Origin of the sequence: Mucilaginibacter sp. AK015 (assembly GCF_014200785.1) — a bacterium.
Lineage (GTDB): Bacteria > Bacteroidota > Bacteroidia > Sphingobacteriales > Sphingobacteriaceae > Mucilaginibacter.
The window spans coordinates 863,830-921,500 of record NZ_JACHCV010000001.1 but is presented as its reverse complement, the minus strand read 5'-3'; the positions used below and the strand labels follow the sequence as shown (position 1 = coordinate 921,500).

Genomic DNA, 57,671 nt, shown 5'->3' with positions numbered 1-57,671 from the left:
ACGCGCTCGAAATAACACTGTTTGCACCAGTTAAGTAATTGAATATTTTTATTATACAAAAGCCCGCCGTTAATACGCGGGCTTTTTTGTTATCGCTTATGTGTTTTACGGTATTTAGAGGGCGATATACCGATAAGCTTTGAAAATAACCTCGAAAAATAATAAGGATCATCAAAACCAATATCAGCACAGATCTCTTTTATACTTCGATCGGTAAAGTACAAGTACTGGCAAGACGTCTGGATTTTTAGCAAATTGAAATAATTAATAGGCGAGGTGCCGGTTTTTTGTTTAAACAACCGCAGATAATGTGATGCTGATATACCTTGCTGCCTGGCTAACTGCTCAACCTCTACTTTTGTGCTCAAGTGCTTTTTCATATACGCGATGGAGTTACTCACAAAATCGTTGTCATAATCAACCGGGTTAGTTTGTTTATAATAAACTAACGACGAAATAAAGTGCAGCAAGTTGATATTTACGATCTCCATTTCCTTTTCGTGGTAACTATGTTCAAGCACCGTGTAAATCTGTTCGTATAATTTTATGCGGCTGGCATCATAAGGCACCGGCTGAACAACCGGCAAATTGTTCTCTAACGATCGGTTGTAGATAAGGCCGGCATTCGGGCCGCTAAAGTGTACCCAATAAATACTCCATGGGTTTGTTTCAGAACTTTTGTAACGGTGCGCCACATTACGGGGAATAATAAAAAAGGTGTTGGGCTTAAGGTTATGTTCATATCCGTTTAAATAAACATGCCCTTCACCATCAATGCAATAAAGTAAAATATACTCGTTACTGCCATTGCGCCGTTCGCGGTCGTGATAGGCGGCTTTAGGGTAATAACCTATAGCCGTAAGGTAAAAATCCTTTATTAAAGCGTTGCTTGTTATTGCCCGTTTTATATTTGGTGGCAAAACAATCATTCTTTGGCCAATAAAGCCTTCTTTTATACGCTTTTTAGGTTCGGCAAGAGTACTCATAAGCGAACGGTTTACGGTTGCTAAGTTATTAATTAAAAGAGAGCGGAATAATATTTTTGATATTTGTTAAATGATAATATTATCCATCAAAATTTAAAGTTTATCCATTTTTTTTAACGGCAATTCATGGTAGGTTTACCAAAACCAATAGCGGGGAATACCAAACCCGATCTGCCTGCTTACACGCTGAGATGATAACATGGTTGTTTAATTGTTAAGTATTGAAAACACTACGGATATATTATGGCTGTTAAAATTTCGTCCCGCCTGTGGGGTCAGCTTAATAATGTCCCTGTATTTTTATATCGGTTACAGAACAACAATGGGGCGTATGTAGAACTAACCAATTATGGCGCCACCCTGGTATCTGTTGTAGTGCCCGACAGGCAGCAGATTTTGGGGCATGTAGTGGTAGGCTTCCCCAGCCTGGAAGGCTATCTTAGCGATACCTGTTACATAGGTTCAACTATCGGGCGTTACGCTAACCGAATTAGCGGAGCGAAGTTTAGTATTAATGGTCATATTTATCATTTGGATAATAATGATGGTGAAAATTGTAACCATGGCGGTAAAAGTGGATTAAATTGCCGGGTGTTCGAATCATCGGTTACGGATAATGGCGTTCAAATGGCTATTACCAGCCCCGATGGCGATGGCGGTTTTCCCGGTAACCTTGCCTTAACGGTTACTTACACCTGGAACGACAATAACGAGTTGCTGGTAAATTACCAGGCAACTACAGATAAAGATACCATAGCGAACTTTACCAATCATGCATATTTTAATCTTTCGGAATTTAAGCGTGATATACAGGATCATAAGCTTACCATAAATAGTGGGCTGGTGTTGCACGCGTGGCCCGACCATTCCGTTAGTGGCGCAGTTATTCCGGCCGGGCCAAGGGCTTTTAATAATAACAGGCTGTGCGATAAATTCCAGGTTAGCGATGCCGGCATAAAAGGCTTAAACCTGTTCTACGTTGCCGATGAAAATGAAAGTGCCGGAACCATGGCGCCCACTGCCAGGTTAATTGACGGTGCGTCAGGCCGTACATTAGAGGTTTACACCGATTATCCGGGTATATTTTTGTATACCGGTGATTTTTTAACCAGCACCGCACCAACACATACCGGCGAGCCGGCAAAACCATTTGGTGCACTTTGCCTGGAATGCCAGCACTACCCTGATAGTATCAATCACTGCAATTTTCCACAAGCGGTATTAGGGCCCAACCAAATTTATAATCAAAACATCCGGTTCAAGTTCGGCTTATTATGAAGAGATCCATCATACCGTTTTTAATTTTTTCTGCATTGATTAGCCGCGCTTTTGCACAACATTCTACCGTAACATCACCCGATAATAACCTGAGAATGGATTTACAGGTGAACGACAGTATAACGTATTCAGTTACTTATAAGGGTACTGCTGCGGTATTGCCCTCCGCTATTTCCATGAAACTTGATACCCATGTGTTGGGTACCGCAGCAAAAGTTTCCGGCATCAAAAAAGCGACCGTAAGAAGGCTGATACACCCGATAAATGGCAAGCAGACTACCCTTAATGATAACTATAACGAGTTAACCGTAACCTTTAACGGCGATTATCAACTGGTACTCCGGGCTTACAACGAAGGGGTGGCTTATAGGTTTGTAACAAATTTTGCCCACCCGGTAACGGTGATAAATGAGCAGGCCGATTTTAATATTAGCCCCGCCGCTGCCGCGATAATGGCCGAAACAGACAACTATACCGCCTGGGAATTGCCTTATGTTCAATATAAGGCTATCAGCCAGATCAAAGATGGGAGAAGGGCCATTACGCCGGCATTATTCGCTTATCCAACCGGGGTGAAAGTAGTAGTAGCCGAAGCAGATCTGTTTGATTATCCGGGCATGTATATTCAAAAAAAGAATGGCAGTCTGCAAGGCGAATGGGCCGCTTATCCCGAGTTTGCCAAAATGGGCAGTTGGGGCGATTTTGTATCGGTAGTGCAAGCTCGTAAGAACTTTATAGCAAAAACAAATGGTAAGCGAAATTACCCCTGGCGGGTAGTTATTGCTACTGAAGATGACAAGGCCCTGTTAACCAATCAGCTGATCTATAAACTTTCGCGGCCCTCAGCTTTGCACAATACCGATTGGATAAAGCCTGGCAAAGCGGCCTGGGAGTGGTGGCATGATGCCCTGTTGCCAGACGCGCCGATCCCATCGGGTATGAACCATCGCAGTACAGAATTATATAACTATTATGTTGATTTCGCTGCCAAGAACAAGCTGGAATATTTACTGATAGATGCGGGTTGGTCTGATAACTATGATGTCCGGAAACCCACGGGCCGGTCGGATATCAGGGATATTATACAGCATGCGAAGCAGAAAAAAGTAGGTGTTTTTGTGTGGTGTGTGGCATCGTCGATCCTGAAGGACCTGGATGCCAGTTTAAATTACATTATGGGTATTGGCGCCGCGGGTTTTAAGGTTGATTTTTTTGACCGCGACGATCAGCAGGCAGTAGGCTGGTACGAATTGATTGCAAAAAAGGCAGCGGAAAGGCACCTGATGGTTGATTTTCATGGCTGCAGCAAGCCAACCGGATTGGAACGTACTTATCCTAATATTGTAAACTACGAGGCCGTGCGCGGGCAAGAATGTTCTAAGTGGGATTATACTACCAATCCTGAACACCATACCCTTATCCCTTTTATCAGGATGTTGGCCGGTCCGATGGATTATACCCCGGGATCGATGCGTAATAGATCGAAAAGTAACTTTAAGCCAATTGCCCAAGGGCTGCCCTCCACACAAGGTACCCGCTGCCACGAGCTGGCGATGTTTGTAATTTTTGATCAGCCGTTGGGTGTGCTATGCGATTCGCCAACCGAGTATGAAAAATACCCTGATATTATGAGTTATCTCTCGGCGGTGCCCACCACCTTTGACGAAACACGTGTGCTGGATGCCCGGGTTGGCGAATATATCGCGATAGCAAAAAAGAAAGGTGATAGCTGGTATTTAGGCGCCATGACCAACTGGGATGCAAGGGATATTAACCTCGACCTGTCCTTTTTGCCCGCCAATACCAATTATATTGCCGATATATATACTGATGCTGCGGATGCCGATAAGGACGCGTCAAAATACGAACACAAAACCATAACCATTAACCGCCAAAATAAACTCAACCTGAAACTGATGCAAGGTGGCGGAGCAGTTGTTTATCTGCATACTAAATAATTAATTTTAAGGAGCATGACATTAACATCAGGTAAAGCCATTACATTCAATAGCCGCTACATTATCGGCATTTCTTTTATTTCGGCGTTAGGGGGGTATCTTTTTGGGTTTGATTTTGCCGTGATATCCGGCGCGCTGCCATTTTTGCGAACCCAATTTGCGCTTACCCCGATTTGGGAAGGTTTTTTAACAGGCTCGCTGGCGTTGGGCTGTATAGTAGGCTGCCTGCTTGCAGGTAACATTGCCGATCGGTACGGCCGTAAACCGGGGCTCATGATAGCCGCATTTATCTTCGCGGTATCATCCATCGGCATAGCGTTTTCGCCAACATTAACTTACTTCCTGGTACTGCGGTTTGCGGCCGGTATCGGGGTAGGCATGGCATCCATGCTTTGCCCGATGTACATAGCAGAGATATCGCCTGCTGCTGTAAGGGGAAGGAATGTTGCCATTAACCAACTTACTGTGGTTATCGGCATTTTGGTGACTAACCTGGTTAACTACTTTTTAGCAGATCAGGGCGCCGATTCGTGGCGGTGGATGTTTGGATTGGGTGTAGTGCCCTCGGCTATATTTTTAATAGGTGTTACCTGGCTGCCCGAAAGCCCAAGGTGGCTAATAAAATCAGGCCAGCCTGAAAAGGCGAAGATCATACTCAACAAAATTGGTTCGGCCGGTTTTGCCGAAACCACTTTTAACGCGGTCGAAAGGTCGTTAGCTGGCATCACCAAACAATCGTACGCAATGGTGTTCGAAAAAACCGTTCGGCCGGCGGTTGTAGTAGGTATCACACTGGCTGTTTTCCAGCAATTTTGCGGTATCAATGTAGTGTTTAATTATACCTCAACCATATTTGAATCGGTAGGTGCCAGTTTAAACCGCCAGTTGTTTGAAACGGTAGCCATTGGTATAGTAAACCTGGTATTTACCCTGCTGGCTATGTGGCAGGTTGATAAACTTGGGCGCCGCCCGTTAATGCTGTATGGGTCCGTTGGTTTATCGGTATTATATATCATACTGGCCTTTCTGCTGCAAAACCATTTCCCGGCGGGTCTGGTATCCATATTTGTTTTGCTGGCCATTAGCACGTACGCCATATCGTTAGCACCTGTAACGTGGGTGCTCATCTCAGAGATATTCCCCAACAAAATTCGCGGTGTTGCCTCGTCGGTGGCCATTGTATCGTTATGGGGAGCATACTTTATACTGGTATTTACGTTTCCGATACTGGCGAAAATATTGGGCGCTTACGGTCCATTTTACCTTTATGCGGCAATATGTTTCGCAGGGTTTTTGTTCGTAAAAATCAAAGTGAAGGAAACCAAAGGGCAAACGCTCGAAGAACTTGAAGAAAATTTAATAAGGCATTAATATAACATTATATACATGAACAATTTGTATGTGAACGTTTGGGAAGAGAAGGTGATTATACCTACATATGGTATTGGCAAACCGGATAAGAACCCAATGTTTTTTGAAAAAAGGGTTTACCAGGGCAGCAGCGGTAAAGTATATCCGAACCCGGTTATCGAAAAAATTTACGACGAGAAAGAGGATAAGGAATATATTGGCCTCTACCTGGAAAATAAATACCTGAAGGTGCTGATACTACCTGAATTGGGCGGACGTATCCAAATGGCATACGATAAAATAAAACAGAGGCATTTTGTATATTATAACCAGGTAATAAAGCCGGCATTAGTGGGCCTTACCGGGCCGTGGATATCAGGCGGGATAGAATTTAACTGGCCGCAGCACCACCGCCCCAGCACATTTGAGCCGGTTGACTACAAGATCGAAGAAAATGCTGATGGCAGTAAAACGGTATTGGTTAACGAAGTGGAACGAATGTTTCATACCAAGGGGATGGCAGGATACACCTTACATCCGGATAAGGCATACATCGAAATAAAGGCGAAATTGTATAACCGCTCTGCACTGCCGCAAACTTTTTTGTGGTGGGCAAACCCCGCGGTTAAGGTTAACGACCATTACCAGTCGGTTTTCCCGCCGGATGTGAACGCTGTTTTTGACCACGGTAAGCGTGATGTTTCCACCTTCCCGATTGCTACGGGCACCTATTATAAAGTTGATTACTCACCGGGTACGGATATATCGCGGTACAAAAATATCCCGGTGCCAACCTCGTATATGGCCATCAATTCTAATTACGATTTTGTGGGCGGTTATGAGCACGATACGCAAGCAGGCTTATTGCACGTGGCTAATCATCACGTATCACCCGGGAAAAAGCAGTGGACATGGGGCCACAGCGATTTTGGCCTGGCCTGGGACAGGAACCTGACTGACGAGGACGGACCTTATATTGAGCTGATGACGGGCATGTTTACAGATAACCAGCCCGATTTTACCTGGCTGATGCCAAATGAGGAAAAGCATTTTACTCAATACTTTATGCCTTATCGCGAGCTGGGGGTTATAAAAAATGCCAGTAAGGATTTGTTAATAGCACTTGATGTTTTGGACGATGTAATAGATGTTAAGGTGTATACCACAGGTATACAAAATAATATCAGCATTAAATTAAATTATAAAAGTACGCTGTTGCTTGACGAGGTAACGAGCATTACCCCCGAAAAGGTTTACAAGAAACAAGTTTATGCCGGTGGTGTAGATGAACGGCAGGTAGCCGTTGAAATATATTCTGATAAGGGTACAATGCTGATAGCGTACAATCCCGCAGATAATGAGTTGAGTGAGGTGCCACAGCCGGCCAAACCAGCGCAGCAACCGGCCGATATTGAAAATAATGAACAGTTGTTTTTAACCGGCCAGCATTTGGAACAGTACCGTCATGCCACTTACAGCGCCGTGCCTTATTACGAAGAAGCATTGCGCCGCGATCCTAAGGATATCCGCAGTAATAACGCTTTGGGGCTATGGTATTTGCGCCGGGGGCAATTTGCTAAAAGCGAGGCTTATTTTCGTACGGCGATAGACACCAGCACACAGCGGAATCCCAATCCATATGATGGCGAATGCTACTACAACCTTGGCTTGGCACTTAAATTTATGGGGCGGTTAAATGAAGCGTATAAAGCTTTTTATAAAGCCACCTGGAGCAACGCCTGGAAAGACAGCGGTTATTTTTCGGTAGCACAGATAGACCTTATCAATAACGATTACCAACTGGCACTTGATCATACTATAGCCTCAATTGACCGAAACGCAAATAATAGTAAAGCTTACGTTTTAAGGTCAGCGGCGTATCGTAAATTACAGCAATTTGAAGAAGCCATTACCACATCGGCAGCCGCTCTTAAGCGCGATCCGTTTAATCTGGGCGCTTTGTTTGAACAAGCCTGCAGTTACGCAGAAACGGGCAGAGAGGAGCAAAGGGACCTTATCTTAAAACAATTGATAAAGCTTTCCAGAGGGTATGATCAAAACTTTATTGAATATGCGCTTGATTATGCTGCTGCAGGTTTATTTGGTGAGGCGACTGAATTATTGAAAAATGCGGTAAATGGGGAAAACACTAACCCCATGGTTTACTATTACCTGGGCTATTTTCAATATAAGTTGAGTAATATCAGCCAGGCAATGGCTTATTTTAAACAAGCTTCAGCTGCAAACTCTTACTTGTGTTTCCCGGACCGATTAGAGGATATAACGGTGCTTAAATTAGCGTCGCAAGTGAACCCGGCGGATGCCCGGGCGCCGTACTATTTGGGTAACCTGCTTTACGATAAGTTGCAATATGACGACGCTATTGCCGCGTGGGAAACTTCTGCAGTCCTTGATGATAAGTTTCCGACAGTGTTTCGTAACCTGGGTATAGCATACTATAACAAGCGTAATAACGCAGTTAAAGCGCTTACTTGTTTTGAAAAGGCGTTTAGTTTGGATACCACGGATGCACGCGTACTTATGGAACTCGATCAGCTTTATAAAAAGCTGAATCGCGCGCCAAAAACACGGCTCGACTTTTTAGAAGCGAACCTACAGTTGGTAGAGCAGCGGGACGACCTGTATCTGGAACGGGTAACTTTATACAATTTTTGTGGTTGGCACCAACAGGCTTACGATTTGATCATGCAACGGCAGTTTCACCCCTGGGAGGGAGGGGAAGGTAAGGTATCTGGCCAATATGTATTAGCGTTGGTAGAGATCGCTAAAAGTAAAATCAAAAAAGGGGATTACAGCGATGCTATACAAAATCTTACCGAAGCACAAACTTATCCGCATAATCTGGGAGAAGGGAAATTGTATGGCGCGCGCGAAAATGATATTTTGTATTGGTTGGGCTGCGCTTATGAACAATTACAGCAAAAGCAGCGGGCTAACATATGTTTTGAAAAAGCAGCTGTAGGATCAGAAGAAGCAACAGCCGCCATATTTTATAATGATCAACAGCCCGATAAATTGTTTTATCAGGCGTTAGCCAAAAAAAGCCTTGCAGACACAGAAGGGGCAAACCGGATATTTAAAAAGCTGATAAGCTATGGCGAAGCGCATATGAATGATGATGTGAAGATCGATTACTTTGCCGTATCATTACCAAACTTGCTGATATTTGAGGACGACCTTAACATGCGTAATCGTGTGCATTGCCACTTTTTACAAGGTTTGGGTTATTTGGGTATACAACAATACAATCTGGCGCAAACGTGCTTTGCACAAGTGCTTGACCTTGAAGCCGGGCACTTGGGCGCTAAAATACATAACAACATGATCCCCCACGTAACCGAAGTATCCGGATGACAAGCGTTTTCAAGCAGGTTTGTAAAATACCCCCGCTTGAAAACTTGCTGCTTGTATTATAACTGAGGTACGCCAGGTGTATTACTCTGCGCCTGGGCAGATAATGTTAGCGTTTCGTTTGTTTCAGGTTGTGGTTGCATTCGCTTTAAAGTGCTAATAGTAATATGCGGCCAAATGATAGGTGTTACAGTACCTGTGGATGGGAATACCAGGTTGATGGTCTGCGAATATTGTAATATTTCAGGTTCGCTGCCACCGGAAATATTTTCTATCCAAAATGTGGCATCCATTGAAGTAGCTGTCACATTAGATTGTATGAAAGGTATATTGAGGATACCGCCTGTTGCATCGGGGTGGCTGGTAGACATGCTCAAGACGGTCATATCTGTAACAGAACCGCTGCCAACAATGGTATCTAAAGTAGATTTCAGAAATGTGTTGGGGTGCACCTGTTGAAATTCGGCAAATTGCGGTATGCCGCTTATTTGGTCATTGTATCCAAGCATGGCAGGTATGCTGCCATCCAGGTTTACGCCCAAGGCAGATATTACTTCAAAAAAATCGGTTCCCGGGTTGTTTGCTTGCGCCGATTTCCCGAGCGCCAGAATGGCGTTACCATGGGGGATAGTACCCAACCGCGCGATATTATAACCACCATTTATATTGCTTACATAAAGCAGAAGGCCGGTTTCGGCGTGTATAACGGTATCTTTTCCAAAGCCCCTGCTGTTGCAAAAGTCGGTATCGCACATACTCACTATTTGCTGTTCATAAAACAAACCGAATATTTCCTGATCAAACTGCGTTCCGTTTAGTACAGGTCCCCGGTTACCGGCATGCACCGCTACGGTAGAAAACTTTAGGTTTTCTTTATAAGGGATAACCTCGAAGGTAAATTTAGGCACACCGGGTACCGAAATAACATTCCATCCGCTTGCAAGCGGTTTAGATACACCTTTTTCATCAGTTTGCGTTAATATAACGCTCTCCCATTCGCCTACCAGTTGTTTTAAAGGCCCAAGGTCTATTTCATTTAAGGTTTCGGCAGGTACAAAGCTTGCGCCCATGCCAAACCGGTTAAGTTTTTCAGTCATTTATTGTTCAGTTTAAGGTTAAAAAATTGTGAGCAGAACAACTAATGGTATAGCGACACCAACAGCCGGCAACAGTAATTGTGAAGGCATGCCATAGTATTAGGTTCCTAAATCTACTTAAGTAAATTGTTATTGTGTTTAAATGATTGAAAAAAAGGTGTTTATAGCCATATTGCCAGGGCGATTTAACCCTTCAGGTAATGGTTCTATTTAATGACTGTTGCTCAGTGAACATTATGCTAATATTTTTAGTATTTTAGTAAAAGTTATTACATTTGTAATATGAACGCCTGGATCAAACGGAAAAACGGACCTGATGAAGTGATAAAAGTTATTCAGGATATTAAATGCACTGATGCATCGTTGGTTTATAACTTATTCACGGCCTTTGACGACATCTCTCTGGGCCGCATTTTATTTGATCAGGATGGTTATTGGATATATGACGGTGAGCAGTTAGCCGTTATCGAACAGGAACAATTGGGTAAATTTATTGTGCATAATATGGAGGTGTTATGGAGCAGTTAAGTTTTTTTACTTATGGCGGCCAAAGTAAGGGTTTGCCCAAAGAATTACTGGAATACCAGCCGTGCCTGATTGACCGTAAAACAAGCGACCATTTATTGGGAAAATTTATAAAGGAAACGCCCTGGAAGCAAACTACGCAAAAACTTTGGGACAAAGAATACCTTACACCCCGTTTAACCTGCTGGTATGGCGATACCCAACGTATCCCGGGCACATTGCCCTGGACGCCGGACCTGCAAGCAATCCGTGAAATGGTTGAACCCCTGGCGGGCATAAAATTTAATACCGTGCTGCTTAATTATTACAGGGATGGGAATGATTCAGTTGCCTGGCATAGTGATAAAGAAAGTATTATGGGCAGTCAACCTGTTATTGCATCTGTAAGTTTTGGCCAGGTACGTAGTTTCGACATCCGTAGAAAGGCAGATCATAAGGAACATTATTCGGTTAGGCTGGAGCACGGGTCGTTCCTGTTGATGAAAGCAGGATTGCAGGAGGAGTGGGAGCACCGTATAGCCAAATCCGCCAAACCAATGAGGCCACGTATCAATTTAACGTTTAGGCTTGTTATCTAACCATGCGATGCTTTGCCTGCAAAAACAAAAACGCAGGTTAACAGTTATTTGTGTGAGGATTGAACTATGGAGAATTATCCGATCACAATCAGTAAGGACAAGCAAATTCATCATTTTGAAGTAGGCGAATACCTGCACCATGATGAGATGAGCTGTAAATTCAAAATTTTTGAAGCCGGCAAATTTGTAGCCAGTTTTGAACCTGACGCGCAGCAATGCCTTCACATTTGCCAAAACCCAGGAAACCTGGACGAAGAGATATTGCACTTACTTGCTGATCAGATTGAAGCTCATCATCCTCATCAGCGTTATCACTAAATTTTTTTAGATTATGAGATCGATCTGGACAGGCTCTATTGGCTTTGGGCTCGTAAGCATACCCGTCAAATTATTTTCTGCAGTGCAAACTGCTTCGCTGGACCTGGATATGCTGGACAGCCGAGACCACGCACACATCAAATTTCAGCGGGTAAACGAAAATACAAAGAAAGAAGTCCCTTATGATAAAATAGTTAAGGGATATAAATATGATGATGACTATGTAATTGTAGAGGCCGCTGATTTTGAGGCCGCTGCACCTGAAAAAAGTAAGGTTATAGAAATTGAAAACTTTGTAGATCTGACCTCGGTTAATCCTATGTATTACGAAACTTCGTACTATACCGAACCGGCTACAAAAAACAACAAGGCCTACGCGTTGCTTTTAGAGGCCCTGAAAAAATCAGGTAAAGCCGGATTAGCCAGATTTGTACTGCGCAGCACAGAAAGTTTATGTATTGTACACCCTGTTGAAAAGGATATTGTTGTTACCCGTATTCGCTTCCAGCAGCAGATACGCGACCAAAGCGACTTAAACCTGGATAGCAAGATCACGGTTAGTAAAAAAGAACTGGATATGGGGCTGGCCCTGATAAACCAATACGCCGAACCGCTCGATCTTTCAAAATATAAGGATGAATACCATAACGAGCTGTTGAAGATCATTGAAGCTAAGGCGAAAGGTAAACGCCCAACTATAAAGAAACTTAAACCAAAAGCTACAAAAAGCAATGACCTGTACGATCAATTAATGAGCAGCTTGCAAGTAAAAAAAGGAGCTTAGCATTATTCAACCGAACGCGGCCGCTAAAAAAAAGATTGAACGAATCAGCTGTTTAGCCATTTTATAGGGTTATTACACACACCAATTTGTATCGCGGTAAACTATAAAAACCGATTCTTGTTTAAGCCGCTCCTTAAGCACCACGGCCAGCGATTCCAGCGTTTGTTTCACCTCTTTATTTTTGCGGCTAATGCCCTCCGTTGAAGAAAGCTCGCCGGTAAATATCGCCGTGGGCGATACGGTAACCATACCATTCGCGGTATCTTTGGCAGGAAAAAACAATGTACCCGTTTGTAAAAGACCGCTAACCACCGGCTGTTTATCAGTTAATCGGTCTGTCATCCATTCCTTAATTATCCGTGCGGCAAAATTGATCCGGTGGACCTTTGCGCCCGGTTTGTAGCCCTCCTGCAAACTAAAGGTTATCTTGTAACTTTTTTTCTTCATTGGCTATAAGTTTGGCAACAGGTAGTATAACAGCAGCAAACTGCCACCGATAACGGCCAGTGTAAGTGCAAGCAACAAACCCGACTCCGGATGAAACGCCTGGTTGAGCAACTGTTTTTCAACCCGGCGGTAGCGCAGGTAACCAATAACGGCCGCTACGGCCCCTATAGCCACAAGGCAAACCCCTATAACGCCCGAAAAGCCTTTAACCGGCGTAATATTGTGGCCGGTAACCACCAATGAAAGCTGCCGCACAAAAAGCGAGAATTTGACCACTACGAACCCAAATCCCATTAACGCTATGCTTGTGCGGATCCACGCAAGAAAGGTGCGCTCGTTAGCCAGATGATCGCCAACACCGCCTTTTTGTTTGTTATTTTCAACTATCATGCCTTGCCTTTATTGTCCCAGTGATCTTTAATAATTAAGCCATCGGCGGTAGTTAATAGTCGCCTGGCAAATCGTTCCCCTTTTATTTTGCCACCGGGTTCTCTTCTGCCAATATACAAAAGAATTGGCCTGCCTTGCTCATCAGTTTTAAACGCAATATCATACCGCTGAAACGTAGTCTCAATCATGCTCGAAGGTTTATACACCTTGGCTAATAATGCTAATAATTGTGCTCCAAGTTTCATTTCCTAATCCAATAAACGTAATGCCTCCTGCTCAAGCCCGCCACTCGTGCAACAATGAACTATTAATGTTGTTCGGGTCACTGGTCCTCACTCAAGCCTATAGGTTTTGGTAAACTCAACAACCTATACAGGCAAGGGCCGGGTAATTAAACCCGGCCCTTGCCATTTAAAAGCCGGTTAATACTGGCATAACTTACTGACAAAATTTATTTTTTGGGAGCGTTGTAGTTGCTCCATTCCGAAACACCCTCAGGTTCGCTGTTTTTAACTTCAGTACTTCGCATCTCGCTCATTTCCTTATCCAGCTTTTGGGCTTGCTTCAGCTCTTTATCAAGTGTTTTATCCGTTGCGGTTATACCTTGTGTGTCCTGCACATAAGCCAGCGGATCAGCAATATAGTTCCATTCTTTCCCCATGTCAGGCATTTCTCCTTCGTTCCATGGGCCGCGTACAGTGGCGCCGTTAGACAAATTGAAATATTGCTGCGTAAAGCGGGGGTCAGATGCCAATACACCGGGTGGGAAGTTTGGCTGAATATCATTAAGCGCGGCCTCAAACATCTTGTAATGCGCCACTTCCCTGGTCATCAAAAACGATAAACTTTCGTGCACATAAGGGTCGTCGGTAAACTTCATCAGGTGTTCGTAAACCAGTTTAGCACGCGACTCTGAAGCCAGGTTGCTGCGCAGGTCCACTGTCAAATCGCCGTTGGAGTGGATGTAGCTTGCGCACCACGGAATACCCTGGCTATTGCGCGGCGTTACCCCACCACCGGTGATGATGCCGAATTGCGGGTTTGCCGATAGTGCCTGGTGTATAATGTTCTCTTTAGCGGCCTTACCGTCCATAACCTGCATGATCTCTGATTGATCAGCGGCGTCTTTTAATTCGCCGTTTACGCCTTTTAGCAGCATCTGAATTGTTGCGCCAACAATTTCCAGGTGGCTAAACTCTTCGGTAGCTATATCCATCAGCATATCATATTTATCCGGATGTGGCATTTTAGCGCCAAAAGCCTGGGTAAAATATTGCATTGCCGCAGCCAACTCGCCATTTTCGCCGCCAAATTGTTCTAATAACAGGTTGGCGAAATACGGGTCGGGGCGCGACACCCGTGCATTAAATTGTAGGTCTTTTACGTGGTGAAACATAGTTTTTCATTTTAAATGGTGTATATGTACAACTTATAAGAAAGCCTATATGTTTCATATTTTTGAAAATAGTTAATTAAAAATTAATCATCTTTCGGATTTGTCTTCAACGATCATACCTGTATCTAACAACATGCCATTTTTAATGTTGCCCGGGGCTCTATACCCTGACAGCTTATCTAAGAAAATTATTAAGCTAATGGAAATATTACGAAATTTGCACACATGACTGATCTGAATGAGTATGAGTGCGAAATGCTGGACACACTGCTGGAAGCTTTTGGCGTACCGGATAGCCTTACACGCGATCAGGTGATGTTACTTTTTGATCAGGACGAGTCGGCGGCATTTGCTATGATACAGATATTGATACGCGAAGGGCTTGTGAAAGGCACTGGTGAACACGGGCCCTATGATTTGCCGCAAAAGCTGGTACTAAAACCAAAAGGCGAAAAATTTTTGAAAAGCGGTGGCTTTCTACGACGTTATCATCAGGAGCAGCAAAAACCGGTAGAAGTTGGCGGCACCCTTGCCAAACTTCAGCAACAAAACATGCGCCTGCAAAACCTTAGGCTGTCAAACGAAGCGCTGATAGCAGACCTTAAGAAAAGGTTATCCAAACTTGAAACATTGCAATATTTATGGTGGGGGTTAATAGTTGTGGCACTTATTATCGGCTATATTTTAGGGTAGTTGAAGTAGGGAAGTACATGCCCGTTAGCTGTGACATAAGTAGGTAGCCTGTACCGTGCAACCTAAATTTTAGGAAGTTCGAAAAATATAGTGGTTCCTTTATTTTCTGTGCTATTTACCCATAACGTACCATTATGCCAATCAATAATGTTTTTAATAACATACATTCCCAATCCAATAGTAGGTTCCCCTTGCAGTCCTTTTCTACTTGCGTCGGTAAATTTATCAAATAAAATATCCCTATATTTTTCGGGGATACCTATGCCATCATCCTTTACCGAAAATTGCACAACGTCGCCTTTATCTATTACGCTTACGGTTATTACGCCGTTATCGCTTGTAAACTTTAATGCGTTTGTGGTTAAGTTGTTTAATATCTGAAAGAACTTTGGTTCGTCTACATTTATGAAAATATTTTCCGCCGAGGTGAAAAAGTTAAATGTCCGCTTAATATCGGTAATCGACTTTTGATATTCTTCTACATATTCCCGCACTTTCTGCGCGATATTGACCCGTTTTTTTGCCAACGTGATGTCGGCTGTTTCTAAAAATTCACGCGCCGTGAATTCTCTTATCAAGGCGATCGCCTGTGTATTAATTTTGATTATATTATCTATCTGGGTGATGTCGGCCGGATCGTGGATCGATGACCTGAGAGACGAACCTAACATATTGATGACACTTAACGGGCCGGCCAAATCGTGCGCAAGTATGTTTAATATGGCATCTTTTTTATTCGCATATTTTTCAAAGCCGAGCTGGTTTTGCAGCTCCGAGGTTATGTCTGCCACATTGCCGTAAAGCAACATGTCACCGGTTTTGTCTTTGTCCTGTGAGGCGGTTATCCTTACCCATTTTATCTCTTTATTTACTAATATCCGCAACTGAACGTAGTTTGCTAACGTGTGGCCAAGCACATCAGCAAGCGCTTTTTGTGCGTAGACACGATCTTCCGGATGAATAATTTCTGAAAGGTGATTGGGGGTTAGTTCATCGTAATTGGCTCCCACTAAGGACGCAAAAGCCGGGTTGGCGTAAATAAACTTCCCGGTATTTATGTTAAATACAAAGCTCGCAACAGATGACTTTTCTGTTAGATCATGAAAAACAGTCGACTCCATCTATCAGTAACACATTGTATAGCATAGGGTTTTATTTTAGCACCGATCATTTCTTCACGTTAAATTCTGTCGAATATAACCGCCCAATCTTTCATTTTTCTGATTGGTATATTATCGAAGGAGTCGGCTGTTAACTTCCAGGCCCAGTTAACCCCTGTGCCGGCGGGAGTATTCATCCTCGCGTCTTCGGGCAGGTTAAGCCAATCTTGCATGGGTATAATGGCAGTATCACAAACCGATGAAAACGCAGCCCTGATCAGGGTTTTACAGATGTTTTTTTTGTTGACTTTTATCCCCATGTATTTTTTTAAGTTTTTAAAGGTGATTTTATCTGCATCATTTTGTAACCATCCCAAAGTAGTATTATTATCGTGTGTGCCGGTATAAACAAAATTGTTTGGTGCGTGATGGTGTGGTGCATAGCCCGACTTTGCGATGTCGTGGCCAAAAGCAAATTGTAAAACCTTCATCCCCGGTAGGCAAAATTGGTCTTTAAGCGCGTATACAGGTTCATCTATCTCACCAAGATCCTCCGCAACAAAAGGCAGATCAGTAAACGTTTTTTTAATCGTACTAAAAAAATCCGAACCGGGTCCGTCCAACCATTTGCCGTTGATAGCTGTTTCTTCATCAGCCGGTACATCCCAATAAGCCGAGAAGGCCCTGAAATGATCCAGCCGCAGCGTATCGTACCATTGCAGGTTCTTAGCTATGCGATCTATCCACCATTTGTATCCTTGTTCTTTCAGCTTCTGCCAGTTGTACACAGGGGTGCCCCAGCGCTGGCCGTTTTGGTTAAAATAGTCGGGTGGCACGCCGGACACGCTTACCATTTTCAGGTTCTCATCCAGGTTAAAAATCCCTGGGTTTGCCCATACATCGGCGGAATCGTAACTAACATAAAAGGGGAGGTCGCCCAATATTTTAATATCCAGCTTATTACAGTATTCTCTGAGCTTAAGCCATTGCCGGGTGAATATAAACTGCAGCCATTTTACTTTTTCAATTTTAACAGCCTCGTCTTTAATTATTTTAGTCAGCGCAGCGTTGTCCCGGTATCTATAATGATCGGGCCAGGTGTGCCAGGGGGCCTGGTTATACAGTTCCTTAAGTACGCTGTAAAGCGCAAAGTCGTCCAACCAGTAATTTTCATTCTTGCAGAACGATCTAAACCCATTTTCTAATAGTTCAGGCGGATGGGCACGGTAAACCTCCCAGGCCATATCGAGTAACTGATCTTTAGCTTGTTGCACTCTTTCAAACTCTACTAAATCTATGTCCTGCTGAGCATGTTGTCTCAGATCGTTTGCTGTTAATAAGCCGTCTTCTGCCAGCACTTCAGGGCTGATCAGTAACACGTTACCCGCCTGGCTTGACGTTGAACTATAAGGCGAATAAGCATCGGCGGCGCTTACAGCATTAAGCGGTAATATTTGCCAGTAGCGCTGGCAGCCCTTTTTTAGTATATGGGCAAATTCCTTTGCCGCCGGGCCAAAATCGCCAAGCCCGAATTTAGAAGGAAGCGAGGTAATATGCAGCAAAACCCCAGCGCTGCGCTTATTTGTTGATTTGCCCAAATACAGCACTGCGACCGGCAACTCATCTAAAACATTTTGTATCTGCGTTTTGCCGCTTAGTACACTTGTTTTGCCTGTAAGGATGTTTTTGGCCGATACCGGTGCCTCGTAAGGTATATGAATATAAGTATGGCTCCAGTCTGTTTGGGGGCGGATAGGGACAATAGTAACCACCCACTCCTCATCATAAGTTCTGGCAAAGGCAATGGCGCCTTCGGCATGCTTACCGCTAACAGTCAGTGGCAGGTAATCGCCTTTTTCAAAAAGCTGCGGAAGCGCTGACCGTAATTTTAAGAGCTTTTGTAACAGCCAGCTTTTGCTCTGCCCGTCTACCTCTTTTTCCTGAAAATTCTTGAAATTTTTTAAGTTTTTTCCGAGAAATTGCAGTCGTTTTTTATAGTCTACAGGCCTGCGGTTATCGGGGTCTACCATGCTTAGGTCCCAAAGTTCACAACCCTGATAAATATCGGGTACGCCGGGGCAGGTTAATTTAAGGGTTACCTGACCGAGTGAATTGATAACCCCGAGTTCGCTCACTTTTTGGTGAAAACAGGCAAAGCTTTTCCAAAAGGAGCGGCTGGTGTCGAGCAAACTACTAACGAAGGCTTTTACACCATTTTCGTACTCTTCATTTGGTTCGGCCCAGTTTGAATGCCTTTTTGCTTCGCGGAGCGTTTTTTCCAAATATTCTTGCAGCCGGGTCGTAAAGTCGCCGTTATTCTCTCCCGGCATCGGGTAAGTGCCAATAAGGGTTTGGTAAATAAAGTATTCATCATTTTTATCAGGAGCGCCCTTTTGTTTGATATCCGCATTTAAGCCTTGCCACTCTGTGATTTTGGAAAGCCATTCGTCGCTAAGGGCGGTGAGTACGTTAAGCCGTGCCCTTACATCTTCGCCGCGTTTGGTATCGTGTGTAGAGGTTGCATTTAACGCCAGGGGCCATTGCAGTTGACGTTGCAGCATCAGGGTGTGAAATTCGTCTACCGGCAACCCGAATACATCCGGCGAATCACCCACTTCGTTATGGTCGATGAAGCGATTGTAGGTGTACATCAGGGTATCCTCTACACCCTTGGCCATTAGCGGGCCGCTAAACTGCATACAGCGCTGGTAAAACTTTAATGCCCTTTGATTATAGTCATCGCCCACATCCTGCTTAAAAAGTTGTACGGGGTTGCTTGTCGCTTCCTGTAATATTTGGTCTACTTGTTCCATTTCGCCCCGGGACAGGGGCCAGCCATTGCCGTAAAAGCGATAAACCGGAAAGTTAATGAGTAATTGTGCAATGGCCTGTTTAACTGCTTCACGGTCTTGCTGTTCACCTAAGTTCAACGTTAAATAAAATTTGGTCAGGTTTTCCAGTTCGCCGTTCATGTGAGTGGTAAGTATCAGCTTCTTCTTTTCCCTGATCTGCTCATGCACGGATTTGTTCTTGCCGGTTAGGTCCTGGTAAAAGCGCGTGAACGCTTTTTCGCTTTTACGGTTGGTAAACAGGTTATTTACCTGCGCCAGAAAATCGTACCCCGTAGTTCCCTGTATGGGCCATGCGGGCAACTGCTCTCCGGGCTCTAATATTTTTTCTACAACGATGTAAGTTTCATCACCGGCCAGTTTACGCAGGCGCTGCAAATATTGTTCAGGATCATATAAGCCGTCAATATGGTCAATGCGAAGGCCTTGTATGATATCATCTTTCAGCAACGTTGCTATCAACCTGTGGAAATGGTCAAATACCTCGGGGTGCTGTATATTAATGCAAATAAGGCCATTAACTGTAAAAAAGCGCCTGAAATTGATAGTTTGGTCCGTTTCTTTCCAGCTGCATAGCCTGTAGTACTGCTGGTCGGCAATGGCTTTAATTTTATCGGTAGTTAGTTTTTCCAGGTCGGTAACTGCAAGCCCGGCAGATGACGCTGCATTAAGCGGCCACTTTTGATCCGCATAACTAAAATACATACTCTTTTCTTCGGCGATCAGCTTTAATTGTCCGTTTGTAATCACCGTGTCCAGGTCATCCCCTAAAAAGGGTACCATGATGGGGCCTTCAAAAAAGCTTCCATCTGCCAGGCTTTGGTCAAAGTAGTTGCGGTAAGGTGAAGATGGCCCGTTTTTTAGCAAGTCCATCAGCCATTTGTTGTGGTGATGAAACGCCATATGGTTCGGCACTATATCCTGCAGCCAGCTGATACCCAACTGCTTTAATTTAACGCTGATCGCTCTTAATTGTTCAAGTGTACCTATCTCGGGGTTTATGGTAAGCGGGTCTACACCATCATAACCGTGGGTACTACCCGGCACCGCGCTGAATATGGGTGAGGCATAAATTGTTTTTATACCCAATTCGGCTAAATAGGGAAGTATCTCCTCCAGATGTATAAACGTAAAGTCTTTATGGAATTGAATACGATATGTTGAAACCGGGTTAAACATGGTTATTGGTATAAATTATTATCGACTCTGGTTGAAGCATGTTTCGGGCCTGGTCATCACCGTGGGAATTCAGAGCAACCGTCAGATCGGTGGCGGGCATATCAAACGGTTGCTCGTGCTTTGAGAAGTTCAGGAAGCAATAAACATGATTATTGCCCTCCCACCGGTGCAATTGCAACGTTTGTTGTTCTTCGTTAAAGCTTACGGATAAGTTATCGCGGTTAAGGCTGCGCAATGCGGCAAGCCCCTTACGAAGCTTTATAAGTTTTTTATAGTAATGAAGCATGGCTTGCTGTTGCGTGTTGCCCTGGCTTTGCCAATTTAGCTTCGATCTTTCAAATGTATCAACCGCCTGCGGATCTGGCGTTTCCCCTTCCGAATGGAACGATTTAAATTCGTCCCGCCGCCCTTGTCTTACCGCTTCAACAAGCTGCTCATCAGTATGGCTTACAAAATATAAAAACGGGTTTTTCTCGCCATATTCCTCGCCCATAAAAAGCATTGGCAAGTAAGGGCTTACCATTACTGCCGCCGCCATTAGTTTTTGCATTTGGAAACTGAACAGAATGCTACTGCGTTCGCCGAGCATGCGGTTGCCTACATGATCGTGGTTTTGAGAAAATACCACAAATTGTACGCCTGGGTTATCTGTTTTAACGCCAAATGTTTTTTGGCGGCCGGGGGAATAAATGCCATCATAAACATACGCGTCGCGGTAGGCTTTAGCCAGGTGCTTTACACCTTCAAAATCTGAGTAATAGCCATTTCGTTCTTCGCCGGCTGTTACGCGCAGGGCGTGGTGAAATTCGTCTATCCACTGCGCATCCATACCATACCCATTTTTATTTACCGGGTTGATGAACCGATTATCATTAAGGTCGAACTCGATGATAAGGTAATGCGTACGTCCCGTTTCGGCCATGAGCGCGTCTGCCGCCTCGCGGATCTCCTGCAATATATGTTTCGGACCAAAGTCTTTTATGGCATGCACAGCATCCAAACGCAAGGCATCAATTCTAAAATCCCGGAACCACATTAACGCGTTCTGCACAAAATACCGCCGCACTTCATCGCTTCCGGCATCGTCAAAATTGATCGCATCGCCCCAGGGGGTGTTGTACTTGCCCGTAAAATAGGGGCCAAACTCGTTAAAGTAATTTCCTTCGGGGCCAATGTGGTTATACACTACATCTAAAATAACGGCAAGCCCATGCTTATGGCAGGCGTCCACCAGCTTCATTAAACCTTCGGCACCCCCATACGAATTTTGCACCGCGTAAGGGAACGCACCGTCATAACCCCAGTTGCGTTCGCCGGGAAACTGGGCAACCGGCATGATCTCGATAGCGGTTACCCCCAGTTCTTTTAAATATTCCAGTTTGGTTTCAATGCCGTCAAATGTGCCGGCGGCACTAAAAGTGCCCGTATGCAATTCATAAATAATGTACTCTTTTAGCGGGACAGCAGGCCACTGGCTGGCCTGCCATTCAAAGCCATTAAGATCGATAGCCTGCGATGGCCCATGAACACCATCGGGTTGCGATTTGGAGGCAGGATCGGGCAGTAACTTTTCGCCGTCTAACCGAACCTGGTAACGGCCTTGTGGTTTTAGCCGATCAGTGATTATCGTCCAATAACCTTTTTCTTGTTTTGTTAAATCAAACTCGCTGCCATCTTCTAAAAGGATAGCGGCGCTTTGGGCTTTTGGCGCCCAAAGCCAGAAAGCCGCCCTGCCATCCGTTAAGAAGCTGACACCCGGCATTAGCTCCGGTTTATCTACGTTATTCATTAAAAAGTTTGTTACACAATACCACCACTGATCTCCCTTCAACACTTATCTTTTCATCCTTGTTTAGGGTTTGCTCCAACACTTCGTCATTGTTCGTGTCCAAAACTACTTGCCAGGTTTTATGGGCCAATACCCCTGGCAAGGTGTACTCTATGGCTTCGTGATGGGCGTTAAACATGATATAAAAATTATCATCTTTAATATGTTCGCCATTGGCATCCACCGTATGCAGGCCTAGTCCGTTCAAATAAATGCCAAGCGAGCGGGCAAAGTCGTGATCCCAGTTATGATCTTCCATTTCGCCGCCCTCGGGCAAAAACCAGGCAATATCTTTGGGGCCTTTGCCTTTAACGGGTTTACCCCTAAACCATTGTCGCCGTCTGAACACGGGGTGACCTTTACGCAGCGCTATCAGCCTTTGCGTAAACGCCAGCAGGCTTTCGTCGGCTTCTGCCCAGTTAAGCCACGAAATCTCGTTATCCTGGCAATAAGCATTATTATTTCCGTGTTGGGTACGGCCAAGCTCATCGCCGGCAACCAGCATAGGCACCCCCTGCGATAAAAATAAGGTGGTAAGCAAGTTGCGTTTTTGGCGGTTGCGCAGTCTGATAACTTCCTGGTCATCTGTGGGCCCTTCGGCACCGCAGTTCCACGATCGGTTATGGCTTTCGCCATCGTTGTTGTCCTCGCCGTTTGCCTCGTTATGTTTTTCGTTGTACGATACCAGGTCATTCAGTGTAAAACCATCGTGTGCCGTCACAAAATTGATGCTTGCCGTAGGCTTACGGTAATCGTCCTGGTAAAGATCGGGGCTGCCGGTAAAGCGCTGGCCAAACTCGCCCAGCATGCTATGGGCACCTATCCAGTAATCGCGGATGCAATCACGGAATTTGCCGTTCCACTCGCCCCAACCCGCCGGAAAGTTGCCCACCTGGTAACCGCCTTCGCCAATATCCCAGGGTTCTGCTATTAATTTTACCTGCGAAATGATCGGGTCCTGGTAAATGATATCAAAAAAGCCGCTCAGCCGGTTTACATCATGCAGTTCGCGGGCAAGTGTTGCGGCCAGGTCAAACCTAAAGCCGTCTACATGCATTTCAGTGATCCAATAACGCAGGCTATCCATAATATAGCGCAGCACATTGGGCAGCATTGCATTTAAGGTATTGCCTGTGCCTGTGTAATCTTTATAATAGCGTTTATCATCATCAACCAGGCGGTAGTAAGATGAATTATCTATGCCCTTTAAAGATAGTGTAGGGCCCATATGGTTACCTTCGCCGGTGTGGTTGTACACAACATCCAGTATAACCTCAATACCGGCTTTATGCAGCTCCTTTACCATCTGTTTAAATTCCTGCACCTGCAGTCCGTTTTCTACTTTGCCCGCATAGCGTATATCGGGCGCAAAAAAACCTACAGTGTTATAGCCCCAATAATTGGTTAGTCCTTTTTCAACCAGGTGCCTGTCGGCTACAAAGTGATGCACCGGCATCAGCTCAATGGCTGTAACTCCCAGTTGGGTTAAGTATTTTATGCAAGCCGGGTGGCCTATCGCGGCATAGGTGCCCCTGATCTCGTCAGGAATGTCGGGGTGTTGCTGTGTAAACCCTTTTACGTGCGTTTCGTATATAATGGATTGATGGTAAGGTGTGCGCGGCGGCTGGTCGTCGCCCCAGTCGAACGCCTGGTCGACCACAACTGCTTTAGGTATAAAGGGTGCACTGTCTGATGTGCTAAAACTCAGATCTTCGGCCTCATGGCCAAGTTCGTATCCAAAAAGCGAGTCGTGCCAGTTTATGGTACCTGATATGGCTTTGGCATACGGGTCTATAAGCACTTTATTCGGGTTAAACCTGTGCCCGTTCTGTGGCTCGTACGGGCCATGTACCCGGTACCCGTAAAGTTGCCCGGGGGCTATATCAGGCAGGTAACAATGCCAAACCTGGTGCGTACGCTCGGTAAGCGTTATACGCACTTCGGGGTCTTTCCCTTCGTCATTTGCATCAAACAGGCAAAGTTCAACACCAGTGGCGTTATCGGCATACAGCGCAAAATTTACGCCTTTGCCATTATATGTTGCGCCAAGTGGGTATGGCTTTCCGGGATAAATCTTTTTCATGCATCTAGGAATTAAAATACCGTTAAAATGTTTTAGTAATTTAAAATTATCGTTATATGAAAATTATAAAACCAGTGCGCTATTTAAATGTTATGTAATAAACCACGCTTTATGACCACCGATATTCTTTTAGTGAGCAATGATGCCTTTACAATAAATTTGTTTAAGGATTGCTGTTTTCAACTGGCTGTAAAGGGTGTAACACGGCAATCATCACAAGGTTTGTTAAATACGCTTTATAAGCATACGCCCGACTTGGTAATTATTGATTTTATATTGGAGGACGGTAACGGCGGAAGCGCATGCCATCAAATTAAATGTGATAAATATTTACATAACCTGCCGGTAGCGCTACTAACAGAATATGATAATTTACAACGTTTTGCACCAAAATTTGGCTGTACACATCTTTTAAACAAACCCCTAAGTTTAAATGATATGACTTTATTAATTGCTATGCTATCAGAAACAGCAAATGCAGAATAATTTCAGGTTTTGTTAACAATTACAAATTATAGTTGTTGGTATGTTAGTTTAAATTGATTAATGGAAAAACATACTTATAAAACCGGCATAATTGGCAATTGTGCATTTTTAGCTCATATTAATACAGATACCAACATCGAATGGATGTGCTGGCCCCGTTTTGACAGCCCCTTTATCTTCGGAGGTTTGCTTGACGAGCATAAGGGCGGCGAATTTTCTGTTAAGCCTTTGGGCGACTTTACATCAAGGCAATATTACCTGGAAAACACCAACGTTTTGTGTACAGAAATTACCTGCGCCAACGGCAAATACAGGGTAACGGATTTTGCACCGAGGTTCCGGAAGAACGAACGGTACTACAAACCGCTGATATTGGTGCGGAAGATAGAAGTGCTGGAGGGCAACCCCAGGGTGCGCGTAAAATGCGAACCGGTTTGCGATTATGGCCGTAACAAATGGGACCAACTGCTTGGCAGCGACTCGATAGAATTTACCGGTTGCGATGAACGCATGACGCTTACTTCGAACATCCCGCTTACCTACCTTGCCGAGGCATCGTACTTTTCGCTTAACGAAACCAAATACCTGCTGTTGAACTATGGGGCCGAGATAGATGAATCGCTTTCGGGCATTGCAGAAAAATACTTGCGGCAAACGGTTGAGTATTGGCGCTTATGGATCAAGCATTCTTCTATAGCTGGGTTTTACCAGCCTTACGTTATCCGCGCTGCCCTTGCCCTTAAAATACACCAGTACGAGGATACGGGCGCTGTAATTGCGGCAAGCACCAGCAGTTTGCCGGAGTCGCCGGGAAGCGGGCGCAATTGGGATTACCGGTACTGCTGGCTGCGCGATACCTACTATGTGCTTACATCGCTAAACCATATAGGGCATTTTGAAGAAATGGAGCGTTACTTTAGTTATATAACCGATATTTCTTTCGGAGAAAAGGACAGCTTCAGGTATCAGCCGCTATACGGTATTGCAGGCAATAAGGACCTCACCGAAACCATAATGGAACATCTGGATGGTTATATGGGGAATAAACCGGTGCGCATTGGCAACCAGGCATCAGAGCATATTCAGAACGACATTTACGGCCAGGTGCTGGTTTCGCTTTTGCCGCTTTACACCGATCACCGTTTTGTTTTTAGTGAGCGTAAAGACTCTGATAAATGGATCTTATTCATCCTGAATAAAATAGAACGTACCATAGATGAAAAAGACGCTGGTATATGGGAATTCAGGAATATAGCGCATATACATTGCTACAGCAACCTTTTTCAATGGGCGGGATGTTGTGCGGCCGAAAAAATAGCGCTGACCATCAATAATGATGAACTGGTAGAAAAAGCGCGGCGATTAAAAGACAAGGCCGCGGCGCATATAGAAAGCTGTTATGACGAAGAACGGAAGGTTTACACACACGCTGTGGGCAGCCCTTACCTTGACGCAAGTACCCTGCAGCTGATCATGATGAATTACCTTGATCCGGCATCGCAACGGGCTAAAGATCATTTGATAGCCCTGGAAAAGGAGCTTAAGACCGAGGGAGGTCTTTTTTACCGGTATATACACAGCGACGACTTTGGCAAGCCCAAAACTACTTTCCTGATCTGTGCTTTCTGGTATGTAGAAGCGCTTGCCTGTGTAGGCAGGATTGATGATGCGATCAAAGAATTTGAAAAATTGATGAAATATTGCAACCATTTGCTGTTGTTTAGCGAAGATGTTGACGAGGCTACAGGAAGCCAGTGGGGTAACTTCCCGCAAGCCTACAGCCACGTGGGGCTCATGAACGCGGCTTACAGGATTGCAATGAAACTTGACCGACCGATATTTTTATAATGGAAAAACAAATAAATATATGGGCAAAACAACTTCCGCCGTGGTTATGGAACCTGGCGATCATTGCTTTTGTGCTGCTTATTGGTTTTATAATCAAGGTATTTATTAAACTGCTGTTAAATTATTACAAGAATAAAAAGGAAGCGGAGTACTCTTTCTTCAGGTCGTTGGTCACGCATTTAAGCCGGCCTTTGAACCACTTTATACCGCTTTTTGTAGCAAATATCCTGTTACCCTTTGTCGCGTTAAAAGACGCTTACGATAATGATGTAAGGCGGTGGCTCGGCATAGCGCTGCTCGTATCCTTTGCAAGTATTTTGATGAACGCTATTAAGGTACTTGAAGATTATGTGTACTATAAGTACGATTTTAACAAAACGGATAACCTTAGGGAGCGTAAGGTACGCACCCAGCTGCAATTTATCAGAAAGGTGTCTACGGTACTTATCATTGTAATAACACTGTCGCTCATTCTGCTAAGTTTTGACGGTGTGCGAAAGCTTGGGGCCGGGCTGCTCACCGGGGTAGGTATAGGCGGTATTATTATAGGTTTTGCCGCCCAGAAATCATTAGGCAACCTTTTGGCGGGTTTCCAGATAGCGTTTACGCAGCCTATACGTATTGACGATGTGCTGGTAGTTGAGGGCGAATGGGGCAGGGTAGAGGAGATAACACTTACTTACGTGGTATTAAATATCTGGGATCAGCGCAGGCTTATACTGCCTATAAATTACTTCATCGAAAAGCCGTTTCAGAACTGGACGCGAACGACCTCTGAACTGTTAGGTACAGTTTTTTTATACGTTGATTACAATGTCCCTGCCGAACCGCTCAGGGCAGAGTTAACCCGGTTGCTTAATGAAACGCCGCTGTGGGATAAACGCCTGGGCATATTACAAGTAACAGATGTAAAGGAAACAACTGTTGAAGTGCGGATGTTGGTAAGCGCGCACAATTCATCGAAAGCGTTCGATCTGAGATGTTATATTCGCGAAAACATGCTGAAATATCTGCAGGAAAACTATCCTTCCAGCTTACCGAGGATACGGGTTACCACCGAAAATAACAATGGGCAGGATGATTTCCCGCCCGTTAAATTACAAGAATAACTGAGGACCGATCTGATGAACGCACACTTAGTGCTTCATAGTGTCCGGGCGCTGCGGCTGGGGTGCACCGTTAACAGTATCCTGCGGCGTAGCAGTGGAGTCGCCAACGGTACCCGCACCTGCAGCACCTGTTCCTGAACCAGGCGCGCCGGTTCCGTCGTTTAAACCCGTGGTAGTGTCAGACATTGTAGAGGTCGTATCGGTACTGGTACTTCCGTTCCCTTTACAAGCGCTTAAAACTGTACAAACAGATAGTACAGCTATCACAAATAATTTTTTCATAATTTTGTTTTAATATTAGTGTGCAGGTATGTCTGCATAAAATTTAATTATTACCCGGCGTCCGAATCATCCTCCAGCTCGTCGGTACGAACTGTGGCTTCTTCGCCGCCATCAAGTTTTACCGTAGCATCATTGCCCAATATTTCAACTATGTAACCTTCGCCCCGTGGGGTGATTACTTTTTGGCCTTTTACAAATGTTGAACCGTTGTCCATAATGTGATCAGTATATCTGCATAACCGCGTGACTCATGAATATTTTTTTAAATAAGTAAAAAAATTATTTAAAAGTTAAACATTCCCGCTCCGGATTTGTAATATAAATATCTACTTTCCGATACGCTAACGATAACACCGATTTAGCAAGAACTTTTATGAAAACTTTAAATAGAAAAAGAATTCCTTTATGGGTCTTTTTCACTGCCTGGGCAGCCTTCATGATATTAATATTCGTACTTTGCTGGTACTGCTTTAAAAGTTAATAAGCAGCCGTTATGGGTGGCTGCTTTGCTGCCCGTCGAAAGCGGCGGGTTTGGCGCCATTATTTTTTCCTTCAGGCGTTTCCAGCGCCGAGCGGGCGGCCTGGGTTTGCTCAAAAGTGTTGATGTTATTGTTAATATCGTTTTGCGATAGGCGGTTCTTATCCTCACCTTCAGCATCGTCTGGCGATGCCCCCTGGCTGTTTTCAGACGGATTATTTTTGGCTTCTTCTTTCATCGCATCCAACTGATCTTCCTGGCGTGCGCCGTTGATTATTTCCTGTCCTGATTGGGTTTCGCGTTGCGTGTCGCCATTTTCATCAGGGAAATTCTGCTGGCCCGGGGCCGCGTTTTCTTCTGGTACCATATGTTTGTTTTTTATATTTATTTAGAGGCCGTTACAAGGGACTACAAGCATTTGTTATAATCGCCGGTGTCGTAAAAGTCCGGCTCAGTATGAACAACTTACTGGGAGCGGTTTTTTCTTCAAATTCAAGGTCCTGATATCACTTCTGTTATCCAGCTATTTTTTCATAAGGCCGTCTATATAACCAATCGCGAAAAATATTGTTTCTTTCTTTTTAATTAATATATTTTCAAACCAAGTTGCTTTCGCGATGTTCTTCTATCAGGAAAACACCACTTAATTAAAATATATGTTAGCAATGAATTACCGAGGGCCCTATAGGGTCCGGGCCGAACAGCGGCCAATGCCGGAGATACAGCACCCTGAGGATGCTATTGTGAGGGTAACCCGTACCTGCATCTGCGGTTCAGATCTGCACCTTTATCATGGTATGGTACCCGACACCCGCGTTGGGTCTACTTTTGGCCACGAGTTTACCGGGATAGTAGAAGAGGTTGGGCCAATGGTACGGAACTTGAAAGTTGGCGACCAGGTGCTTGTGCCTTTTAATATTGCCTGCGGCAAATGTAACTTTTGCAAACAAGGGCTGTATGGCAACTGTCACGAATCTAACCCGATGGCAACCGCGGTAGGTGGGATATTTGGCTATTCGCACACCGCGGGCGGCTTTGACGGTGGGCAGGCCGAGTATGTACGCGTACCTTATGCAGATGTAGGCCCCACTGTTATACCGGCTGATATGGACCCCGACGATGCCGTTTTACTAACCGATGTGGTACCGACCGGGTACCAGGCTGCAGAGATGGGTGGTATAAAACCCGGCGATACGGTTGTGGTATTTGGTGCCGGCCCAATAGGTATTATGGCCGCACGATGTGCCTGGTTTTTTGGCCCGTCGCGTGTTATTGTTATAGACCATATTGATTACCGCCTGGAGTTTGCTAAAAACTATGCGAAATGCGAGGTTTATAATTTTAAATCACTGGAAGACCCGGTATTGTTCCTGAAGAAAACCACCGACTGGTACGGGGCCGACGTGTGTATAGATTGCGTGGGCTGCGAAGCAGAAGGTAATACCCTGCAAACCTTTAGTGGCCGCGTAAGTTTAATGCAGGCAGGTGCGGGTACTGCGTTACAATGGGCTATCAACTCGGTAAAAAAAGGCGGGATAGTTTCTGTTGTGGGTGTGTATGGCCCGCCGTTTAACCTTATCCCGATAGGGAATGTTGTAAATAAAGGTATCACGCTTAGGGCTAACCAGGCGTCGGTAAAGCGGTTGCTGCCAAAACTTATAGATCATGTACAATCAGGAAGGCTTAACCCCAAAGAGCTGATCACACACCGCATCCCGTTAGAAGAGGTGGCCGATGCTTACAGGCTCTTTTCTTCGAAACTGGATAATTGTATAAAAACGGTATTGATACCATCTGCTAAATCTTAAAACCATGACAACTAATAAAATAGATGTAACTACAATTCCCGGGTATGGTATGGATGCCGACCCGGAAAACGAGCCGACTTACCCCATGAAACATTATACCGGCGATGATCATAACCGCATTAATTATGAACGTTCGGTACAGCAGCCCCAAACGGTGGAGATATTGCAGTCGACCGAACGACCGGCCATTACCACTGTTTTTGGTACCAGCGTACCACCATCGGGCCTAAGCGGCGCCATCAGGCGTTACGCTTTTAAACACAGCGAAGACCGGTACCGGCATTGGCTGCCGTTAATATTTGCCGACCGTATAAACGTTTTTGAGGGCGTAATTGAGGACTTGCGAAAAGGCCATGTACCCAATGTATTTGCGGAAAGAGGGTGGAAGGTTGAAATGAAGCACAACGCGGTAGGCTTCCTGTCCAAACTCGCTATAACGGCCCTGGTAACAGCGGCCATAGTAACAACCGTTACCCGAAAAAAATAAAATATAAGCAATTGCCGTAAAACAAAATTTACGGCAATTGCTTTTTTTATGTACATTATTTACAGCCATGAACCAAGCAGCAAAAACCGCACTTTCAGCCATTGGAGGCACCAGCGTGATGACTCTTAGCAGCCACCTGATGTCGGAGATATTCGGAGAAAATTTTCGCGAACCGCAGCACCTGGCCACCATGATAGGCAGGCTGGCCCCGGCGTTGTCAAAAAATGCAAAACAGATAGCCGGATGGGGCGCCCATTTTGCTATGGGTTTTGTGTTTGCAGCCGTTTATGTGGAGTTGTGGGAAACGCGCAAAATAAAACACACCATCCTAAACGGAGTAATACTCGGCCTTGTTAGCGGCGTGTTAGGTTTTCTAATCTGGAAGGGCACTTTTAAGGCACACCCGCTGCCGCCGCTTATGCGGTTCGATCATTATTACCTGCAGCGCATACCGGCGCATGTGGTTTTTGCTGTGTTTGCAACTATTACTTACCGGCTCATCAAATCAAATGAAGAATCATCGTCAGTGACAGATGAACCGGCTGTGTAATTGTTTACGCATTAAATGATTTGCAAGTGAGGCTTTATTTTTATTTCGGCTACATCACAGCGCATTGGCCGGGTTAATGCAAACAGAACGGCGTCCCCAATGTCTTCCGCTTCCATCATTTCCATTCGTGCCAGGCCTTCCCGTTGTTCTTCAACCTCTGCCGGCTGCATGTTCGACATCACCGCGCCGGGCTCTACCAACGATACTTTTATTCCTTTTTCGTTTACTTCCTTTCGCAGGGTTTCAGTAAATCCTTGTATCCCCGATTTAGTGGCTACATAAATAGAACTACCCTTTTCGCGCACGTCCGAACTCATCGACCCTATATTAATTATATGGCCTCTGCCTGTGGGCGTCATGCGGTCTAAGGCGTAACGGGTACAGGCAATGTAGCTGAGCAGGTTTGTTTTTATTACCCGTTCCCAATCGCTGTATTCGCCGTCATAAACATCCTGATGGCAAGCGCGGCGTTATTAACTAACACGTCCAGCTTACCTAAATGTTCGTCCGCGCTCTTAAAAAGTTCTTTTATGCCGTCTTCCGTGGATAGGTCGGTCGTTTTTCCTTTAACCTTTCCCCGCACCTGTTTATCTTCAATGTGCTGTAAAGTTTCCCTCAGGTGATCCTCGTTGGTACCGCACAGAAAAACATTTGCCCCTTCTTTAGCCAGCACCGCGGCTATGGCGCGGCCTATACCGGTGGTTCCGCCGGTTACAATTATACCTGCCCCGGCAATTTGCAGTTTACTATCGTGACTAATGTTATTTTCCATTCTGTTAATATTAATTGGCTAAACAGTCAGCGCGACAAACACGGCGCCGGTTTCTTCTTTGTTTCTTGCGGTTTCAAATGCTTCGTTGATCTTATCAAGCGGAAAATTATGAGTAATGAGTTTTTTGGCATTTAACTTGCCATTTGCCACCAGGTCAAGCGATATCTGCATTTCAGGATAGATATCCCAGAACGAGTAACTCGCGCTCGGGATCAATTTGATCTCCGACATTTGAATTCGCGACCAATCCATTTCAATTAGCTTCTGGTCTTTTTCAAAACCACCTACTATAACCACCTTGCCATTTACCCTGCTATAGGTTACTGCCTGGGGCAAGGTTATGGGCATTGCCGAGCCGCCCGCGCATTCAAATACAATGTCGGCGCCACGGTTCCCGGTAAACTGCATTACTTTTTCGTGGGCATTTTCACTTTCAGAGTTTACAACTTCGTTTGCCCCAAGTTCTTTTGCCAGCTTAAGAGCCGAATCAACCTTATCTATGATCAATACATCGGCACCGCTTATTTTGGCTAATTGCAATTGTCCAAGCCCGATGCAACCCGCGCCTATTATCACCACCTTATCGTTTAACTTGATACCGCTTAGTTGTATGGCGTGCATACAAACCGAAAAAGTGTCAAGTAAAGTAGCTTCTTCAAAGCTTACATGATCCGGCAGCTTATAAAATTTCTTTTGCGGCCCGGCCACGTATTGGGCAAACGCCTGCGAAAGCGTTTTCATCCTTACCGGATACAAATTAGGGCACAAATTATAACGTTGAATATTGCACCACTCACAGGTATCGTCGCCAAGGAGGGTTTCAATAACCACCCGGTCGCCGGGCTTTACGTTGGTAACAGCGGGGCCAACCTCAACCACCTCGCCGGCAAGTTCGTGGCCCATTATTTTGCATTCCAGTTCGGGCTCCTTTATCTTCCAGTGCCGCAGGTCGGTACCGCATATACCGGCCACCTTCACCCGGGCCAAAACCCAATCGGGATGTTTAATTTCGGGTGTTTTAACCTGGCTTAGTTCAAAATCTCCTTCAAGCGTTTTTAACGCAGCTTTCATTTTATCATCCTCCATAGTAGTCATATTAATCGTTCCACTTTATAATAATGGTCTGCTCGCCATGTATTTCAAATTCATTTGGCAGCTTTTTAGCACTTAACTTATCCAACTGCTGCTGGTCTTGTTCATTGCCGGCTACAATGCTTATTTTTGGAAGGTTTCCATCGTATGTATTAATAATACATACGCGGCATGTAAGTTCTTTGCTGCCCAGTACATTTATTGTTATGGTATTATTTTTTACAATCTTATTGCCCGTAGGGTAATCCATATATATCATAAACGGTTGCCCGGGTATACGTATGTAATGGCGTGGTACGATACCAAAGCATAGACCGGCGCCATATACCTCTTGCCCAACGGCACCCGCTTTTTCCCAGCCATCGTAAATATCCTCAAGCGCTATCCAAAGTTTAGGGTCTATCTCGCCGGTTTTAGTTTCGCCGGCCAGCATTTCTCTTGGCAGCATAGGCGGGAAATAATAAACTGCACGATGTATCATATATTTAACATATTCGGCAAGCAATAAACGGGCGCTTGGTAAAAAATCGGTTCCTTCAGCCAACACCAACAACTCGTGCATTGATGCGAAGCTTTCCTGCTCTTCGTAAACAGCCAGGTATGGGGCATCATTTAACGGGAACAAACCAAAAAACATTGGGAAGTTTACGCCGTAACCATAGTTACACTCCCAGATGGCCATGTTTTTAAACAGGTTTGCTATATGCAGGTAGCAGAGATCAAGGTACTGCTGCTTTTTAGTTTCTTTATAAAGGCGCAGCATGGCCTTAGCAGAAAATGTTGTGTTATTGGCCTGGTAAAATATATCGAACCCAAATTGCACAAGTGATTGCGCTGCTTTTTCGGCCTCTTCTAAAAAGCGCTTTTTGCCGGTTATATCATACGCCAGCAACATTACCTGGGCGTAAACGCCGGCCACATCCTTTTCGCCTCCCATGCCGGGCTGCGTTTCTTCCTTAAGCGTTTCAAGCGATTGCATATCATAGAACACCGGCCATTTGTAATGGAAATGGTGGGCAACCTTTATCGCAAAGTCAACCGAATTTAAAAATAGCTCCTTGCCAACGTTGTCGCCTTTTAAGGCCATGCGGCCAAGGTTTAGCAATGGGTGATGCAAGTACCAGGAATCCATGGTGTTGGGCACCTTTTGTTCTTCCGATTCGTCCAGCTGATCTTCGGCTGCGGGTAGCCAGCGCTTTATTGTTTTTAATTCATCGCTGTAAAAAGTACGTAGGTTATCGTATAACTGGTTTGAGAATGGCAGCTTTTCGCCGCTCCAATCCATATAATCCCACACCGGCAGCAGCACGGCAAGCTGTACCATAATTTCGGGCGGCGTGGTATAATCGCATACATAGGCGTTCAGGTAAGAGCATCCGCTATGCTGGCACCAGCAGCCCTTATTATGTTCAAGGTCGTGGATAGCTCTTTTTATAAAGTCCGGGTAATCCTGGTATTTGGTATCCGGGCGTGGTAATAACAAATAAATTGCTGCTAAATGATCTAGGTATTGCCTTGCTATCTCAAACTGATCTTTTGGCGTTTTGGTGCTAAAGGATACAAACGCGTCGGCAATGGTTAGTTTTTTACCCGCAGGCATTGGTTTCTCTTTGGTGAGCGGCAGCGAAAACCCGAACTCCGGCCATTCACCGCCTACGGTTTCAGAAACAGACGTTTCGGTAAGCTTGCAATAATCATTCAAGGCCGTAAGGTTTTGGAAATAAAGCAGCGACCCTTCTGCAGGTTGTTTAAACGCTGCGTATACCACCCCTGTGCGGATGCCCCTCTGCCTGATATGCACGTCACCAGCCGGTACCTGGGTGCCCTTATTTCCTAACATCAATACGTCCTTAGGCCAAAAGGGAATATACAGGTTATTGCTTGCCTTAAAGGTTACGGTGTAGTGTAAAACCGTCTTTTGCGCATCGGGGAAGGTGATATCAACATCAAACTCGCCAATTGTTGAACTTAAGTTTACTTGCGCACCGTCATCGCTTTTGGTAAGCTGTTTTACTTTTAAACCGTCTGGAGAGTATGCGGTACGGAACGCCGCCCGGTCTTTATTTCTCCATTTTACAATTACCCATAAAGTATCGTGCAGCAGGTGTACATTAAAAGTGAATTCGTTAGCGTTGCGCTGCAGAAGGGGGTTTTCAGACAGGTTTGTTAGTTGTTCGGCGGCTGTAACCGCCCAAATTGTTAATTCAGGTTTCATATTATGGTTGCGTAATATTATACTAAATACCCGTAAAAGGTGCCGGCTGTATCATCAACAATTGTAAGTGTCTTACAAATGCCGGCGGGTAATAGTGAGTGGGAAATGAATAAAGAACGAGCGTTCGGAATACTTCTATAAAAAAAAAGATGTGGTGGGTTGCCTGTTTTTATAGGTCCAGATTGTTTTAAATGGATGTCGTATTTATTCATAGCTGTATAATCACAGTTTAACTTGATAAATCAATATTCTATCCGGCAAGTACTTAAATGGTATCTGAAAGGTATGTATACAACCAGCGTGTGTATTAAAAGGTTTTAACCTGTAATTCATTTTTTAATACTGATGCGCGCTATAAAGAAACGTGCCGGCCGCATGCCTTTGCATTAAGATCACTAGATTATAATTTGTAGTTAATCTTTTTTCGCTTGATAAAACTTTCGGGCCCGGATATGGTTATTTGATTAGAGGTTGTTTTTAACCTGCATGCTGCTGCCTTACCGGAAATATTTCCGCCATATACTATCCGATCGGTTAAAACACAACTGAAATTACGCGCGTACTGTATCAACTATAATTTTTAACACACGCTGTAACGCTGCTTAACGGGTTAACAGCACTAATTACTTATATTATGAAGCCTTTAATTTCTCTGAAAGCGCATGGCATATTAGATTATGTGGGCGGCTTGCTTATTACCTTCTCTCCCTGGATTTTCGGATTTGCCAAGTTGGGCGGCGCGCCGCTGTACCTGCCTTTGTGTATGGGCTCCATGCAACTGGTGATGGCCATATTCAGCACCCATCCATACGGGATCTTCAAAGCATTCCCGATGCAGTTGCATCTTGTTATAGATATGATAGTAGGTATTATATTAATTGCTGCCCCGTGGATATATGGCTTTTATCATTTCGTATTCCTGCCTCATCTGCTGCTTGGATTGGTGTCGTTTTTTGCGGGATTATTAACGCAACACTCTCCGCTCTATCGATTAGAATTATTTGACGAAAGAGGATACCGATAAATAACAAACAAATACGTAAAAAAAAGCAACTTTTAGCGGCAGCCATTTGCCAATAGGCTACGGTATGCCGAGCTTTCAAGAAATAACACACTGTACGACTGCAATAAACACAACAACGGCCGGCTAACAACCGGCCAATTTGTTTCTAATAGCTTCTTTCATGAACCATCGGTGGATAACCGATATCAATTTGTTTAACCGGTACGAAATATTTTTTTATCTTTAGGCAACCCTATGATAACTGCCAATTGCTAAATCATATATGCCTTTCAAACGTGCTTTATTAATTATTTTTTGTTGCTGTTATTTGATCAGCGGCGTATGCGCAACACCTAAGCAAGACAGTCTTTTACATATTCTGCAAATTACCGATCCGGACCTGAAGGAAAAAAAACTGGTACTCAATATTCGCTACTACTTCAATGACGTACCGGTAAAAAAACTGGAGACCACCAAATCGGAGCTACTAAATATACTGCAAACGCACCACGTTCAAAATCAGGAAGCGTTAGGATACTTTGTTGAAACCATGTATCAGATGGGGATTAAACAGTACAAGGAGGCCGAAAAGACATTAACCAAAGCTACTGAACTGGCTCATAAAAACAAGGCGCACTACCTGCTGTATGCCTGCTTTACGCATATGGCTTTTCTGCAAACAATTAAAGGCAACACCATCGAGGCTATATCTAACTTTCGGTTGGCCAGGAAGGAGGCCTTAACCCTTAACGATGCCTATATACAGGCGATGGTTGATATCAACATCTCCGATATTTATTACAAAAACAACCTGTACAGCCAGTCGTTGCTTTACTTGCAGGAGGCCCAGGGAATTGTAGATCAGAGAAAATTTGCAGATAACATCCTGCAAGTGATGATCTGGTCTAACAAGGCAGAAAACTATTTTTGCCTGGGTAAGGCAGACTCTGTGGCGCTGTACAGTAAATTATTAAATAGTGCTCCAAACACATCGGGCCGGCTGTATACAATTCATAAAAGAATGGCCTATTACCTTGCTTTACTTCAGCAAAAGTATCAGCAGGCTGTCGCCCTGATCCGCGCAGCAAAGGATGACCCAAAATTTGTATTTGAAGCTTATGACGAATTAAACCTTGCAGATGCTTACTTCAAAGCCGGGGAATTAGATTCGGCTCAGAATATTGCATTGCAGGTATTGGCCGGCAGGGAATATCAAAACCACCCCGAGATACAGGTGCGATTATATGAAATATTGGGTGGCGTGGCCTTAAACAGGAGCGATAAAGATGAAGCGGTTTTACAATATCAGCTGGCACTGGGGCAGGCAAAAAAACAAATTGAACGTTTAACCCAGGTAGGTATCATTTCTTCGCAGATAAAGGTAGATGAAATAGAGGGCGCTTACATACGCAAAGAAGAAAGTTTTAAAAGAACGCGCCTGTGGTTAGTGTTTACGGCTATAAGCGCAATACTTATTATTGGCATAGGTACGATGTTATATCGAAACATCAGGCAAAAAAGACATTACGAACAGTTGTTCTTTAAATTTAAAAAGGATGAGCTCGCGTTTATCAATTCGCACGAGGTACGCAGGCACCTTTCTAATATTTTAGGGATAGTTACGGTTATTGAAAACAGCGATAATAAGGAAGATGCCTTCCATGAATCGCGAAACCACCTGGTAAATGCCGCGGTGCAGCTCGACGATGCTATCAAGAATATATCAGCAAAATTAGACGAGCCATCTGCCGGGAATTAAATGCGGCGTTAAATCGCAACCTCCACGGCTAGCCTTACGGCTCATGCAGTATGCATGTGATTCTAAGGTGTACTAAAGCTGCTTAAGGTAATCAAGCGTATTAATTTAGCGTGCAGTTTGGCGCGATCACACCGCTAAGTTGTCGTTTTTACCACCGCCTTTTTTGTTCCTTAACACGCACATTTGTATATGAATATTGAACAAGCAAATATCGAAACAGCACAAACCTTTGATGAACTGCTGGCCGGGCTATCATCTATAACCGATGAGCAGGCGAACACCGTACCGTTTGCAGGAAGCTGGACAGCGGCGCAGGTTGCGCAGCATGTAATTTTATCGGCGGGCAGCTTTGTGGAATTACTGAACGGACCAGTGACTGACACTAACCGCGACCCGGAAGCAGGGGTGGAACAACTTAAGTCGATTTTCCTTGATTTTGATACAAAGCTTAAATCCCCGGACTTTATTATACCGGAGGATAAGATCTATCAAAAACAACAATTGATTGAAAAGCTGCAACTGATAAAAACAAACTTGCTGCAAGCCATTGATACGCTTGACGTGACCAAAACATGTAAAGCATTTGAGATGCCGGTGATGGGCTATATTACCCGTGCAGAAGCTATAACCTTTACAATAGTACATACAAAACGGCACGTACATCAAATAAAACGTATCGCCGCCGCATTAGCGGGACACTAATTTACACCGCTATTTTTACTTCTTCCAGGTAGGGCAATACAAAAAGGGTATGTTCAAAGGCGCGGAATTTAACAATCAGGTGCGAGCGATCGTCAAAGAAAACTTCTATATAAAAATTGTCGAGGTTATAAAGCTTAACATAAAAGTGGTCAGTAAGCCGGTCAGCCAAAAAGGTGCCTGTCAAAACAGCTTCTGTTTTTTCGTGGTACCCTAGTTTGTTAAATTCGTCCGAGCTCATTACCAGTAACTTGCAAATTGCGTGCCCAAAAAATCGGGTGTTAATAAATAACTGTCACTACCAAAAGGTATAAGGTTATTCAGGTGGCGGGGGGGCATCAATGGGCCCGGGACCGACGATTTTTTCAAATGAATATTTGTCCTTCACAAAAAAGCGCAGGTATCGGCCCTTTACCCGCGACGCCTTTAGGTCTTTATAAACAGTTTCGGGCACAGAATGATAAACATACGTATGCCCTGAAACGTAAACAATGGTAAGCTTTTTAGTTTCTGCATCGTAACCAATATGGGCAATTACCGTTGAGGGCATTATTGTTTTTTTGCTTCTTCTTCCTTTTTGAAATGCGCTCGTGCCTGCTTCAGGCCGGTGGCAATAGCTTCACCTTCGTTACCGGTTGTTTTTAATACCTCGTTAGCTATCTCTGTAGCTTTATCCCTAATCTTTTTTGGCTGATTTTTGTACGATGGCGGATAATCTCCGTTATACCAGGGCATAATTCCTCCTTTTTTTAAGTATAACAAAACAGTGAGGTTTTTGATTGCAAAACGGTGTTCAAACGCCATATTTGCAGCATCTTATTCAAAGTATTATATTTAACGGCACTCCTTTAAGGAATATGCCGGCCGCCTTATGAAACTTAAGTTAAACAGTAACCTGCAGTTAGGCTTTGGATCAGCCCTGTTGATCCTGATCCTTGTTGGTATTATCTCTTATGCCACCCTTCAGAAGTTGTTGATGAGTAACCACGCGGTGGCACACAGTAACTTAGTCATAGAAAAGCTGGAGCGTACCCTATCGGTAATGAAAGATGCCGAAACCGGGCAGCGGGGCTACTTGCTCAGCGGCGATCGCCGCTTCCTGGAACCTTATAATGGCGCTTACCGGCACGCACTCGGCCTTATTGCCGAAGCGAAAGTGCTTACCAAAGACGATATTGGCCAGCAGATAAATATGGCTTCGCTTAAGGCGATATTAGAACACCGACTTGACATCCTCCGGGCGCTCATCGAAAAAAAACAACGTAACGAAACCATAACACCGGCCGATCTAAGCAGTGGAAAAATGGCCATGGATGCCTTACGTGTTGCAATTAATAAGGCCGAAACGGCCGAACGGCAATTGCTGTCTGAACGCACGGCGAGCCTTAACAGGTATGTTGCCCTTACGCCTTTTGCTATCTTGTTTGCCATTGGTTTAGCAATAATTATCTCACTTTTCTTTTATTACACCGTAATGTGTGATATAAAAGAAAAGGAGCGTTTGCAAAAAGAGCTATACGATAAAGAACGCGAAACCGCGGCCTTTAATGAAGAATTAACCGCTGCCAACGAAGAGATAGCCGCAACTAACGAAGAGTTAATGACGATAAACGAGGAGCTGGCCGAAGCACAGCAGAACCTGGCTGAACTTAACCGGTCGCTCGAGGATAAAGTTGAGCAGCGTACTAAGGCATTGATGGATAGCGAAGAAGAAACGCAGGCGCTTAATGAAGAATTAACCGCTATTAATGAGGAACTCGCCGCAGCTAACGAAGAAATGCTGGCTACAAATGAAGAGTTGGCCATGAGCCGCCAGGAACTTCAAAAAAGCGAGGCGCTGTTTAGATCCATCGCCGTGAATATCCCGAAGTCGCTTATTATTTTGGTTGACACCGACCAGCGTTTTGTAGCCGTGGAGGGGGACCTGATGCACCAATTGGCTTATGATAACCCTGACTATATAGGCCGGCGCGCAAATGAAGTGATACCGGTTGACCGTTACAACGATGTTAAGCCGTTATTTGAACGCGCCCTTTCCGGAGAACATATTACCGAAGAGCGTAAAGGCGCCGATGGTACCGATCTGAGAGTTGACTTTGTACCACTTAGGGACGATAAGCAGGCTATTTATGCGTTACTTGTTATAGCGCTGGATATTTCTGATATTAAACAAGCAGAAGAGCGCAGCGCTAAACTCGCAGCTATAGTAGAATCTTCAGATGATGCTATTATAAGCAAAACGCTTGACGGCGTTATCACCAGTTGGAATCGTTCTGCTGAGCGGTTATTTGGATACACCGAGTCAGAAGCTATAGGGCAGCATATCTTGAAACTGGTGCCCGCGGACAGGCATGAAGAGGAGCCGCGTATTATCGAACGTTTAAAAAAGGGAGAGCGGATTGAGCATTTTGAAACCCTGCGCGTAACAAAAGATGGTAAATTGATTGACGTTTCTTTAACTATTTCACCGGTAAAAGATACGAAAGGTAATATCATTGGTGCCTCTAAGATAGCCCGCGACATTTCTGAAAGGAAGCGCGATGAAACCCGTAAGAACGACTTTATCGGAATGGTAAGTCATGAACTGAAGACACCGTTAACTTCACTTACAGCGCTGATACAGGCGGTCAACGTTAAGCTTCGGAAAAGTGAAGATCCGTTTTTAGCCAACGCCATGGACAAGGCAACCATGCAAACACGTAAAATGGCCACCATTATCAATGGCTTTTTAAACATTTCCAGATTAGAATCGAGCCAGATACACATAAATCCTGAGCGATTTGACCTGGAAGAACTACTTGAAAGTGCAGTGCACGAGGCTGCACTTTCTGCAACCAGCCACAAGATAATATTTGACCCATCTATGCCTGTGATTGTTGAAGCCGACCCGGATAAAATAGGATCGGTAATTTCCAACTTGTTAAACAACGCTGTTAAGTACTCGGCGAAAGGGACCCGTATAACTATAAATTGTGTAGCAACTGCAGGTGGGGCCCAGGTGAGCGTAAAGGATCAGGGTATAGGAATAAGGGATACGGATAAGGAAAGGTTGTTTGAGCGTTTTTACCGGGTAGAGGGCGAGCACACCTGGCATATTTCGGGTTTCGGCATCGGTTTGTACCTAAGTGCCGAGATCATACAAAGGCATGGCGGAAAAATATGGGTAGAGAGTGAGTTTGGCGTAGGCTCAACCTTTTATTTTACCTTGCCGGTTAAATAGATTTATATGCCCAATCTCTTATTGCAGGCATAATTTTTTTAAACCTTGTTTATGGCCGGTTGTTTATCTATATACGATATAAACCAAATAATATGGCCGAAAACAAGATCACACAATGTGCCAGCCTGATGGCGGCCAAACACTTAACAATTGCTTTCGCCGAAAGCGCTACCGCAGGGTGGCTCTGCTCTGAATTTGCGCTCACGCCTCATTCTGGCGCGGTACTTAAAGGTGGTATAACATGTTACGATGCTTCGTTGAAGGTAGATCTGTTAAAAGTACCACAACATCTTATTGATACCTACACACCGGAGTCGATGGAGGTTACCCGCGAGATGGCTTATTGCCTGGCGCGGCTTATCCCTTCAGATATACAGGTTACTGTAACAGGCCTAACCAGCCCCGGCGGCAGCGAAACCCCTGAAAAGCCTGTAGGTACCATGTTCGTTTTTGCTCTTATCAATGGGCAGCCGGCAAGTTTCCGTGAAGTTTTTAAAGGGAGTTGCGAAGAAGTTATTCACCAAACCGTTGCAGCAACGGCCGAATTATTGATAAATGAATTACAGAAGTAAAGCCTATGGAGATCTTTATTAAAATTTTTGGCGAGGGGAAAGATCTCAACGTCATTCAAATGAGCAGCCGGGGTGTTGTAGTTTTCTTTATAGCCCTGTTGCTCATCCGTGTATCCGGCAGGCGCTCTTTCGGCGTTAAAAACCCGCTTGATAATATTATTACCATTTCATTAGGTGCAGTATTGAGCCGCGCAATAGTCGGCGTTTCTCCTTTTATACCGGTAGTGGTGTGCTGCTTTGTAATTGTGCTGCTTCACCGCCTTTTCGGATGGCTTGTAGCCACAAACAACCGTTTTGTGAGGGTTATGGAAGGCGATAAGATATTGCTGTTTGATAAAGATAGATTTCTGCGAGATCAAATGAAGCGCGCACTGGTTTGTGAAGAGGATCTTATGCAGGGGGTACGTAAATCGGCGCTTACCGAAGATATGGATAAGATAGAAAAAGTGTACATGGAACGCAACGGCGATATCAGCGCCATAAAAAAACAAGGTTAGCCAGGATCCGACCTGCCATTTTGGTTACGTTAACCACATAAAAAAGGCCCTGTAACTTACAGGGCCTTTTGATAAGCAGTTAATACAATTATTCGGCAACTGCCTGCTCGTTCACAAGGCTTTCGGCACAGGTGGTAAGCGCTTCATCAGTTGCTTTTTCGTTATCCAGCGTTTGCTGCAGCAATTCGGCTACATCATCGCGTCCCATGGTAGCTGCCAGCGTGCGTAAGCCGCCATACGTAGCTATCTCATAATGCTCTATCTTTTGCGCGGCTAATATAAGGCCGGCATCACGTATCATTGTACCGCTATCGGTATCTTCAATAATACCATTGCCTTCTTCAAGTAAACCGGCCATTGCATCGCATTTTTTTGCCGCAGGTTTTTCCTCCAACAGCTCAAATACTTGTTCCAGCGTAGCAATATGCGTCTCGGTTTCTGCAGTGTGTTTATCAATGGCGGCGGCCAGTTCGGGGCTGGTTGCTGCTTTTTTCATTTTTGGTAAAGCCTTTACAAGGTGCTTTTCTGCCCAGTAAATATCCTTTAACTCGTCAACAAAAAATTCATGAAACTCTGAATTTTCCATTTTTCCTTTTTTGGTTGTTTTTGTTTTAGTTGCCATGTTTTCTTAGGTTAAATGTATGTTGTTACAACACGTGATACTTTGTTATTGTTTGAAAAAAAATAACTTATAACGATAATTTAAAATCTTAAGGTTGCCCTGCGCCGCCAGATGAACCGTAGATCTGCCCGGTGGCAAAACTTGCGCCGGGATCCGCCAGTTGAACATATATCGAGGCCAGCTCGGCGGGCTGCCCCGGGCGCTTAAATGGCGTTTGCCCTCCAAAGTTTTTCAGTTTTTCCATACTGGCGCCGCCACTAACTTGTAATGGTGTCCAAACAGGGCCAGGCGCTACACCATTAACGCGTATGCCTTTTGGTGCCAGCTGCTTAGCCAGCGATTTTACATAGTTCATGGTAGCAGCTTTGGTTTGTGCATAATCATAAAGGTCCGGAGTAGGGTCGTATGCCTGTTCTGATGTGGTGCCAATGATAACAGATCCGGGCTGCAAATGCGGCAGCGCCGCCTTAATGATCCAAAACGGCGCGTAAATGTTTGTCTTCATTGTCCAGTCGAACTGTTCGGTGGTGATATCCAAAATCGAGTCGTGGCTTTGCTGCCTGCCGGCGTTGTTTACTAAAATATCCAGTCCGCCAAGTTTGCTAACACACTCATCCACCAGTTTCTTGCAAAAGGCTTCATCGCGCAGGTCGCCGGGTATTGCTATCGCTTTTCTGCCTTCGGCCTTTATCAGCGCAATTACTTCCTGCGCATCTGGTTCTTCCGTTGGAAAATAATTTATGGCGACATCCGCACCCTCGCGGGCGTAGGCTATAGCAGCAGCGCGGCCTATGCCGCTATCGCCGCCTGTTATCAATGCCCTGCGGCCTGCTAGCCTGCCAAATCCTTTATAACTTTTCTCGCCATGATCGGGGCGGGGCGTCATTTTAACGGCCAGCCCGGGCCAGGGTTGCGATTGCGCCTCAAAAGGCGGTTTGGGATATTTGTTGATCGGGTCTTCTAAAGGTAATGCTTCCATAATTTTATCATTGTTAGTTGCAGCCAAAACCGGCGCTGCTGCAACAGCTGCAAGTGTGGTGCCAATACTGCCAATTACTTTACGGCGGCTGATTTTGTTATTGTCGTCCATGTTAATTCGCATTTGATGGTTTAAGATTATACAAAGGAGAAAAGCAGGTGTTTGAGTATTTGTAAGAAATAAATTTTATTATACGTTAAAACCTTGCTTTAAAAAATCTGTTGAAAATAATATGATCAACTGTGTCGGTAACGACTAATGCATATAGTTATCTATTGAATTAATATGGCAAAAGCAGGAAAAAAACCAAAGAAACAAGATAAACAGCCCGGCATAGAGGCAGAAATGAACCCGGCACCAGAGTACATAAAGGCCGGCTATAAAGCTGCAGGAAAGCTTTTAGATAAAGTAGCTTTGATAACCGGAGGGGATAGCGGCATTGGACGGGCTGTGAGTGTGCATTTTGCTAAAGAAGGGGCAGATGTAGCCATTGTTTACCTGGATGAAGATATAGATGCTGAGGAAACAAAAAAACTGGTTGAAGCTGCCGGGCGGAAATGCCTGCTGATAAAGGGCGATGTAAAAGACGATAGCTTTTGTAAAAAGGTGGTTAAAGAGACAGTAAAAAAACTGGGCAAACTAAACGTTTTGGTAAATAACGCCGGAATGCAGTTTCCGCAGAAAGATGCGCAGAACATCAGCAAAGAGCAATTGGAGATCACTTTCCGTACTAACATCTTTGCTTATTTTTATTTTGCCGAAGCCGCGCTTGATTATTTGCAGGCAGGCGATTGCATCATCAATACAACCTCTGTTACCGCTTACAGGTCATCGCCCGCGCTTATCGACTATTCGTCAACTAAGGGCGCTATAACAACTTTTACAAGGTCGCTTGCAACCAATCTCACCGAAAAAAACATAAGAGTAAACGCAGTTGCCCCGGGGCCTGTGTGGACACCGCTTATCGTATCAACATTTGACACCGAAAAGATCGAAAAATTTGGCAGCGAAACGGCCATGAAAAGGGCTGGCCAGCCGTCAGAACTTGGCCCGGCCTATGTGTTCCTGGCTTCAGACGATGCCTCATATATTACCGGCCAGGTTATTCATATTAACGGCGGAGAGGTGGTTAACGGTTAAAATTTTCATTTATTAACAACTACTACTATGGAAAATAATAAAAAAACAGCGTTAATTACCGGTGCGACACAAGGTATTGGCAAAGAACTGGCTAAGCTATTTGCAGCAGACGGTTATAACTTAATTATCGTAGCACGCGACGAGGCGGAACTGGCGAACACAGCGGCTGAACTTAAGCAAAGCGGTATTGAAGTAAGTACCATCTCAAAAGACTTGTCGGATATGGAGCAGGTAAAAGCGCTGTGTACAGAGGTTACACAACAGGTTGATATATTGGTAAACGATGCAGGGCAAGGTGTATATGGTTTATTTATTGATAACGACCTGGAGCGTGAGCTGGACATTATTCATCTTAATATTTGCGCTACTGTTATTCTTACCAAGCATTTTGTAAGGCAAATGGCCGCCCGCGGCGAAGGAAAAGTGCTTAACCTTGGTTCGATTGCCGGAAAAATGCCCGGGCCATGGCAGGCGGTATATCATGCTACCAAAGCATTTGTACTTTCGTTTACAACGGCCATCCGCGAAGAATTGAAGGATAGCGGCATAACTTTTACCGCGCTGTTGCCCGGCCCGACAGATACTGATTTCTTTAACAAGGCAGATATGAACCAAAGCAAGATTGTACAGGATAAGGAAGCCATGTCTGACCCTGCTGATGTAGCGAAAGATGGTTACGAGGCGCTGATGGCCGGTACCGACAGGGTAATATCTGGCTTTAAAAATAAAATGCAGGTTGGCATGGGTAATATGATGCCCGATAGTGCGGTAGCCCACACCATGGCTGAGCAGCAAAAGCCGGTGGAGTAACAAAAGCAGCCTGGCATAAATACTCTCATATAACGTTATCACCAATAAGCCGCTTATTTAGCGGCTTATTTATTGAGATGGGTATCATGTGCGCCATAAATTGACAGATGTGTTGTACAAAACTTTGTAATTGTTAAATTAGCCATCTATACTAAAAACTATGTTACGACGCAATTTTATAAAACTATCGGCCGCAGGGGTTGCCTCGGTTATGTACAGCAGGTTAACTTATGCTACGGTTACCGGCGGTTCGCTTATTAGCCAGCCTGACGAGGCATGGGCGCAGGTTGCCGGTCAATGGATCAAACTTACCGGTAAAGGCGGGTCGGTATTTACCCATCAGGATATAAGGGTCGAAATCAAGTCGGGCGCCAACTCACGGCCGGTGTATGTGCACGCGCCCCTTACCGAATTGCAGGCAGTAAAACTCAACTGGAAATATCAAACTGAAAAATATTCGAAAATATTGGGCGACCATTGGGAGCGCAGCTATGGCGACCTGGCATGGCGAGCCCCTGATGCCAATGTAAAAAATCCGTGGTACGCATTGTTGTACGATGGTAAACAAACCGCTTGCTTCGGCGTTAAAACCGGCGCCAACACTATTTGTTATTGGCAGGTAAAACCGGGCAGCATTGAACTTACCATGGATACCCAATCGGGCGGCGTAGGTGTTAAACTTGGTGAACGTACCTTGCATGCGGCCGATATTGTAACAGGTATCAGCAAACTGCACGAAAGCCCCTACAGCGCTTTAACAAATTTTTGTAAGGTGATGTGCACAAATCCGCGTTTACCAAAACAGCCGGTTTATGGCATTAACGACTGGTATGTGGTGTATGGTAAAAACTCTTTTCAAACCATCAAAGATCAAACCGCTGCAATGGCCGAAATGGTTACCAGCACGGTTAATCGCCCGTTCTCGGTAATTGATGATGGCTGGCAGCAACCTGACGATTTTTCGCTGGTGAATGATAAATTTAAGGATATGCATAAAACGGCCGACGAAATAAAAAGCCATGGTATGCGCCCGGGATTGTGGACACGCCCTTTGATAGCCCGGCGAGATGATAGTAAAACGCTGCTTGCCCCTAAAATACCAGGGCGCGGCCAGGATGACGAATTAATACTCGATCCTACTATCCCCGAAAATATAGCCCGTGTAAAACGCAATATATCTTTGTACAAGCAATGGGGTTACCACATGGTTAAGCACGATTACAGCAGCTGGGATATTTTTGGTAAATGGGGCATGCAAATGAATGATAACTTTACAGCACCCGGGTGGAAGTTTCACGACCAGACCAAAACCAATGCCGAGATCATTAATAATCTGTATGGCGCTATCCGCGAGTCGGCTGGCGACATGTATCTTATAGGCTGCAATACATTTAGCCATTTATCGGCAGGCGTGTTTGAGCTTAACCGTATTGGCGACGACACAAGCGGCAGGGAGTGGGCACGCACCCAGAAAATGGGCGTAAATACGCTTGGTTTCCGCTTGCCGCAAAACAACACTTTTTACGCTGCCGACGGCGACTGCGTAGGCTTAACCAAGTATATTCCGTGGGCAAAGAACAGGCAATGGATGCAATTGCTGGCAGAAAGCGGTTCGCCGCTATTTATATCAGCTGAATTAGATATATTAGATAATGAAAAAAAAGCCGCTATAAAGCAGGCTTTTACTGATGCCGCAAGGGTGCAACCAAATGGCGAGCCGCTAGATTGGTTAACTAACCAGTTCCCGGCGAGGTGGAAACTGAATAACAGGGAAGTGAATTTTAACTGGGATATATAATTATATTAACTTTATTATGTAATAAATAGATAACATTAAAAGCCATGGCAGCAAATAAAACCACCGAAAACACCGCAAGCGTGGACGATTTTATAAACAAGATCACGGACGAAACCAAACGGCATGACGGGCATCATCTGGCTGAAATCATGAAGGAGGAATCGGGGTTTGAAGCTAAAATGTGGGGTAACGCGATAGTGGGTTTTGGAAGTTATCATTACAAATACGAAAGCGGGCGAGAAGGTGATGCACCGTTGGTTGCTTTTTCGCCACGAGCAAATGACTTTTCGTTGTATATATCACCGGGTGATGCTAAAACAGGATTGTTGCAAAAGCTTGGAAAGCATAGGATGTCTGGCAGTTGCATTCATGTAAAAAGACTGGCCGACATCAACGAGGATATTTTGCGGGAACTAGTAAGGCAGGGCGTCAAGAATATGCAGGAGAAACACCCGCAAGTGTAATGTTTAATTCATAAAAAAACCCGGTACGTTTTTAATGTACCGGGTTTTTTGTGTGTAAAAAGTTCATCAATCAAATCCACCATGGCGGTTTGCTTTAACAGGCTCGGGCCATTTGGCAGGCTGCCCGTTACGTCCGGCGGGGAGGTTGTTTGATTTATCGCGCGGGAACTTTTCCGGATCCTCGCTTGCCATGTAAACCAGTATAGCGGTCAATATGGCATTGCTGCGCAAATCATCAAAAACTATCTTATCATAAGTATCGCGGTTAGTGTGCCAGGTGTAATTACCGTACGACCAGCTGTTTGAACCCAGTGAAAACCCGGGGGCACCCACGGCTACAAAAGAGGCAAAATCAGATCCGCCGCCGCCCGGTGCACCCGGAAAATTGGTTTTTATCTGGTGGCGGATGGTGTCGGGTACAGCCTCGAGCCACCGCGTTATAAAGTCGCCTGCTTTCTCGAAACCCTGGCCGCTAATGTTTACCACACGGCCGGTACCATTATCCTGGTTAAACAGGGCCTGTAGGTTTGCAACAATCTCCGGATGATCCTCAACAAAAGCGCGCGAACCATTAAGTCCTTGCTCTTCACTGCTCCAATGGCCAACCAATATGGTACGTTTTGGGTGTGGATAAACTTTCTTTAGTATACGCATAGCTTCCATCATGGTTAAAGTGCCTGTACCGTTATCAGTTGCGCCGGTACCGCCGTCCCATGAGTCAAAGTGCGCAGAAAGCATTACGTATTCGTTTGGCTTTTCGGTGCCTTTTATTTCGCCAACAACGTTAAAAGTTGGTACTGTACCGCGCTCTTTTGATTCGGTCTGGATAGTGATACGTGGTTTTTCATTGTTTTCGGTAAGGCGGTAAAGCAAGCCGTAATCCTCAAGGGCTATATCAACCGTAGGGATAGTTTTGGTATAGGCAGCAAATATTTTATCCACACCAAAACCTGCGCTCCAATAGTTGGTAATGATACCCGCCGCGCCCGCTTTTTCCAGCGCTACCGGTAAAGTTCGGTTAGTTAAGCCTGTATTGCTGATGCGTTTGCGCCAAGCAGCGGTTTGGGAGGTACGTTCGGCTTTCATTTTATCCATTGATCCGCTTAAGCCGAACTCTTTCCAGTTATCATCCGGACGGCCTGTTGGCTGATTCATGGATATCATTACAAACTTGCCCTTAACTGCCGGCAGCCATTTTTGAAAAGCTATTGAATCTGCAAGTTCAGGTAAAATAATCGTTTCGGCGGTAACCGGCTTTTTCATGCCCGGGCTCCAGGCCAGTTGTGTGCCTTCAATGCTGTGAACGCGCGGGTAAACCATATCAATATGCGATATCCCGCGTTCCCAGCCGCGCCACTCACCCCATTTTTCCTGTCGGGCGGTAATACCCCAGCCTTTGTACTTATCAAGCGCCCATTTGCCGGCCTGGTCAAACTGTGGGGTACCTACCAGGCGCGGGCCGATACCATCGAGTAATTCGTGGGCGAGCTTTTCAAGCTGGGAGTTATCGTTTCCCTCTTTTACAATATTATCTACAACCTGGCTTTTAGTTTGTGCAAAGGTTGTGCTTCCGGCAAATAATGCCGAGGCGACAAGCAGTTTGGTAAAGTTTTTCATATCTGTTTGATATAGGGCTTAGTTTGTATAGCGAATGTATAAAATGCATGGCTTAAAACATATTTACGCATAGGTTACCTGTGTAACATTCCTGTTGTATACAAACATAGCTGTGGTGTTTATAATACAAAAAGGCTGATTAAAATCTAAAATTTTTAAAACCAATTGGCCCGTTTAATGCTTGATACATGATACTAACTATCAACCGAAAATGGCACAATTAGATGTTCAGCCTAAACGCCGCCGCTCCGTGTGGATCTGGCTTATATTTTTTGTTTTGGCTATAGGTGTAGCAGTTTTGTTATACCGCGGCTGTAACCGTTCGGCCCCGCTGAAGATAGACAGCACCGATACGGTAGCAAAAGACAGCAGTAAAATTGACACCAATGTAATTGTAACCACGCAGCCCGATTGGAACGCGATAGATTTTAACATACCGAAGGTAAAATATGACGAGGTAACCGACACCGCCATCATAGTTAGAGGCACCGATAAATATACCATTTACAGCATGGGCGAAAATATCCTGTTCCCGCCTGACGAAAGTACCTTGCAGCCATCTGCCGAGTCAAAGTTAAAGCAGGTGGCGGCGTCCCTTGAAAAACGTTATAAAAAAGCTGCTATCGCCATTTACGGACATACCGATTCTGTTGGATCGGAATCAGACAACCATGCACTGGGTACCAGCCGTGCAAACGCGGTTAAGGACTGGTTGCTTACCGAGGGTGGTATCGAGGCCGGCAACCTGTCAGTACATTCACTCGGCGAAAAACAGCCCATTGCTTCCAACAAAACAAAATCGGGCCGGGCGCAAAACCGCAGTGTAGAAATAGTGGCCTTTACAGAAGGACCGAGAGAATAAATTCAACCTAATAATTATGGCTTTAGATAACAGTACAGATTACGATGACCTGCAGGAATTAAGCGATAGTGACTTTGAAATAGCAGACGGCCAACCCGATATATTTGGCTGGGATGTTATTGATACGCATAAGAACAAAGTAGGAGAGGTGTACGAGTTGATGTTTAACCCAAACACCCGTAAGGTACGCTACATAGTAGTTGATATGGAAAGCAACGATGTTGACCTGGAAGAGGGCCGGGTATTGGTACCTATTGAAGTGGCCGATTTTGACCTTGATAACGATAATGTTAAATTGCCGGGGGTAAGTATTACCAATTTACTTTCCCTGCCGCTGTATGAAAAAGGCCGTGTAATTGACCACGAAACGGATGAGGAAATACGTATAGCACTGGCAAAAGCAGAAAAGGATGCGCCTATTCCGCCGGGTTCGCTTAATGTAAGCCAGACAAAATTTTATGGCAAACACAAAAATGGTTAAGACAACGCCGTGAAGATGTACCTGCCAAAACGCTTGATACTTGTCTGCTCAGCGATTCATCACAACCACCTCCAGAATATTTAAACATCTGCGATAAGCTATCTTAAAATACTGTCTGTGATCTTGGCTATATCAACCGTTATCTTGTTGATAAATCCTAATTGTTCTTTCATTAACAGGTCGTCGGCCGTTAGGGGCACGGAGGGAATTTCCGGTTTCGTAGTTTCGGCCGTTTTTGAGGGTGTTGAGGTCTTTTCCGTGCTTTCGCCACTTAATTTTTTTTCGGTTTCTGTCAAGACGGCAATACTGCGTTTAACGAGTTTTAACATATCGGTATGCGGGCGTAATTGCCCTAACCTAATTAATGCTGACGCTATGTTTGCCGTATAGGATGCTAAGATATGGTTGAGCACCACAAATTTATGAATGTCCTTAATGCTTCGCTGCTTACTTTTGGGTTCCGAGGTCATGCGCTCAAACGCGGCCGATAAGTTAGCCGAATTTACATATACATCTTTTCGGGCAAGCTTATACCCGGTAATTTCAACCGCTTTGCCCGAGATACTTTCTGATATTTTTTTCAGGTAATTAATATTAGCCCTGATAACAGATCTAAGGGTTTCGTTTATCTGTTCAAATTCCCACGTCGGGAATAAGGTGTAGCTGCCTATGAAAGCTATACCCGATCCTATTAACGTATCAATTATACGTTCCTGCGCTACGTTTATAAGGCCTAAGCCTAAAAATTTAAAAAGGATAAGTACATACGGCGTAGTGAATATAACGGCCACTATATAATTTAACCGCAAAAAGCTATAGGTGCCTATCATAAATACAATCAGAAAAACAAACTGGGCCGTTTTATCTGGAATAAAATTTAAGATCAATATTCCAATTACCCCACCTGCCATGGTACCTATCAAACGCTGATAATTACGCTGTTTAGACAGGCTGAACCCTGGTTTAAGTATTACAATAATGGTAAGCAACACCCAATAGCTGTGCCCGCCAAGTGATACATTCTTGGCGGTTATAAAACCAACTAAACACACAATGGCTACCCTTAAGGCATGTTTAAAGGCTCCCGAATTAAAGGTAAGGTTATCTGTGAAAATATGCGGTGCATAATCCTGGTGGGTTACAAATTTAGAGTATTCTACGTCTGTAGGGTTTTGCACCAAACTATCAGATGCTTTAGAGTGATAGTATTTATAAATGTTTGATATGCTTTTGCTCAGGTCCCGCAGGTTTATAAGAATCTTTTTTAGCACCAGGTTGCTGGTTTCCTTATCATCTGTACCAACGGCGTCAATTTTAAGTTTTAGCTGCTCCAGCCGCAGTTCAAGATTACTTAATTTTTCCGGCCGGTCATTAGCCAGTATGGAATAGCCTATATTGTCGAGGTCATCGGCAACATGATGCAGAAAGTCGGCAATATCTTTCAGGATACCCGTGTTTTCAAATTTCTCGCGGATGTAATTATAATCATAATGGGTGGCCATTATCTGTTCAAACATATCCACCAGGTCTATAAACGTTAATACAATTACCCGGCTGGCCGGTGTAGATTCTTTAACTATTAAGCGGCTCTTAAAAAGTATTTCGCGCACGGCGTCCTGATGATTGCTCACCTGTATTTGCTGCAAAACCAGCTTGCGGTAGTTAGCATCAATATCAACATTGCCCGAATAAAAATCAGCTTTTATACGTAAAAACCGGGCAATATCAGCCACATTTTCGCCAAGTACCTGCTGTGCCGCCCGATAAGGCCTTAACCCCACAAAAACAAGGCTAAAGGTCATGTACCACAGGCCGCCACACACAAGTGTAGCGCAAAAGGCAGGCAGTTGTGGTAAGGGTACAGCCTTATCCATCATCAATATCATGATAAGCAATGCCGAGGTGCCTATAGATGCTGCGCGGTTGCCATATACCGTAAACATGGAAAACAGAAAGGAAAACAAGGTGATCTCTGCACCCAGTGTGTAAACATTAAAACGGGCAAAACCGGTAATTACAGCTACGGCCAACATACATAAATTACCCGCAGCCATGGCATTGCGTTTGTGGGATATTGGCCCGGGACCATCGACAGTACAGATGCAAAGCGCGCCAAGCGACATGGTTAACCCCATGCTGAAATTCCCTAATTGCATCATAACCAGCGATGGTACCAAAATGCCGACAGACATGCGCAACCCGTCCGAAAAATACTGGCCGTAAAAAAAGCTTTTTATTTCTCTTTTGGGGTTGTTCATCTACTCATTATTAGGCGTTGAATTTATTATGCAAAATTAAACAAATAAAACGTGGAGTGTTCCGCAATAACAATTATTGCATTAAAATGTGCAAACCATTATAAATTTTTCAGTTTTTATCATATTTTAATTTTAGATAGTTAAATTACGCCGTCAATATTCCTGTAATTTATAAACCTGTATTATTATGCCAGCTACCTTAAGGCTTAGTCAGAAAGAATCGATATTTAATCACGAAGTGGTAAAGCGCTTTGAGCTATACAACAGCTTGTTTCAAACGCTGCCCTTTTACCAGGTTAAGGATACAGGTATATTGTTGCCTTTTTTTAGTTCGCATTGCGATGCGGGCACTGCGGCGCAATTGTCGCCTACCGAGATCATTGAGTCGTTTTTTGAAAAGTATGTACCGGGTATTGATAAGCGGGAGCAAATAAACCGTTTATTCAGGTTTATACAATATATTGAACGCCAGGTGGTTTTGTTTGATGCTATTGAAGATTCTTCGTTCAGCAAGATAGGCCGCGTGGACGATACCGGCACCCTTCAAAGCATGGTGCAGCAGGCATCTCAAAACGAGCAGGAAAGGGCCAGCATTAGTAAACAATTAAAAGATTTTTCGTTAAGGCTGGTGCTTACAGCACACCCTACGCAATTTTACCCCGGGTCGGTACTTGGTATCATGACCGACCTGATCGAGGCTCTTAAAACCAATGATATCCCGTCTATTGACGGCCTTTTACAGCAATTAGGCAAAACACCTTTCTTTAACAAAACCTCGCCTACGCCGGTGGATGAAGCCGTTAGGCTGGTTTGGTTCCTGGAGAATATTTTTTATCACGCGCTTGCTGGTATACAGTCAAAACTGGAAGATGAATTTGATATAGAGGGCAATCAACAGTTGCTCGAGCTTGGGTTTTGGCCCGGAGGCGACAGGGATGGCAATCCAAATGTAACCACCGAAACCACCCGCGCGGTATCATCAATGTTAAGGCAGGTAATATACCGTTGCTATTACCGCGATTTCAGGAACGTTAAGCGCCGGATCACCTTCAGAGGGTTTGTCGATACCATAAGCCAACTGGAAAAAACGCTTTACGACAATGCTTTTGGCATCCCCGATACCCCGAAGGACCTGCAGCCCGAATTGCTTGAATTACTTAAGTCAATGCGTCAAACTTTGGTGACAGAACATGATAGCCTGTTTGTAAGCATTGTAGATAACCTGATACAAAAGGTGCAATTATTTGGATCGTACTTTGCCACCCTGGACATAAGGCAGGATAGCCGTGTGTTGCGCAACGTTTTTAAATATACTACCGAAAAAGTATACACCGGCGTGCCGAAGAATTATGCCGAAATGAGCGAGGCAGCCAAAATCAAAAGTCTGCCATTTAACCAGGCTGATTTTGTATGCCCTGCCAACGCTGAACCCCTGGTGCGCGACACCCTTGATACTATCAGGCTGATGAAGCAGATTCAGTATAGTAATGGTGAAAAAGGCTGCCAGCGATTTATCATCAGCAACTGCCAGGAAGCCTCGGATATTTTACAGCTGATAGCATTGTTTTTATGGAGCGGCTGGGAAAAGGATAAGCTGAGCGTTGATTTTATGCCGCTTTTTGAAACGGTTAACGATTTGAAAGCCGCAAGCGGGGTAATGGAAAAGTTATACACTCATCCGTTCTATAAAAGTCATTTAAAAAAGCGGGGTAACAGGCAAACCATCATGCTGGGTTTTAGCGACAGCACCAAGGATGGCGGTTACCTGATGGCCAACTGGAGCATTTATAAAGCCAAAGTTGAATTAACGGCGATGGCCCGCAAACATAATATCGACCTGGCTTTTTTTGACGGTCGCGGCGGCCCCCCTGCGCGTGGTGGTGGCAAAACTCATCGCTTTTATGCATCGATGGGAAAAGAAATTGCTAATGACCATATACAGCTGACCATACAGGGACAAACCATAAGTTCGCAGTACGGATCGGTTGAAACTGCTCGTTTCAATACCGAGCAATTGGTTAACGCCGGCGTTATCAGCGCGCTGCACCCTAATCATAACGACCTGTTGGACGATAAACATAAAGCCCTGATAGCTACAATGGCCGAAGAAAGCCACGGCCTTTTCCTGGCCCTGCGCGAGCACCCGCTGTTTATGGAATACCTCGAGAAATTCAGTCCGCTTAAGCTCTTATCGCAAATAAATATCAGCAGCAGGCCTACAAAACGCAACGCCGATGCTAAACTGAAGTTAGAGGATCTGCGCGCTATCAGCTTTGTAACATCATGGAGCCAGTTAAAGCAAAATATCCCCGGCTTTTACGGTGTAGGCACGGCCTTAAAGAAGATGAAGGACGATGGCGAATGGAAAGCGGTGCAGGAACTTTACCAAAATTCGGGTTTCTTTAAAACCATGCTGGATAACTGCATGATGTCGATGTCCAAATCCGATTTCAGGGTAACGGCTTACATGGAAAAAGACGCCCGGTTCAAAAAATTCTGGAAGGGCCTTAAGGCCGAGTATGAGTTGACCCGCCAGATGTTGCTTGAGTTAACAGATAGCAAGGTGCTGATGGAAGAATTCCCGGTAGACAGGCGTTCGATTGCCCTTCGCGAGAAGATAGTATTGCCCCTTGTCATCATTCAGCATTATGCCCTGCAGTGCCTTAACCATACTGATGACGATGAACTAACAGGTATTTACAATAAACTGGTTATACGCACAGTGTATGGTATAGTAAACGCGGGCAGGAACTTAGCGTAATGCTTTAGCTGTAAATCATTGTATAAATAAAGCCTATGTTAGCAATAGCCCAGCTTTTGATACGTAAAAAGTAATAATTCTTACCCGGTAATTAATTTTTGGTGTCATTATCGTCGGTATTTATTACAGTTGTTCCTACTGCCGGTCCATTAGCGGTAGTTATAGTTTGAGCGTCTTTAGTCTTTGCGTTGTTTAATACATAGCCGCCAATTGTGCCCAGTAAAGCTGCGAGTGCATTTTCGGATATCACTTTAGCCAGGCCTAATATCAGCAGCGATAGTATAAGTATCAACACCGTTATGGTATTTAAAGCAAAGGCTAGCTTGTCTTTCGGGTTCATGACATTGCCGGGCACTCCGTTTGATTCTTTATTGCTTCTAAGGCCGTACCAGTACATCAGCAAGGCAGCTATTATAAAAAAGGGGATCCCTATTACAACGGCGTATTGGTTAATATTAAAGTTCTTTTTATTAAAGTCGTCCTTTAATTTCTCCTGATTAGCAGGTAATTCTTTTTTCCGGGCCTCTAAAGTGGTAATTCGTTTTAAAAGTAACGTATCTAAAGCGGTAAGGATATTTTTAAGTTCTGATTTAGAATTTAAGAATGAAGCAGTGGCATCTTTCATACTTGGGAACACGTGGGTAAACCTGTTAGCCGAATCGGTTCTGTTTACCTGCAATGTTGCTGCAAATCCTGTTTTGGGATAAAAATTTGCCGGGGATAGTATATATGTATTATTTCTATTGTAAAAATAGTCGGTACTAAACCCAAGCGCATCAATCATATTGATA

The 57,671-nt window shown here is 44.5% G+C and carries 52 protein-coding genes and 1 pseudogene (2 of these 53 only partly in view); 29 read left to right on the top strand and 24 right to left on the bottom strand.

The genetic code is table 11. The annotated features are described in order from the left end of the window. A protein-coding gene (locus HDC91_RS04030; RefSeq protein WP_183548661.1) for a DUF4998 domain-containing protein crosses the window boundary here: on the top strand, positions 1–38 show its 3' portion. 1,177 nt of this gene lie to the left of the window's left edge; only the last 38 of its 1,215 coding nucleotides appear in the window; its start codon lies beyond the left edge, outside the window; its stop codon occupies positions 36–38. 51 nt (positions 39–89) lie between these two features. On the opposite strand, the gene HDC91_RS04025 is transcribed toward HDC91_RS04030, so the two are convergent. After that, the gene (locus HDC91_RS04025; RefSeq protein WP_183548659.1) at positions 90–986 is read right to left on the bottom strand and encodes an AraC family transcriptional regulator; all 897 of its coding nucleotides are present in this window, start codon (positions 984–986) and stop codon (positions 90–92) included. A 243-nt stretch (positions 987–1,229) separates the two neighbouring features. On the opposite strand from HDC91_RS04025, the gene HDC91_RS04020 reads away from it, so the two are divergent. From HDC91_RS04020 to HDC91_RS04005, 4 genes are read left to right on the top strand one after another with little or no spacing between them, the layout of a single operon-like run. Beyond that, positions 1,230–2,264: an aldose epimerase family protein gene (locus tag HDC91_RS04020; protein WP_183548658.1), complete on the top strand. Its 1,035-nt coding sequence runs from the start codon at positions 1,230–1,232 to the stop codon at positions 2,262–2,264. Then, complete coding sequence (locus tag HDC91_RS04015) at positions 2,261–4,222, top strand: glycoside hydrolase family 97 protein (RefSeq protein WP_255476652.1); 1,962 nt, start codon at positions 2,261–2,263, stop codon at positions 4,220–4,222. Before HDC91_RS04020 ends, HDC91_RS04015 begins: the two co-directional genes overlap by 4 nt. Before the next feature lie 15 nt (positions 4,223–4,237). Continuing rightward, positions 4,238–5,593, top strand: coding sequence for a sugar porter family MFS transporter (locus HDC91_RS04010; protein ID WP_183548656.1), 1,356 nt, complete (start codon positions 4,238–4,240; stop codon positions 5,591–5,593). A 15-nt stretch (positions 5,594–5,608) separates the two neighbouring features. Next, complete coding sequence (locus tag HDC91_RS04005) at positions 5,609–8,947, top strand: DUF5107 domain-containing protein (protein WP_183548655.1); 3,339 nt, start codon at positions 5,609–5,611, stop codon at positions 8,945–8,947. Positions 8,948–9,003: 56 nt separating this feature from the next. On the opposite strand, the gene HDC91_RS04000 is transcribed toward HDC91_RS04005, so the two are convergent. Then, positions 9,004–10,041 (bottom strand): heme-binding protein, encoded by a 1,038-nt coding sequence (locus tag HDC91_RS04000; protein ID WP_183548654.1) that lies wholly within the window; start codon positions 10,039–10,041, stop codon positions 9,004–9,006. A gap of 282 nt (positions 10,042–10,323) precedes the next feature. Here HDC91_RS04000 and HDC91_RS03995 point away from each other — a divergent pair, with 282 nt between their 5' ends. The 4 genes from HDC91_RS03995 to HDC91_RS03980 all read left to right on the top strand — a co-directional run bounded on the left by HDC91_RS03995 (position 10,324) and on the right by HDC91_RS03980 (position 12,246). Next, on the top strand, positions 10,324–10,569 hold the full coding sequence (locus HDC91_RS03995; RefSeq protein ID WP_183548653.1) for a hypothetical protein: 246 nt from the start codon (positions 10,324–10,326) through the stop codon (positions 10,567–10,569). Continuing rightward, positions 10,557–11,144 (top strand): alpha-ketoglutarate-dependent dioxygenase AlkB, encoded by a 588-nt coding sequence (locus HDC91_RS03990; protein ID WP_183548651.1) that lies wholly within the window; start codon positions 10,557–10,559, stop codon positions 11,142–11,144. The genes HDC91_RS03995 and HDC91_RS03990 overlap by 13 nt, the downstream gene beginning before the upstream one ends. 66 nt (positions 11,145–11,210) lie before the next feature. Further along, positions 11,211–11,462: a hypothetical protein gene (locus HDC91_RS03985; protein WP_162432108.1), complete on the top strand. Its 252-nt coding sequence runs from the start codon at positions 11,211–11,213 to the stop codon at positions 11,460–11,462. A 13-nt stretch (positions 11,463–11,475) separates the two neighbouring features. Further along, positions 11,476–12,246 (top strand): Ku protein, encoded by a 771-nt coding sequence (locus HDC91_RS03980; RefSeq protein WP_183548649.1) that lies wholly within the window; start codon positions 11,476–11,478, stop codon positions 12,244–12,246. Between the two features lie 72 nt (positions 12,247–12,318). Here HDC91_RS03980 and HDC91_RS03975 read toward each other — a convergent pair whose 3' ends face one another. The 4 genes from HDC91_RS03975 to HDC91_RS03960 form a co-directional block, all read right to left on the bottom strand. Next, on the bottom strand, positions 12,319–12,693 hold the full coding sequence (locus HDC91_RS03975) for a hypothetical protein (protein WP_183548648.1): 375 nt from the start codon (positions 12,691–12,693) through the stop codon (positions 12,319–12,321). 3 nt (positions 12,694–12,696) lie between these two features. Further along, positions 12,697–13,083, bottom strand: a complete 387-nt coding sequence (locus HDC91_RS03970) for a YidH family protein (RefSeq protein ID WP_183548646.1) — start codon at positions 13,081–13,083, stop codon at positions 12,697–12,699. Further along, a complete protein-coding gene (locus tag HDC91_RS03965; protein ID WP_183548644.1) occupies positions 13,080–13,328 on the bottom strand; it encodes a hypothetical protein in 249 nt (82 codons plus the stop codon). Before HDC91_RS03965 ends, HDC91_RS03970 begins: the two co-directional genes overlap by 4 nt. Before the next feature lie 206 nt (positions 13,329–13,534). Further along, the gene (locus tag HDC91_RS03960) at positions 13,535–14,479 is read right to left on the bottom strand and encodes a manganese catalase family protein (RefSeq protein ID WP_183548642.1); all 945 of its coding nucleotides are present in this window, start codon (positions 14,477–14,479) and stop codon (positions 13,535–13,537) included. Positions 14,480–14,704: 225 nt separating this feature from the next. Between HDC91_RS03960 and HDC91_RS03955 the strand changes: the two genes are divergently transcribed. Further along, positions 14,705–15,172 (top strand): hypothetical protein, encoded by a 468-nt coding sequence (locus HDC91_RS03955; RefSeq protein WP_183548640.1) that lies wholly within the window; start codon positions 14,705–14,707, stop codon positions 15,170–15,172. A 62-nt stretch (positions 15,173–15,234) separates the two neighbouring features. On the opposite strand, the gene HDC91_RS03950 is transcribed toward HDC91_RS03955, so the two are convergent. The 4 genes from HDC91_RS03950 to glgX are packed head-to-tail and all read right to left on the bottom strand — an operon-like array spanning position 15,235 to position 24,211. Then, on the bottom strand, positions 15,235–16,293 hold the full coding sequence (locus HDC91_RS03950; protein WP_183548638.1) for a PAS domain-containing sensor histidine kinase: 1,059 nt from the start codon (positions 16,291–16,293) through the stop codon (positions 15,235–15,237). Between the two features lie 59 nt (positions 16,294–16,352). Continuing rightward, entirely contained in the window at positions 16,353–20,300 is a 3,948-nt protein-coding gene (treY, locus tag HDC91_RS03945; protein ID WP_183548636.1) for a malto-oligosyltrehalose synthase, read from the bottom strand. Then, a complete protein-coding gene (gene treZ, locus HDC91_RS03940) occupies positions 20,293–22,089 on the bottom strand; it encodes a malto-oligosyltrehalose trehalohydrolase (protein ID WP_183548634.1) in 1,797 nt (598 codons plus the stop codon). Before treZ ends, treY begins: the two co-directional genes overlap by 8 nt. Further along, on the bottom strand, positions 22,082–24,211 hold the full coding sequence (gene glgX / locus HDC91_RS03935; RefSeq protein ID WP_183548632.1) for a glycogen debranching protein GlgX: 2,130 nt from the start codon (positions 24,209–24,211) through the stop codon (positions 22,082–22,084). The genes treZ and glgX overlap by 8 nt, the downstream gene beginning before the upstream one ends. 111 nt (positions 24,212–24,322) lie before the next feature. Between glgX and HDC91_RS03930 the strand changes: the two genes are divergently transcribed. From HDC91_RS03930 to HDC91_RS03920, 3 genes are read left to right on the top strand one after another with little or no spacing between them, the layout of a single operon-like run. After that, positions 24,323–24,697, top strand: coding sequence for a response regulator (locus HDC91_RS03930; protein WP_183548630.1), 375 nt, complete (start codon positions 24,323–24,325; stop codon positions 24,695–24,697). A 60-nt stretch (positions 24,698–24,757) separates the two neighbouring features. Then, a complete protein-coding gene (locus tag HDC91_RS03925) occupies positions 24,758–26,545 on the top strand; it encodes a glycoside hydrolase family 15 protein (RefSeq protein WP_183548628.1) in 1,788 nt (595 codons plus the stop codon). Beyond that, positions 26,545–27,654, top strand: a complete 1,110-nt coding sequence (locus HDC91_RS03920; RefSeq protein ID WP_183548626.1) for a mechanosensitive ion channel family protein — start codon at positions 26,545–26,547, stop codon at positions 27,652–27,654. Before HDC91_RS03925 ends, HDC91_RS03920 begins: the two co-directional genes overlap by 1 nt. 27 nt (positions 27,655–27,681) lie before the next feature. Here the strand turns inward: HDC91_RS03920 and HDC91_RS03915 are convergent, their stop codons facing one another. From HDC91_RS03915 to HDC91_RS03905, 3 genes are all read right to left on the bottom strand, one after another. Further along, positions 27,682–27,936 carry a hypothetical protein gene (locus HDC91_RS03915; RefSeq protein WP_162432122.1) on the bottom strand — a complete coding sequence of 85 codons (255 nt, stop codon included), beginning with the start codon at positions 27,934–27,936 and terminating at the stop codon, positions 27,682–27,684. Positions 27,937–27,986: 50 nt separating this feature from the next. After that, entirely contained in the window at positions 27,987–28,151 is a 165-nt protein-coding gene (locus tag HDC91_RS03910; RefSeq protein WP_183548624.1) for a hypothetical protein, read from the bottom strand. A 276-nt stretch (positions 28,152–28,427) separates the two neighbouring features. Further along, positions 28,428–28,781, bottom strand: a complete 354-nt coding sequence (locus tag HDC91_RS03905) for a hypothetical protein (protein WP_183548622.1) — start codon at positions 28,779–28,781, stop codon at positions 28,428–28,430. A gap of 298 nt (positions 28,782–29,079) precedes the next feature. Between HDC91_RS03905 and HDC91_RS03900 the strand changes: the two genes are divergently transcribed. The 3 genes from HDC91_RS03900 to HDC91_RS03890 all read left to right on the top strand — a co-directional run bounded on the left by HDC91_RS03900 (position 29,080) and on the right by HDC91_RS03890 (position 31,259). Beyond that, complete coding sequence (locus HDC91_RS03900) at positions 29,080–30,222, top strand: zinc-dependent alcohol dehydrogenase (protein WP_255476651.1); 1,143 nt, start codon at positions 29,080–29,082, stop codon at positions 30,220–30,222. A 4-nt stretch (positions 30,223–30,226) separates the two neighbouring features. Further along, positions 30,227–30,709 (top strand): hypothetical protein, encoded by a 483-nt coding sequence (locus tag HDC91_RS03895; RefSeq protein WP_183548618.1) that lies wholly within the window; start codon positions 30,227–30,229, stop codon positions 30,707–30,709. A 67-nt stretch (positions 30,710–30,776) separates the two neighbouring features. Next, complete coding sequence (locus HDC91_RS03890; protein ID WP_183548616.1) at positions 30,777–31,259, top strand: hypothetical protein; 483 nt, start codon at positions 30,777–30,779, stop codon at positions 31,257–31,259. An 11-nt stretch (positions 31,260–31,270) separates the two neighbouring features. On the opposite strand, the pseudogene HDC91_RS03885 reads toward HDC91_RS03890, so the two are convergent. From HDC91_RS03885 to HDC91_RS03875, 3 genes and pseudogenes are all read right to left on the bottom strand, one after another. Further along, positions 31,271–32,031 (bottom strand): annotated as a pseudogene (locus HDC91_RS03885) (SDR family oxidoreductase). A gap of 18 nt (positions 32,032–32,049) precedes the next feature. After that, positions 32,050–33,117, bottom strand: a complete 1,068-nt coding sequence (locus HDC91_RS03880) for a zinc-binding dehydrogenase (RefSeq protein ID WP_221262098.1) — start codon at positions 33,115–33,117, stop codon at positions 32,050–32,052. 10 nt (positions 33,118–33,127) lie between these two features. Continuing rightward, positions 33,128–35,338, bottom strand: coding sequence for a hypothetical protein (locus HDC91_RS03875; protein WP_183548614.1), 2,211 nt, complete (start codon positions 35,336–35,338; stop codon positions 33,128–33,130). A 634-nt stretch (positions 35,339–35,972) separates the two neighbouring features. Between HDC91_RS03875 and HDC91_RS03870 the strand changes: the two genes are divergently transcribed. From HDC91_RS03870 to HDC91_RS03860, 3 genes are all read left to right on the top strand, one after another. Next, positions 35,973–36,362 (top strand): hypothetical protein, encoded by a 390-nt coding sequence (locus tag HDC91_RS03870; protein WP_183548612.1) that lies wholly within the window; start codon positions 35,973–35,975, stop codon positions 36,360–36,362. A 262-nt stretch (positions 36,363–36,624) separates the two neighbouring features. Then, on the top strand, positions 36,625–38,100 hold the full coding sequence (locus HDC91_RS03865; RefSeq protein ID WP_183548610.1) for a lipopolysaccharide assembly protein LapB: 1,476 nt from the start codon (positions 36,625–36,627) through the stop codon (positions 38,098–38,100). A 189-nt stretch (positions 38,101–38,289) separates the two neighbouring features. After that, positions 38,290–38,802 carry a DinB family protein gene (locus tag HDC91_RS03860; RefSeq protein WP_183548608.1) on the top strand — a complete coding sequence of 171 codons (513 nt, stop codon included), beginning with the start codon at positions 38,290–38,292 and terminating at the stop codon, positions 38,800–38,802. 1 nt (position 38,803) lies between these two features. Here the strand turns inward: HDC91_RS03860 and HDC91_RS03855 are convergent, their stop codons facing one another. From HDC91_RS03855 to HDC91_RS03845, 3 genes are all read right to left on the bottom strand, one after another. Continuing rightward, positions 38,804–39,040, bottom strand: coding sequence for a hypothetical protein (locus HDC91_RS03855; RefSeq protein WP_183548606.1), 237 nt, complete (start codon positions 39,038–39,040; stop codon positions 38,804–38,806). A gap of 75 nt (positions 39,041–39,115) precedes the next feature. After that, a complete protein-coding gene (locus tag HDC91_RS03850; RefSeq protein WP_183548604.1) occupies positions 39,116–39,349 on the bottom strand; it encodes a KTSC domain-containing protein in 234 nt (77 codons plus the stop codon). After that, positions 39,349–39,534: a hypothetical protein gene (locus HDC91_RS03845; protein WP_183548602.1), complete on the bottom strand. Its 186-nt coding sequence runs from the start codon at positions 39,532–39,534 to the stop codon at positions 39,349–39,351. Before HDC91_RS03845 ends, HDC91_RS03850 begins: the two co-directional genes overlap by 1 nt. 136 nt (positions 39,535–39,670) lie before the next feature. Between HDC91_RS03845 and HDC91_RS03840 the strand changes: the two genes are divergently transcribed. The 3 genes from HDC91_RS03840 to HDC91_RS03830 all read left to right on the top strand — a co-directional run bounded on the left by HDC91_RS03840 (position 39,671) and on the right by HDC91_RS03830 (position 43,088). Then, complete coding sequence (locus tag HDC91_RS03840; protein ID WP_183548600.1) at positions 39,671–42,019, top strand: PAS domain S-box protein; 2,349 nt, start codon at positions 39,671–39,673, stop codon at positions 42,017–42,019. A 92-nt stretch (positions 42,020–42,111) separates the two neighbouring features. Then, positions 42,112–42,591 (top strand): CinA family protein, encoded by a 480-nt coding sequence (locus HDC91_RS03835; protein WP_183548598.1) that lies wholly within the window; start codon positions 42,112–42,114, stop codon positions 42,589–42,591. 5 nt (positions 42,592–42,596) lie between these two features. Then, on the top strand, positions 42,597–43,088 hold the full coding sequence (locus tag HDC91_RS03830) for a DUF421 domain-containing protein (protein WP_183548596.1): 492 nt from the start codon (positions 42,597–42,599) through the stop codon (positions 43,086–43,088). 88 nt (positions 43,089–43,176) lie between these two features. Here the strand turns inward: HDC91_RS03830 and HDC91_RS03825 are convergent, their stop codons facing one another. After that, complete coding sequence (locus HDC91_RS03825) at positions 43,177–43,710, bottom strand: ferritin-like domain-containing protein (protein WP_162432139.1); 534 nt, start codon at positions 43,708–43,710, stop codon at positions 43,177–43,179. 88 nt (positions 43,711–43,798) lie between these two features. After that, on the bottom strand, positions 43,799–44,800 hold the full coding sequence (locus HDC91_RS03820; protein WP_183548594.1) for an SDR family oxidoreductase: 1,002 nt from the start codon (positions 44,798–44,800) through the stop codon (positions 43,799–43,801). A 174-nt stretch (positions 44,801–44,974) separates the two neighbouring features. Between HDC91_RS03820 and HDC91_RS03815 the strand changes: the two genes are divergently transcribed. The 4 genes from HDC91_RS03815 (at position 44,975) to HDC91_RS03800 (ending at position 48,901) form a co-directional block, all read left to right on the top strand. After that, entirely contained in the window at positions 44,975–45,829 is an 855-nt protein-coding gene (locus HDC91_RS03815; RefSeq protein WP_183548592.1) for an SDR family oxidoreductase, read from the top strand. A gap of 27 nt (positions 45,830–45,856) precedes the next feature. After that, entirely contained in the window at positions 45,857–46,639 is a 783-nt protein-coding gene (locus HDC91_RS03810) for an SDR family oxidoreductase (RefSeq protein WP_183548590.1), read from the top strand. A gap of 160 nt (positions 46,640–46,799) precedes the next feature. Further along, positions 46,800–48,437 (top strand): hypothetical protein, encoded by a 1,638-nt coding sequence (locus HDC91_RS03805; RefSeq protein ID WP_183548588.1) that lies wholly within the window; start codon positions 46,800–46,802, stop codon positions 48,435–48,437. Between the two features lie 44 nt (positions 48,438–48,481). Further along, positions 48,482–48,901: a DUF1801 domain-containing protein gene (locus HDC91_RS03800; RefSeq protein WP_183548586.1), complete on the top strand. Its 420-nt coding sequence runs from the start codon at positions 48,482–48,484 to the stop codon at positions 48,899–48,901. A gap of 66 nt (positions 48,902–48,967) precedes the next feature. Here HDC91_RS03800 and HDC91_RS03795 read toward each other — a convergent pair whose 3' ends face one another. Continuing rightward, positions 48,968–50,518, bottom strand: a complete 1,551-nt coding sequence (locus HDC91_RS03795; RefSeq protein ID WP_183548584.1) for a M20/M25/M40 family metallo-hydrolase — start codon at positions 50,516–50,518, stop codon at positions 48,968–48,970. Between the two features lie 211 nt (positions 50,519–50,729). Here HDC91_RS03795 and HDC91_RS03790 point away from each other — a divergent pair, with 211 nt between their 5' ends. Both HDC91_RS03790 and HDC91_RS03785 read left to right on the top strand, forming a co-directional pair. After that, a complete protein-coding gene (locus tag HDC91_RS03790; protein WP_183548582.1) occupies positions 50,730–51,380 on the top strand; it encodes an OmpA family protein in 651 nt (216 codons plus the stop codon). A 16-nt stretch (positions 51,381–51,396) separates the two neighbouring features. After that, entirely contained in the window at positions 51,397–51,861 is a 465-nt protein-coding gene (locus HDC91_RS03785; protein WP_183548580.1) for a PRC-barrel domain-containing protein, read from the top strand. Positions 51,862–51,959: 98 nt separating this feature from the next. Here the strand turns inward: HDC91_RS03785 and HDC91_RS03780 are convergent, their stop codons facing one another. Continuing rightward, positions 51,960–54,119 (bottom strand): FUSC family membrane protein, encoded by a 2,160-nt coding sequence (locus HDC91_RS03780; RefSeq protein WP_183548578.1) that lies wholly within the window; start codon positions 54,117–54,119, stop codon positions 51,960–51,962. A 187-nt stretch (positions 54,120–54,306) separates the two neighbouring features. Here HDC91_RS03780 and HDC91_RS03775 point away from each other — a divergent pair, with 187 nt between their 5' ends. Then, positions 54,307–56,880: a phosphoenolpyruvate carboxylase gene (locus HDC91_RS03775; protein ID WP_183548576.1), complete on the top strand. Its 2,574-nt coding sequence runs from the start codon at positions 54,307–54,309 to the stop codon at positions 56,878–56,880. A 91-nt stretch (positions 56,881–56,971) separates the two neighbouring features. On the opposite strand, the gene HDC91_RS03770 is transcribed toward HDC91_RS03775, so the two are convergent. Then, positions 56,972–57,671 carry the 3' portion of a hypothetical protein gene (locus HDC91_RS03770; RefSeq protein ID WP_183548574.1) on the bottom strand. Its footprint extends 464 nt past the window's final position, so the window shows 700 of its 1,164 coding nt (coding positions 465–1,164); the start codon falls outside the window, past its right edge; its stop codon occupies positions 56,972–56,974.

Excerpts from the sequence above, each read along its gene's own strand:
- HDC91_RS04025 (WP_183548659.1), bottom strand. The coding sequence starts at position 986 with ATGAGTACTCTTGCCGAACCTAAAAAGCGTATAAAAGAAGGCTTTATT.
- HDC91_RS04020 (WP_183548658.1), top strand. The coding sequence starts at position 1,230 with ATGGCTGTTAAAATTTCGTCCCGCCTGTGGGGTCAGCTTAATAATGTC.
- HDC91_RS04015 (WP_255476652.1), top strand. The coding sequence starts at position 2,261 with ATGAAGAGATCCATCATACCGTTTTTAATTTTTTCTGCATTGATTAGC.
- HDC91_RS04010 (WP_183548656.1), top strand. The coding sequence starts at position 4,238 with ATGACATTAACATCAGGTAAAGCCATTACATTCAATAGCCGCTACATT.
- HDC91_RS04005 (WP_183548655.1), top strand. The coding sequence starts at position 5,609 with ATGAACAATTTGTATGTGAACGTTTGGGAAGAGAAGGTGATTATACCT.
- HDC91_RS04000 (WP_183548654.1), bottom strand. The coding sequence starts at position 10,041 with ATGACTGAAAAACTTAACCGGTTTGGCATGGGCGCAAGCTTTGTACCT.
- HDC91_RS03995 (WP_183548653.1), top strand. The coding sequence starts at position 10,324 with ATGAACGCCTGGATCAAACGGAAAAACGGACCTGATGAAGTGATAAAA.
- HDC91_RS03990 (WP_183548651.1), top strand. The coding sequence starts at position 10,557 with ATGGAGCAGTTAAGTTTTTTTACTTATGGCGGCCAAAGTAAGGGTTTG.
- HDC91_RS03985 (WP_162432108.1), top strand. The coding sequence starts at position 11,211 with ATGGAGAATTATCCGATCACAATCAGTAAGGACAAGCAAATTCATCAT.
- HDC91_RS03980 (WP_183548649.1), top strand. The coding sequence starts at position 11,476 with ATGAGATCGATCTGGACAGGCTCTATTGGCTTTGGGCTCGTAAGCATA.
- HDC91_RS03975 (WP_183548648.1), bottom strand. The coding sequence starts at position 12,693 with ATGAAGAAAAAAAGTTACAAGATAACCTTTAGTTTGCAGGAGGGCTAC.
- HDC91_RS03970 (WP_183548646.1), bottom strand. The coding sequence starts at position 13,083 with ATGATAGTTGAAAATAACAAACAAAAAGGCGGTGTTGGCGATCATCTG.
- HDC91_RS03965 (WP_183548644.1), bottom strand. The coding sequence starts at position 13,328 with ATGAAACTTGGAGCACAATTATTAGCATTATTAGCCAAGGTGTATAAA.
- HDC91_RS03960 (WP_183548642.1), bottom strand. The coding sequence starts at position 14,479 with ATGTTTCACCACGTAAAAGACCTACAATTTAATGCACGGGTGTCGCGC.
- HDC91_RS03955 (WP_183548640.1), top strand. The coding sequence starts at position 14,705 with ATGACTGATCTGAATGAGTATGAGTGCGAAATGCTGGACACACTGCTG.
- HDC91_RS03950 (WP_183548638.1), bottom strand. The coding sequence starts at position 16,293 with ATGGAGTCGACTGTTTTTCATGATCTAACAGAAAAGTCATCTGTTGCG.
- treY (WP_183548636.1), bottom strand. The coding sequence starts at position 20,300 with ATGTTTAACCCGGTTTCAACATATCGTATTCAATTCCATAAAGACTTT.
- treZ (WP_183548634.1), bottom strand. The coding sequence starts at position 22,089 with ATGAATAACGTAGATAAACCGGAGCTAATGCCGGGTGTCAGCTTCTTA.
- glgX (WP_183548632.1), bottom strand. The coding sequence starts at position 24,211 with ATGAAAAAGATTTATCCCGGAAAGCCATACCCACTTGGCGCAACATAT.
- HDC91_RS03930 (WP_183548630.1), top strand. The coding sequence starts at position 24,323 with ATGACCACCGATATTCTTTTAGTGAGCAATGATGCCTTTACAATAAAT.
- HDC91_RS03925 (WP_183548628.1), top strand. The coding sequence starts at position 24,758 with ATGGAAAAACATACTTATAAAACCGGCATAATTGGCAATTGTGCATTT.
- HDC91_RS03920 (WP_183548626.1), top strand. The coding sequence starts at position 26,545 with ATGGAAAAACAAATAAATATATGGGCAAAACAACTTCCGCCGTGGTTA.
- HDC91_RS03915 (WP_162432122.1), bottom strand. The coding sequence starts at position 27,936 with ATGAAAAAATTATTTGTGATAGCTGTACTATCTGTTTGTACAGTTTTA.
- HDC91_RS03910 (WP_183548624.1), bottom strand. The coding sequence starts at position 28,151 with ATGGACAACGGTTCAACATTTGTAAAAGGCCAAAAAGTAATCACCCCA.
- HDC91_RS03905 (WP_183548622.1), bottom strand. The coding sequence starts at position 28,781 with ATGGTACCAGAAGAAAACGCGGCCCCGGGCCAGCAGAATTTCCCTGAT.
- HDC91_RS03900 (WP_255476651.1), top strand. The coding sequence starts at position 29,080 with ATGAATTACCGAGGGCCCTATAGGGTCCGGGCCGAACAGCGGCCAATG.
- HDC91_RS03895 (WP_183548618.1), top strand. The coding sequence starts at position 30,227 with ATGACAACTAATAAAATAGATGTAACTACAATTCCCGGGTATGGTATG.
- HDC91_RS03890 (WP_183548616.1), top strand. The coding sequence starts at position 30,777 with ATGAACCAAGCAGCAAAAACCGCACTTTCAGCCATTGGAGGCACCAGC.
- HDC91_RS03880 (WP_221262098.1), bottom strand. The coding sequence starts at position 33,117 with ATGGAGGATGATAAAATGAAAGCTGCGTTAAAAACGCTTGAAGGAGAT.
- HDC91_RS03875 (WP_183548614.1), bottom strand. The coding sequence starts at position 35,338 with ATGAAACCTGAATTAACAATTTGGGCGGTTACAGCCGCCGAACAACTA.
- HDC91_RS03870 (WP_183548612.1), top strand. The coding sequence starts at position 35,973 with ATGAAGCCTTTAATTTCTCTGAAAGCGCATGGCATATTAGATTATGTG.
- HDC91_RS03865 (WP_183548610.1), top strand. The coding sequence starts at position 36,625 with ATGCCTTTCAAACGTGCTTTATTAATTATTTTTTGTTGCTGTTATTTG.
- HDC91_RS03860 (WP_183548608.1), top strand. The coding sequence starts at position 38,290 with ATGAATATTGAACAAGCAAATATCGAAACAGCACAAACCTTTGATGAA.
- HDC91_RS03855 (WP_183548606.1), bottom strand. The coding sequence starts at position 39,040 with ATGAGCTCGGACGAATTTAACAAACTAGGGTACCACGAAAAAACAGAA.
- HDC91_RS03850 (WP_183548604.1), bottom strand. The coding sequence starts at position 39,349 with ATGCCCTCAACGGTAATTGCCCATATTGGTTACGATGCAGAAACTAAA.
- HDC91_RS03845 (WP_183548602.1), bottom strand. The coding sequence starts at position 39,534 with ATGCCCTGGTATAACGGAGATTATCCGCCATCGTACAAAAATCAGCCA.
- HDC91_RS03840 (WP_183548600.1), top strand. The coding sequence starts at position 39,671 with ATGAAACTTAAGTTAAACAGTAACCTGCAGTTAGGCTTTGGATCAGCC.
- HDC91_RS03835 (WP_183548598.1), top strand. The coding sequence starts at position 42,112 with ATGGCCGAAAACAAGATCACACAATGTGCCAGCCTGATGGCGGCCAAA.
- HDC91_RS03830 (WP_183548596.1), top strand. The coding sequence starts at position 42,597 with ATGGAGATCTTTATTAAAATTTTTGGCGAGGGGAAAGATCTCAACGTC.
- HDC91_RS03825 (WP_162432139.1), bottom strand. The coding sequence starts at position 43,710 with ATGGCAACTAAAACAAAAACAACCAAAAAAGGAAAAATGGAAAATTCA.
- HDC91_RS03820 (WP_183548594.1), bottom strand. The coding sequence starts at position 44,800 with ATGGACGACAATAACAAAATCAGCCGCCGTAAAGTAATTGGCAGTATT.
- HDC91_RS03815 (WP_183548592.1), top strand. The coding sequence starts at position 44,975 with ATGGCAAAAGCAGGAAAAAAACCAAAGAAACAAGATAAACAGCCCGGC.
- HDC91_RS03810 (WP_183548590.1), top strand. The coding sequence starts at position 45,857 with ATGGAAAATAATAAAAAAACAGCGTTAATTACCGGTGCGACACAAGGT.
- HDC91_RS03805 (WP_183548588.1), top strand. The coding sequence starts at position 46,800 with ATGTTACGACGCAATTTTATAAAACTATCGGCCGCAGGGGTTGCCTCG.
- HDC91_RS03800 (WP_183548586.1), top strand. The coding sequence starts at position 48,482 with ATGGCAGCAAATAAAACCACCGAAAACACCGCAAGCGTGGACGATTTT.
- HDC91_RS03795 (WP_183548584.1), bottom strand. The coding sequence starts at position 50,518 with ATGAAAAACTTTACCAAACTGCTTGTCGCCTCGGCATTATTTGCCGGA.
- HDC91_RS03790 (WP_183548582.1), top strand. The coding sequence starts at position 50,730 with ATGGCACAATTAGATGTTCAGCCTAAACGCCGCCGCTCCGTGTGGATC.
- HDC91_RS03785 (WP_183548580.1), top strand. The coding sequence starts at position 51,397 with ATGGCTTTAGATAACAGTACAGATTACGATGACCTGCAGGAATTAAGC.
- HDC91_RS03780 (WP_183548578.1), bottom strand. The coding sequence starts at position 54,119 with ATGAACAACCCCAAAAGAGAAATAAAAAGCTTTTTTTACGGCCAGTAT.
- HDC91_RS03775 (WP_183548576.1), top strand. The coding sequence starts at position 54,307 with ATGCCAGCTACCTTAAGGCTTAGTCAGAAAGAATCGATATTTAATCAC.